The organism is Halorubrum salipaludis (assembly GCF_002286985.1).
Lineage (GTDB): Archaea > Halobacteriota > Halobacteria > Halobacteriales > Haloferacaceae > Halorubrum > Halorubrum salipaludis.
The window spans coordinates 57,672-112,001 of sequence record NZ_NSKC01000001.1 but is presented as its reverse complement, the minus strand read 5'-3'; the positions used below and the strand labels follow the sequence as shown (position 1 = coordinate 112,001).

The window sequence follows — 54,330 nt, the reverse complement described above, 5'->3', positions numbered from 1 at the left end:
ATCGACCTCCTCGCCGACCGCCTGATGGTGTTCGACGGCGAGCCGGCCGAGCGCGGGCACGCGACCCCGCCCCAGGAGATGCGCGAGGGGATGAACGAGTTCCTCGCCGACCTCGACATCACCTTCCGCCGCGACGAGCGGACGGGTCGCCCCCGAATCAACAAGCCGGGCTCGCAGCTCGACAGCCAGCAGAAGCGCGACGGCGAGTACTACTACTCGACCTAACGCCGTCCGCTCTCTCGTTCTTCTCGCCTCGCCCTCCTGTCTCACCGTCCGATTTCCAACCACCCAATCGGCGGTATCGAAGCGATTAAGCGGGGAAGCCGCGAACGACGGAACATGCAACACCTCATCATTCGCGGCGACCCCGGGATCCGGCGGGACGCGGTGATCGAGTACGAGGGCGAGGAGCTGGTGTGTTTCGGCATCAACGTCCAGGGCGGCTGGCACGGCCCGGACGAGCCGCAGCTCTGGTGTACCGTCGGCACCGAGGACGAGCGCGAGGCCTACGACAAGCGCGAGTACGTCCCTCACTGGCTCGACGTCGACACGATCGACGCCGAGGAGCTCGACGTGATCAAAGCGAAGGGCGAGCTGTCGGTCTAACGCCGCTGTCCATTTCCGGTCGTCGTCTCTTCTACTCTTCCACCGGCGGGTCGTCCAGCCACGCCTCGATCGCGCCGGCCATCGCGCCGCGGCGGTGGATCGTTCTCGCCTCCGGGTCGACCACGGTGCTCTCCGTCCCGGGCGTCTCGCCGCCGTCGACGACGAGCGCGACGCCGTCGCGGATCCGGTCGTCGAGGTCGCCCGGGTGCGTGACGCTCCCGCGGCCGGAGACGTTCGCGCTCGTCGCGGTGAGCGGCCCGGCCTCACGGAGCAGGTCGCGCGCGAGGTCGTGGTCCGGCACGCGGATCCCGACCCGGTCGCGCCCGGCGGTGAGCGCGTCCGGGACCGCGTCGCCGCGCTCGACGACCACGGTCACGGGCCCGGGGAGGAACGCCCGGGCGAACGCGACCGCGAGCTCGCTCGGCTCGGTGTAGCGGAGCGCGGCGTCGACGCTGGGGACGCCGAGCGAGAGCGGGTTCGAGCGGTCTCGGCCCTTCAGCTCGAACACCCGCTCGACGGCCGCGGGGTCGAGCGCGTCGCCGCCGAGCCCGTACACCGTCTCGGTGGGGTAGACCACGAGGTCGCCGTCGGCGGTCGCCTCGGCCGCGCGTCGGAGGACGTCGCTGTCCGTTGTCACGAGAGCACGTTCGACGCGGTCGCGAAAAAGGGTGACGAGTGGGACCGTCGCGGTCGGCGGGCGCGGCGGTCGCCGCCTCCGCTCTCAGTCAGTCGACCAGCCGCTCGACCGCGTCGTCGATCGCCTCGGCGTCGGGGAACTCGGGGTGTTCGCTCGCGACCCACGCGAACGCGACGGTGCGGTCGGCGTCGAGGAGGAAGACGGCCGGGCGCGTCTCGGTTATTCCGGTCATGCCGTCGATGTCGTGCGCGAGGCCGTACTCCTCGATCACGCCCGCACCCGGGTCGGAGAAGATCCGGGCGCCGTCGCCGCGCTCGGCGAGCAGGCGCTTGTGGGCGTACGGCGAGGAGATCGAGACGCCGAGCACGTCCAGGTCGTCGGCCCAGCCGTGGTCGTCGACCGTGTTGTAGAGGTACGTCGCCTGGAAGGCGCCGTCCATCGGATGGAACAGCAGGAGGGTCGGCCCGTCGACGACCTCGTCGAGCGCGCGGTCCTCCCAGTACTCCTCGTCGACGAGCGGTCGCGTGAAATCGGGCGCGGTGTCGCCCTCGGCGACGTGATCCGCCTCGGGGAGGGAGACGACGTCGAAGTCGGGCATCTCAGGCACCTCCCTCGGCGTCGGCTGCGCGGCCCCCATCGGTCGCCGCGTCGTCGACTGCGCGGCCCCCGTCGGTCGCCGCGTCGCCGTACGTTCCCCGCAGGTACTCCACGATGTTCGCGCTCTCGGACATCGTCACCCCGGTCTCGCGGTCGACGATGGCGGGCACGCTCCGGGCGCCGGAGACGCGCTTGACGACGTTACGCTCGGAGTGCATCGGCTCGACGTACCGGGACCGGTACGCCAGTCCCAGCTCGTTGAGGGTGCGGACGACGCGCTCGCAGTACGGACACGCCTGCAGCCGGTACAGGGTGATCGGTGGCTCGCTCATGTCCGATCGGTCGGGCGCCTGCCCCCTAACCGTGTCGGCGGCGGCGGTCGCCGCCGCGGCCGGACCGCCGAGCGGGTTCGGGCTCGCGACCGTCCGCGAGATCCCGTCGGCCCGCGTTCGCGTTCGTCGGACCGCTTCGGAGGGTAACTCTTTAACGGTCACCGGACGGAGAGTCAGGGAGTATGGGCTTGTGGTCGACCACGTTGATGACCGGCGTTCCGCAGCTGCCAGCCATGGACGACCCGATCGTGACGGTCCTCGGTATCCTCACGATAATCGTGTTGCTCGCGATGTCGGCGTTCTTCTCCTCGTCGGAGATCGCCATGTTCTCCCTGCCGAAACACCGCATCGAGAGCCTCGTCGAGGAGGGCGTCGACAGCGCGGAGACGATCGACGGCCTGAAGCAGAACCCGCACCGGCTGCTGGTCACGATCCTCGTCGGCAACAACCTCGTGAACATCGGGATCACGGCAATCGCGACGACGCTCATCGGCGTGTACGTCGAGAGCGCGGTGGTCACCATCCTGCTCACCACCTTCGGGATCACGGCGATCGTGCTGCTGTTCGCCGAGACCGCGCCGAAGTCGTACGCCGTCGAGAACACCGAGTCGTGGGCGCTGCGGATCGCCCGCCCGCTGAAGCTCTCCGAGGGCGTGTTGTACCCCCTCGTCGTCGTCTTCGATTACCTCACCCGCGCGGTCAACAAGGTGACCGGGGGGCGGGCGGCGATCGAGTCCACGTACGTCACCCGCGAGGAGATCCAGAACATCATCGAGACCGGCGAGCGCGAGGGCGTCATCGAGGAGGAGGAACGCGAGATGCTCGACCGCATCTTCCGGTTCAACAACACCATCGCCAAGGAGGTGATGACGCCCCGTCTCGACGTCACCGCGGTCGCGAAGGAGTCCTCCGTCGAGGAGGCGATCGAGAAGTGCATCCAGGCCGACCACGAGCGCGTCCCCGTCTACGAGGGGAACCTCGACAACATCATCGGCGTCGTGACCGTCCGCGACCTGGTCCGCGAGCTGCGCTACTCCGAGGGCGAGCCGTCGCTGGAGCGCGTCGTGAAGCCGACGCTGCACGTCCCCGAGTCGAAGAACGCCGACGAGCTGCTCGCGGAGATGCAGGACAACCGCCTCCAGATGGTCACGGTCATCGACGAGTTCGGCACCACGGAGGGGATCATCACCCTCGAAGACATGGTCGAGGAGATCGTCGGCGAGATCCTGGAGGGCGACGAGGAGGCTCCGGTGGAGTTCTTAGCGGACAACGTCGCCGTCGTACAGGGGGAGGTGAACATCGACGAGGTCAACGAGATGCTCGGGATCGACCTCCCCGAGGGCGAGGAGTTCGAGACGCTCGCCGGCTTCGTGTTCAATCGCGCGGGGCGCCTCGTCGAGGAAGGCGAGGAGATCGAGTTCGACGGGGTCCGGATCCGGATCGAGCGCGTGGACAACACTCGGATCATGTCCGCGCGCGTGACGGTGCTCGACGACGCGGCCGACTCGGTCGAGTCGACGGCGGACGGCGACGCGACGGAATCCGTCGGGGAGCCCGAAGCCGCCCCGAACGACGCGGAGTAGCACGCAGACGTGACCCGTGGCCGGGCGAGGCGGAGTTCCGCTGATCCGGTCGATCGCTTATAAATAGCTGATACCGGGTCGCTGGTGACCAGTTCCGAAGGCCCAGCCGCTAGGTTATAAGTGGTTCACGGCGGATCGACGGTGAACACCACCAAAGCCCCAGCCGCTCGGTTATAAATGGTTGCTGTCAGATCGACGGTGAACACCGCCAAAGCCCCAGCCGCTCGGTTATAAATGGTTGCTGTCAGATCGACGGTGAACACCGCCAAAGCCCCAGCCGCTCGGTTATAAATGGTTGCTGTCAGATCGACGGTGAACACCGCCAAAGCCCCAGCCGCGAGGGCGGCGCACGCTCGCTGCGCCCCTCACTCGGTCGCTCACTCCGTTCGCTCCCTCGTTGCGGTGCTTACGTCGCCTGCGCCGCCCTCGCGGCTGCCCCTTTGAGTCCCACCCGACAACAACCGCAACCGCATCCTCACACCTCCCCAGCCTCGTCGGTCGCCTCCGCTTTGCTCCGGCGACCGACTCCCTCGCGCGTGCTACTCGGCCGCGGGGCGGCCTCGCAGGCACGCGCCACCGCACAGTTACTTATAAACGATGGTCGTTGTCGGGTCGCCGTCTTATCGAGTTCGTTTCAAAAGCCGGTCTCCAGTCAATCTCCAGTTACACCGCGTACGCCCGGGCGGCCGCGACCAGCGCCTTCCGATAGTCGCTCTCGGAGGGGTCGGGGCCGAGGTCGAGGAACCGCTGTTTGAACGCGTCGACGTCGACGGCGTCGGTGTCGCTGGCGGCCGCGCGCGCGAGGTCGTAGATGCGGTGGTCCGTGCCAGCGATGTCGTGGCGCTCGACTAAGGCGAGCGCGAACGCGGCGTTGACAGCGGTGATCTCCGGGTCCGCGCCGCCCGTGACCGGCTGACCGCCGTCCCGGGAGACCCTGGGACGGTCCGCGACCGCGGCCGCGAGGGTCGACTCGAGGAAGCCGAGGAGCTTGTCCGCGGGCGCGACCGAGAGCGTGATGTCGTCGGCGTAGATGTCCTTCATGTGGTTCGCGATCTGGTAGCAGTGCGCGAGTTTGCGGCGCTCCACCTGCTCGCCGGAGAGCCCGAGGTATAACGCCTCTTCCGTCGACTGGACGTGGGAGGCGTGCCCCTCTTCGTAGCGGGCCATGTGTGAGAGCTCGTGAACGGCGAGCTCGCGGGCCATCGCGCTGGTGGCGGCGCGCTTCGAGACGTTCAGGACGTGGTAGCCGTCGTAGTGGCCGGCCCACGTCCGCTCGTCGGGGTCCTCGCGCACCTTCACGCGGACCGGGTCGTCAAGGGACCACTCGGTCTCGAACAGGTCGGCGGCGCCGAGAAACGGGTCGGGGGGGACATCCCCCTGTACGCGGAGATCCATGCGTACAGTTCACACGGGTGGGTCGGGTAAGTCTCTTGCGCCCGTCGAACCCTTTTGCCGCCACACGTCGAACGTCGCGCCATGGTCACGCGCGTCTACGCGGCGTACGATGACGGGCTCCGGGTCATCGACCCGGAAACGGGATCGGTCTCGCTCCGACTGGCGGACCGCCCGGTCGAGTGCCTCTCAGTCGAGTGCCTCTCGGTCGGCCCGGGAGCCGACGGGGATGGGAGCGCCGGCTCCGACGGCACCCGAGTGCTCGCCGGAACCTCCGACGCGGGGCTGTTCCGCTCGACCGACGGGGGAGAGACCTTCGAGCGCGTCGCGAGCGAGAGCCTCGCCCCCGGCGGGACGGGCCCCGACGCGGTCACCGCGGTCGCGACGAGCCCGCACGACCCGGCCGTCGTCTGGATCGGGACTGAGCCCTCGCGGGTCTTCCGGTCCGTCGACGGCGGGCGGACCGCCGAGCGCGTCGGCGGGCTGACCGCGGTCCCGTCCGCGTCCGAGTGGTCGTTCCCGCCCCGACCCGACACCCACCACGTCCGGTGGATCGAGCCGTCTCCGGCGGACTCGGACCGGTGGTTCGTGGGCGTCGAGGCCGGCGCGCTGGTCGTGACTCCGGACGGCGGCGAGACGTGGCTGGACCGGCCCGAGGGGTCCCGGCGCGACAACCACGCGCTCGCGACGCACCCGGCCGCCCCGGACTGGGTGTACGCCGCCGCGGGCGACGGGTTCGCGGAGAGCGAGGACCGCGGCGAGTCGTGGCGCGTCGTCGACCGCGGGCTCGACCACGGATACGTCTGGGGGCTGGCGGTCGACCCCGGCGACCCCGAGACGGCGATCGTGAGCGCGGCCTCGGGGGCGACGGCGGCGCACCGCCGCGGCGAGGCGTACCTCTACCGGCGGACGACGGGGGACGGATCGGACGCGTCGCCGCGGTTCGAGCGCCTCGACGACCGGGGGATTCCGACCGGCGAGGGGACCTACCGGGCGGTCCTCGCGAGCGGCGGGGAGTCGGGGGGCGTCTGGGTGATACACAATGAGGGGCTCTACCGGACCCGCGACGCCGGCGAGTCGTTCGAGCGCGTCCCCGCGGATCTGCCGGCGTCGCCCGCGCGGGCGCTCGCCGTCAGGTGATCCGGTGATCAGTCGATCTGGTGATCAGTCCCGAACGAGGCCGACGACGAGGTAGACGATCGGCGTGTCGAGGACGGCGATCGCGAGCTTGAGGAGGTACTGGCCGAGGCCGAGCGCGACGAGGACGCTCCCCGGGAGCGGATCCCCGGACCCCAGCAGGAGCGGCGCGGCGTAGAACGCGACGCCGACGAAGATCGCGGTGTCGATCGCCTGACTGCTGGCGGTCGACGCGATGTTTCGCAGCCACAGCAGCCCCTCACCGGTGCGGTCGCGGATCGCGTGGAAGACGAACACGTCCCAGTTCTGGCTCACGACGTACGCGAGCAGGCTGCCCGCGACGACGTTGGCCGCGGGGCCGAGCGCGGTGTCGAAGGCGGCGGCGACCTCGGGATTGACGCCCGGCGCCACGAGGGTGGACCAGACGAGAGCGAGCACGAGGAAGTTCGCGAGGAAGGCGACGTTGACGACCACCTGCGTCGCGCGGCGCCCGTACAGCTCGGCGTAGGCGTCGGACGCGAGGAACGTCAGCGCGTACGCGAGCGCGGCGCCCGGCAGCGTGATCTCGGCGCCGACGACCGGGAGCGCGAACGGGAGGGGTAAGGCGATCACCTTCGCGGCGGTGAGCTGTGCGGTCGCCAGCGCGACGACGAACAGCGTGATCAGCCCGACCGCGGCCACCGCGGAGCGATCGAGGGGGTCGACCGCGAACGGTCCCTCACTGCCCGCCGCCCCGCTCGTCCGACTACTCATCGTCTCCCCCGTCGCCGCGAGCGGTTTCGTCTCCGTCCTCCAGCCGGTCGTGACGGGCGTCGATCTCGTCGAGCACGTCGAGGGTCTTGCGGATAGACGCGCGGACGGCGTCGCTGCGGTTCACGAATTTCCCGTCATCGCCGACGTGCTCGTCGAGGTCGTCGAGCAGCTCGCCCGGGATCTCGACGCTTATCTTAGGCATACCGCGGCGGAGACGACGCTGGCGTATGAGTGTTATTATCCGAGTATTCCTCGAAGAGCACCGATCCTGAACGTCTCCAGATCGGACGTCCGTCGTGCGCCGTCGCTCGAGAGCACGGTTCCTCCGCGAGCGCGGGCGTCGACGCCGAAGACCGACCGCGGACGACCTGGCGAAATACCCTACCATGCCCGGTCGCCAGCGGGGGCGCAATGCCCGCTCGGATCCACACGCGCGGGAGTGCTAACGGTTTCGGTGGCGCCCCGAGCGCAGACGCGCTGATCCGACGCCTCGAACTTCTCACCCACGGGCCACGCACTTCTTGTCACCCTCCCCCACGCGACCGCCGTAGCGAAGCGGTTAAGGGCGAACCGCGGGAAATACGGGCAACTCGCTGGTGCGGACACAGCGGGCACTCGCCGCCGGGGTCGGCCTCGACGCAATAGTCGTCGACGCCGCGCTCCGGGACGAGACGACATGTGGCCGCTTCGCGGCTGAATCGCAACCGTCCGCGGACAACATATGGCACGAAGCTTCTACTCGCACATCAAGGAGGCGTGGCGGTCCCCCAAGGAGGGGAAACTCGCAGAGCTGCAGTGGCAGCGCAAACAGGAGTGGCGCGACGAGGGCGCCATCGAGCGCATCGAGCGCCCCACGCGCCTCGACAAGGCCCGTGAGCTCGGCTACAAGGCCAAGCAGGGCGTCATCGTCGCCCGCGTGAGCGTCCGCAAGGGCGGCTCGCGCAAACAGCGCCACAAGGCCGGTCGTCGCTCGAAGCGTCAGGGCGTCAACCGCCTCTCGCGGCGCAAGTCGATCCAGCGCATCTCGGAGGAGCGCGCCTCGCGCAAGTACCGGAACCTCCGCGTGCTCAACTCCTACTGGGTCGGCGAGGACGGCTCCCAGAAGTGGCACGAAGTGATTCTGGTGGACCCGAACCACCCCGCGATCGAGAACGACGACGATCTCGGATGGATCGCCTCGGACGACCACAAGGGGCGCGCGTACCGCGGGCTCACCTCCGCCGGCACCAAGGGCCGCGGTCAGCGCACGCGCGGGAAGGGTACCGAGAAGACCCGCCCGAGCGTCACCGGCAACGACCGTCAGGGCAAGTAAGCCCGACCGCGATCTCCGATCGACTTCTTCCGTTTATCAATCGCGAGCGGCGGCGCCGTCGTAGCGCAGTTGATCGGCGAACGATGCGTTTGATCGAGATCGGGAGTAGGTCTTCGCACGTTTGTGGTGTGATTGTTTATTAGTGAGAGAGTGGTGTTGCTGTCGGCTGGATCTACGTGAGCGACGGCACTGTGGTGAAGACCTGCAAAGCTCCAGCCGCGACGACTCGCGCGGCTTGCTGCGCTCCTCGCTCGCGGTGCTCGCTGCGGTCCTTACTACGCCGAGCTTCGTCCTCGCGGCTGCCCCTTTGGATCCTCCCGACCGCTCCGCAACCGCGCCTCACGCCTCCCCAGCCTCGTCGCTGGCGGCTGTCGCCGCCAGCGACTCCCTCGCGCGGTGCTGCTCGCGGCCGCCTTCGGCGGCACGCTCGCAGGCACGCGCCACCGCAGATCATTTATAATCAATCGTTGTCCCCGCTCATACTCCTTTTAAATATGCTCTCATCGCCACTGATCTGCATTACCTACTCCCGTTATCGATCGCCGCCATGTCTAATCGACTGCTAGAGTACATCAATCGCTAGGGATTCGACAGAGCCAAAAAACGAAACCAGGGGAACGCGAGCGTGCGTGTTCGAACGGCGGTACGCGGCCGGAACGGCTGAGTGTGTGCTGTGTCCTATCCGAAGCTCACATCGCACCGCCCATGCCGCCCATACCGCCCATGCCGCCGGCGGGGGCGCCGCCCTCGTCGTCGTCGCCGCCGGTCGAGAGGTCGCCCGCGGAGATGATGTCGTCGATTTTCAGCACGAGGTTCGCGGCCTCGGCGGCGGAGGCAATCGCCTGCTCCTTCGCGTGGGCCGTCTCGACGACGCCGGCCTCGGTCGTGTTCTCGACCTCGCCGGAGAAGACGTTCAGCCCGGCGTCGGTGTCGCCGGCCTCGTGGGCCGCGCGCAGGTCGACGAGCAGGTCGATGGCGTCGAGCCCGGCGTTCTCGGCGAGCACGCGCGGGATCAGCTCGAGCGAGTCGGCGAACGCCTCGACGGCGAGCTGCTCGCGGCCGGAGACGGAGTCCGCGTAGTCGCGCAGCCGGCGGGCGAGCTCGACCTCGATGGCGCCGCCGCCGGGCAGGGTGCGCCCGTCGGAGACGGTCGTCGAGACCACGTCGATCGCGTCCTGAATGCCGCGTTCGAGCTCGTCGACGACGTGCTCGGTGGTACCGTACAGGAGGAGCGTGACGCCGTGGGCGTCCTCGCCCTCGACGTAGAACAGCTCCTCCTCAGTGTCGCGGGTGACCGAGCCGACCGCGAGGTCGTCGGCCGTGAGCGAGTCGAGGTCGCTGACGATCGGCGCGCCGAGCACGTTCTTGAGGAAGGTCAGGTCGGACTTCTTCGTCCGGCGGACCGCGAGGATACCCTCCTTCGCGAGGTAGTGCTGGGCGAGGTCGTCGATCCCCTTCTGACAGAAGACCACGTCGGCGCCCGACTCGACGATCTTGTCGACCTTCTCGCGGAGCTCCTCCTCCTCTTTATCGAGGAAGCGCTGGAGCTGGTCGGGGGACTCGACGTTGACGGCGGTGTCGACGTCGGCCTCCTCGACCTCGATCGGGTCGTTGAGCAGGAGGACGTCGGCCGCCTCGAAGTCGGTCGGCATGTCCTCGTGGACCGGGTCCTTGTCGACGACGGCACCGGAGAGGAGCCGGGACTCGCCGGCCGCGCGGCCGGTGCGCGTCTCGATGTTGAGGTTCGCCAGATCGACGACGTGGGAGCTGTCGTCGGCCTCGACCGTGACGCCCTGGATCGCGCGGACGACGAGGTCGGCGAGCACGTCCTTGTCGAGCTCCGCGCCCTTGCCGGTCATCGACGTCTCGGCGACGCTCTTCAGGGTCTCTGTGTCGTCGGGGTCGACCGCGGTGGCGACCTCGTCGACCTGTTCGCGGGCGTACTCGCTCGCGAGGTTGAAGCCCTTGATGACGGCCGTCGGGTGGATGTCCTGCTCGAGGAGGTCCTCGGCGTTCTTGAGGAGCTCGCCCGCGATTGCGACCGCGCTCGTCGTGCCGTCGCCGGCCTCGTCCTCCTGGGTCTCGGCGACCTCGACGATCATCTCGGCGGTCGGGTTGTCGATGTCCATCGTCTGCAGGATGGTGACGCCGTCGTTCGTGATGGTGACGTCGCCCATCGAGTCGACGAGCATCTTGTCCATCCCTTTCGGCCCGAGCGTCGAGCGTACGGACTCGGCGACGCCGCGCGCCGCGGAGATGTTGTACTCCTGTGCGTCCTTGTCCTTGACGCGCTGGGCGTCGTCGCCCATGATGATCATCGGCTGACCCTGCTGCATTCGCTGACTCATACACCGCTTGATTGATTGTGATTCTATATAAATATGTCGTTGATCGGCGTTCGCCCGACGCCGTCACGGCCCGATTAGCTGCCGGAGAAACCGCAGTACTCCACGGCCTTCGACCGACATTTGTGTGTATCGTTAGCACGGGACTTCGGTGCGATCGAACGCCCGTATCTAACCGATTTATATACGGATCCACGCGGTCGTCGGATCGAGGAACGCTCCCGGCGGGAGCACCGCTGCTGGAACGCCGTTGTCGCGGTTCGCTGTCGGTCGCTTCAGGGACGCCGCTGTGAACTATCGAACGAAAACGGAAAAGCGGGGTCGGCCGCGATCGGTCACCGATCGAGCTCGTCGGTCTCGGTGAGGTACTCCGAGTCGACCTCGTCGATCGTCGGTTCCGGCGGTTCGTCGGCGGCGTCGAGCTCGCGTCGGTTGAGGCGACTCTCCAACTGCCGGCGCTTGTTCCTCCCTTTCCGCTCGCGACCTGATTTCGTGTCTGGCATCGTCACCTGTGTCAACATTACCCATACATATGAGTCTTGTGTCGGTGTGCGAGAACGTCTACACACGACCGATCAGCGTCGATACGCGACGCTGGGAGTTCGAAGGCGTCGACAACAAACGCCAGGAGAGGGATTTGAACCACAGTTGTTCCGCTCGCTTCGCTCGCTCCACTCCCTGGTTCAAATCCACGTCCGGGTTCGTCGACGCCGGACTCGCTCGTCGCTCCGCTCCTCGCTCGTAGTCGGCGTCGACAAGAAACGCCAGGAGAGGGATTTGAACCCCCGATCCCGGAAGGGAACACGCTTTCCAGGCGTGCGCCTTACCACTCGGCCATCCTGGCTCCGGATTGAGGTAATCCGGTGGGACTGTTAAGTCCTTCTTTTCGCGTGGAGTCGGTGCTCGGTCGCGTACGCGATCCCGCCGGACGCGACGGCGATCGCCCCCGCGATCGCGAACAGCTCGGCGTATCCGAACGGGAGGTCGCCGTCGAGGAGCAGGTACCCCTGTGCGAGCACGAGGAACGCGAACCCGCCGACGAGGCCCCACAGGGCGGCGGACCGGGCCCTCGCCCGAGGGGTTGCCGGGACGCCGGGCGGATCGCCGGATCCGCCGCTTTCGGCCTCGCCGCTTTCGGCCTCGCCGCTTCCGGCCCTCTCGACGGAGCCGTCCGCCATCTACTCGACGACGGCGACGGCCTCGATCTCCACGTCGGCGCCCTTCGGGAGCGCCCCGACCTCCACGGCCGACCGGGCGGGCGGCGACTCGTCGAAGTAGTCCGCATACGTCTCGTTCATCTCGTCGAAGTCGTCGATGTCGGCGAGGAAGACGGTCGTTTTGAGCACGTCCTCCGGCGCCGCGCCCGCCTCGTCGAGCACCGCCACGAGGTTGTTGAGGACCTGTTCAGTCTGTTCCGCGACCGACGCGTCGTCGCGGAGGTCCCCGTCCGGCGTCAACGCGATCTGCCCGGCCGTGAACACGAGGTCGCCGTCCGTCGTCGCCTGACTGTACGCGCCGACCGCCGCGGGGGCCGCGTCGGTGTGGACTGTCTCCTTCATGCGCGTCCGCCTTCGACGGGGGAGCATAAAGTGACCGGGGAACGCGCCCTCCGCGCCACCGTTGCGCCTATATCCTTTGCGTGCTAACACACGACACATGACGGGCGCAGAAATCGTCCCGGTCGTCGCGATCCTCGGCGCGGTGGCCCTGATCAACCTCGCGTTCGCGTGGCTGTTCACGCGCGGGGACCGCGATCCCGCCGACTTCCTCGGATCGGCGCGGGAGGTACCCGAGGAGGCGAAGGCCGATCCGGACCCGAAAGCCGATCCGGACCCGCCCGGCGACGGGGCGACGGGACTCGCGGTGACCGCGGGAGAGGAGGGGCCGGCCGGCGACCCGCCGCCGCTCGACGCCAACGGCGAGACGGTCGTCTGCCGGCACTGCGGCGCGGAGAACCGGACCGGCTACCACTACTGCCGGTGGTGCGTTCGCTCCGGCTTCGTCGACGACGGAGCGGGCGGCACCGCGGGGGCGGCGATGACGAATCGGTCGCTGTGAGGCCGCCGCGCCGGCGGTTCGTCGCGGGTTCGTCGCGGGTTCGTCGCGGGTTCGTCGCGGGTTCGTCGCGGGTTCGTCGCGGGTTCGTCGCGGGTTCGTCGCGGGTTCGTCGCGAACCCCTTGCGGTGCGGTCAGTCCGCGTCGACCCGGCAGCCGCCCGAGTAGTCGATCCCCTCGATCGTCTCGATGCCGCCCTCGCCACAGACCGGGCAGTCGGGGTTCCGCCGATAGGGCACGGACTCGAAGCTCATGTCCATCGCGTCGTAGAAGAGCACCCGTCCCTCCAGCGGGTCGCCGGCATCGAGCAGGAGCTTGATCGCCTCGGTCGCCTGAATGCATCCGACCGTCCCGGGGAGCACGCCGAGCACCCCGGTCGCCGCGCAGTCGGGCACCGTCCCCGGCTCCGGCGCCTCCGGGAACAGACACCGGTAGCAGGGCCCCTCGGGGACGAGCGTCGTCGCCTGCCCCTCGAACTTGTAGATGGCGCCGTGAACGACCGGAAGCCCCTCGATCCGCGCCGCGTCGTTGACGACGTACCGGGTCCGGAAGTTGTCGGCGCAGTCGACGACGAGGTCGTAGCCGGCGAGCAGATCGCGGACGTTCCCCTCGTCGAGCCGGGTCTCGTGGGTCTCCACGTCGATGTCGGGGTTGAGTCGGTCGACGTACCGCGCCGCCGACTCGACCTTCGGCTCCCCCACGTCGCTGTCACCGTGGATCACCTGTCGCTGGAGGTTCGAGCGCTCGACCACGTCGTCGTCGACGATCCCGAGCGTGCCGACGCCCGCGGCCGCGAGGTACTGGATGACCGGCGCCCCGAGCCCGCCGGCGCCGACCACGAGCGCGCGGGCGTCGAGCAGCCGCTTCTGCCCCTCCGGCCCGACCTCGTCCATGATCACGTGCCTGGAGTACCGGTCGAGCTGGTCGGCGTCGAGCGAGAGACTCATGGGTCGATCTGGGCAGGGAGTCGGTATAATCGTGTTCCCGACTGGACGCGAGCTCGGACTATTACTCATCAGGCCCTACTGCCGCGGCGAACGCCTTCCCTGAAGCCCAGCCGCTCGGCCATACGACGACGTGCTCGCTTATAAACCGCTGATCGACGCAGACGAGACCTCCTAAGCCCCAGCCGCTCGGCCATACGACGACGTGCTCGCTTATAAACCGCTGATCGACGCAGACGAGACCTCCAAAGCCCCAGCCGCTCGGCCATACGACGACGTGCTCGCTTATAAATCGCTGATCGACGCGGACGAGACCTCCAAAGCCCCAGCCGCGAGGCGGGCAGACGCTCGCTGCGCTCCTCACTCGGTCGCTCACTCCGTTCGCTCCCTCGTTGCGGTGCTTACGTCGCCTCTGCCCGCCTCGCGGCTGCCCCTTTGAGTCCCACCCCGCCCCACACAGCACCGCACCTCACTCCTCCCCAGCCTCGCGGTTCGCGCTCTCCGAGCGCTCACCGCGTCCCTCGCACGCGCTCCTCGCGGCCGCTTTGAAGCGGCCGCTCGGAGGCGCGCGCCACCGCAGTCATCAGCCGTACCGATCGCCTCGTGGTCCGACGCCGATTCAATAGCCTTCAAGTACCCCTCCGGCAAAGCTTGCGACATGCAGACGCTGCTTTTGAACGCGGACGACGTCGACGAGAACGCACGCATGGACCGCGTCATCGACGCGGTGCGGGGCGCGTTCACGGCCTACGAGCGCGGCAACGCCAAGATGCCGGCGAAGTCGTACATCGACCTCCCCGAGTACAACGGCGACTTCCGGTCGATGCCGGCCTACCTCGACGTACGGACCGAAGACACCGACGAGGACACCGGCTGGGACGCGGCCGGGATCAAGTGGGTGAACGTCCACACGGACAACCCCGCCGACCACGACCTCCCGACCGTGATGGGGACGATGATCTACTCGGACCCCGAGACCGCGTTCCCGCTGGCGGTCCTCGACGGCACGACGCTCACGATGAAGCGCACGGGCGCGGCGGCCGCGGTCGCCACCGACGAGCTGGCGGTCCCGGACGCGAGCTCGCTCGGGATCGTCGGCGCCGGCGTCCAGTCGTACACCCAGCTCGAAGCAATCGCCGCGGTGCGCGACATCGAAGAGGTCGTCGTGAGCGACCTCGACGAGGAGCGCGTCGCGAACTTCATCGACGCCTTCGAGGACCGGTTCGACGTGCGAGCGGGCTCGATCGCGGAGGCCGGCCACTGCGACGTACTCTCGACGGTGACCCCCGTGGAGGACCCCATCGTCGGCCCCGACGACGTGGGCGAACACACCCACGTCAACGCGATGGGCGCGGACGCGGCCGGCAAACACGAGCTCGCGGACGACCTCCTCCTCGACGCGACGATCGTCATCGACGACCACGAGCAGTGCACCCACTCCGGCGAGATCAACGTCCCCTACGCCGCGGGCGACCTGACCGACGACGACATCTACGGCGAGATCGGCGAGATCGTCGTCGGCCGCCGGCCGGGACGCGCGGGGACCGTCGGCACCGCGGACGGCGAGGGCGTCGACGGCGTCACCGTCTTCGACTCCACCGGCCTCGCGATCCAGGACGTGGCCGCCGCCCGCGTCGTCTACGAGCAGGCCGACGACAACGACAACGGCTATCCGTTCGACCTCCTCGGGCTCGACGGCTGAGCCCGACGCGCGGATTTTTCACCGCGGCACTCCTACTCGGCCCGTGCAACTCGTCAGCGTCGCGGCGATCGCGGAGAACCGGGCGATCGGAAGGGACGGCGAGGTGCCGTGGCCGCACATCGAGGCCGACGTCCGACAGTACCGCGAGCGCGTCGCGGGCTCGCCCGTCGTCCTCGGCCGCCGCACCTTCGACTCGATGCGCGACGACCTTCCCGGCTCCCGGCAGATCGTCGTGAGCCGGAGCGTCGACGCCGTCGACGTCCCGACTGCGGTCGTCGTCGACGGCGTCGACTCGGCGATCGAACGCGCCGAGGAGATCGTCGGAGACGACCACGGCGACGGCGACACCCCCGTCTACGTCCTCGGCGGCGGAGCCATCTACGAGCTGTTCCAGCCCCACCTCGACCGGATGGTGCTCAGCCACGTGGCGGGGAGCTACGAGGGCGACACCTTCTACCCGGCGTGGGATCTGGAGGAGTGGGCCGTCGCCGACGAGACAGAGTTCGACCGGTTCACGCTCCGCGAGTGGGTCCGGCGCGGCGACGCGGCCTGACCGCGGTCAGGCGTCGCCGTCTGCGTCGGTGTGGCCCTCGTCGGCGTCGCCCTCGTCGCCGGCCCCACCGCCCCGGCGCAGCCGCCGCCTCACGACCAGTCCGACGACCAGCACGGTCGCGGCGGTCACGAGCCCGGAGACGAGCGCGCCGCGCGGGCTCGTCGTCCCCGTCGCCACCGTGGTCGCCGAGGCGCCGCCGCCCGCGAGCGCGGCGCCGCCGGCGATCCCGCCGAGCCCGATACAACAGAGGCTGAGCAGCCCGACGAGCGACAGCGATTCGACGATTCCGTCGCCGCTCACGGCGCATCACTCCCCGTTGCCGTCGCCGGAGTTGACACCGGCCGCGTCGTGGCCGGTTCCGTCTGTATCGACGCGCGTCGCGAACCCGAACCGCGGCTTGGCGTCGTCGACCTCGACGGTTACGGTCTCGCCCACGTCGGCGTCGGAGACGAACAGCGAGTACCCCTCGACGTACGCGATCCCGTCGCCCTCGTCGCCGCGCTCTTTGACCGTCACCTCGATCCGGTCGCCGGCTTCGACGGGGGCCGTGTTCAGCCCCCTGGCGACGAGGTACACCTCCGAGGAGGAGTCGCGCGAGGCGGGCGGCGAGACGGTCCGGATGTACTGGAACTCCTCGCGCACGTCCTCGCGGAAGGCGTCTAAGTCCTCGCCCTGGAACACCTTCACCACGAAGTCGCCGCCGGGCGCGAGCAGCTCCTCGGCCACGTCGAACGCCTGCCGCGCGAGGTGGACCGACCGGGCGTGATCGAGGGCGTACTCGCCGGTCATGTTCGGCGCCATGTCCGAGATCACCGCGTCAGCGCCGCGCTCGCCGACCGCCTCGCGCAGGTAGTGGCGGGTGCGCTCCTCGGTCATGTCGCCGCGGATCGTCTCCACGTCGTGCTCCTCGAGGTCGTCGATGCGCTGGAGGTCCACGCCGACGACGGTCCCCGACTCGCCGACCTCCTCGGCGGCGACCTGCAGCCAACCGCCGGGGGCGGCGCCGAGGTCGACGACGGTGTCGCCGCGGTCGAACAGGTCCGACTCCTCGTCGATCTGCTTCAGCTTGTAGGCCGACCGGGCGCGGTACCCCTGCTGTTTCGACTTGTTGTAGTACTCGTCTTTACCGCTCATGCGGGAACCACCGCGCCGCGTGGCGCTTCCGTTCGGCCGACCGCGGGCGAGATCGCGTTCATACCTGATCGAAGGGGGGCGACCCGGAAAGACGTGCCGGATCCCGGCGTGAACTCGGCATCGCCGGCCGGAACCGTAACCGACAGGGCGGCGTGCGAGGGCACGTCACTCATGCTCGCTGCGGCGGCCCGCACCTACTCGGCGGTCTTCGCTCCGGAACTGTTCGTCCTGCTCTGTGCGCTGCTGCTCGTCGGCTACGAGTGGCGCGGCGATCCCGACCGATCCCCGAGCGACCTCGCGCCGCGAGTCGGGGTCGTCGGGATCGGGTGGGCACTCGCGTTCGCCGTCTACGAGGGCGTGCCCCTGCTCGTCGACCTGCCCGCGTGGGGTTCCGATCTCACGGGAAGCGTCGGGTTGGGCGTCGGTCTCGGGATCATCTGGCTCGGGTGGCGGCTCGGCGGCTGGGGCGCTCTCGTCGAGGGGTTCGCCGCCCTGCTCGTGGCCGTCACGGTGCCGCACCTCCTGATCACCCCGTTCTGGGCCGTGTCGAGCCACGTCCTCTACGCGCTGGCGCCCGCGGGCTACCTCTTCGCGGTCGACCGGCGATTCGCTCCGCTGTTCGCCGCGGGGCTGGGGATGATCGCGGTCCGACCGCTCGCGGGGGCCCACACGTGGGGCGAGTCGGTCGGCGCGGCCTTCCTCGCCGGCGCGTTCCTGGTCGCGCTGCTTCGGTTCTCCCCGCCCGCGACGCGACCGGCCGCGGCGTGACCGCGGAGGCTCCGTCGGATCCCGGCCGCTCGGTCGGGGAGGGCGTCGCTCAGTGCCGACCGCCGTCGACGCGCCTGCGTCCTCGCAAGCGGTCGTCGCCGTCGCTATTTCGGTCGGTGACTTCGAACCCCAGATCGGCGTAGAAGAACTCCAGGTCGGCGTCGAACGCGGCGGTGACGGACTCGATCGCGGCGTCGCGCTCGGCGCGCCGGACCGCCGCGGCGACGAGCGCCGACCCGATCCCCCGCCCGCGACGCGCCCGCCTGACGGCGACGGCGTCGACGTGGAGTCGCTCCGGCTCCGGGCGCGTCGCGACCAGCGCGCCGACGACGGCGTCCATCCGTTTAAATCGGGCGACTAGAGCGTCGCCGGCGTCGGACGCGCTGTCGGCGTCGATCGCGGTGTCGACGGTCTCGGCGTCGGTCTCCAACATCGCGGCGTCGAGCACGCGGAGGATATCGAGGCGGTCGGTGGGGGCGGCGGGCTCGATCGCGAACCCCTCTGGAGCGGTCACGGACGACTCCCAGTCGCTCACGCGTTGCTTTCGGCCGATGTACCGTCGACCGACTCGCCGTTAGCCGACCCGCCGTCCGTCGACCCGCCCTTGATCAGCCGGAGGAGCCGGACCTCGTCGGCGTCGACGACGCGGTCGCCGGGGACCGGCGAGCCGTCGACCAGCGCCGACGCCTCCTGCGGGTGGTAGCCGGCCTCGCGGATGAGGTCGGCGTAGGTGGCGTCGTCGGGGAGGTCGTACTCGGCGGTCCCCTCGCCGACGATCTCGACGGTAACGTTCACGGGCGCCCCTCGGCGACGGTGACGTTCATGGCGAGCCTACCCGTCCAGCTCCTCGCGGAGCAGCCCGTTCACCTCGCCCGGGTCGGCGCTGCCGCCCGTCGCCTGCATCACCTGCCCGACGAGGAAGTTGATCGCGCCCTCGTCGCCGTCGTGGTAGTCGCTCACGGCGTCGGGGTTGTCGTCGATGGCGGCCGCGACGGCGGCCTCGACCTCGCCGGAGTCGGCGACACCGAGCCCCTCGCGGTCGATGACGGCGTCGGGGTCGTCGCCCTCGTCGAGCATCTCGCGGAGGACGACCTCCTCGGCGTTCTTGACGGTGAGCTCCTCGGCGGCGACCAGCTCGATCAGGCGCGTGAACTCGTCGAGCCGGTCCTCCACGTCCGTAATCTGCATCTCGCGGTAGTTGAGCTCGCCGAGCAGGTTGTCGGCGACCCACGTCGCGGCGAGGTCGGGGTCGAACGACTCGGCCACGTCCTCGAAGAAGTCGGCGACCGCCTTCGTCGAGGTGAGCTTCGAGGCGGACTCGCGGTCGAGCCCGTACTCCTCGCGGAAGCGCTCGCGGCGGGCGTCGGGCAGCTCCGGGATCGGAATCGACTCCTTCCAGTCCGACACCTCAAGCGCCGGGAGATCGGCCTCCCGGAAGTAGCGGTAGTCCTTCTCGGCCTCCTTCGAGCGCATCGAGACGGTGACGCCGCGCGCCTCGTCCCAGTGGCGGGTCTCCTGTTCGATCTCGCGGCCGCGCCGGAGCACGTTCTCCTGTCGGGTGACCTCGTACGCGAGCGCCTGCTCCGCGCCCTTGTGACTGGAGATGTTCTTCACCTCGGCGCGGTTCACGTCCGCGAGGGCGTCGTCCGTGATCGCCCCGTCGTCGACCTCGCTTTCGGGGACCAGAGAGACGTTGGCGTCGACGCGCAGGCTCCCGTCGCGGGTCGGGTCGAAGACGCCGAGGTACTCGAGGACCTCCTCCAGCTTCGCGAGGAACGCCCGCGTCTCGGCGGGGGACCGGAAGTCCGGTTCGGTGACGATCTCCATCAGGGGCGTCCCGGCGCGGTTGTAGTTCACGAGCGTGTGCGTCGCCGACTCGATGGAGCCGCCGGCGTGCTGGAGGCTCCCGGGGTCCTCCTCGAGGTGCGCCCGGGTGATCCCGATGGTGCGGTTCTCGTCGTCGACGCGGACCTCCAGCTCGCCGGACTGGCAGATCGGGGCGTCGTACTGGGTGAGCTGGAAGTTCTTCGGCAGGTCGGGGTAGTAGTAGTTCTTCCGGTGGAACGTCGTCGTCTCGGGGATGTCGGCGTCGATCGCCTTGCCGATCTTCACGGCGGCCTCGACGGCGCCCTCGTTGAGGACCGGCAGCGCGCCCGGCAGCCCGAGGCAGGTCGGGCACGTGCGCGTGTTCGGCTCCTCGTCCTCGGCGGGCTCCGTCGAGCAGCCGCAGAAGATCTTCGTGTCGGTCTCGAGCTGGACGTGGACCTCCAGCCCGATCACGACCGTCCGCTCCTCCGTCGCGGCCTGAGTGCTCATTACCGGTCCGTTTCGGGCGGGCCGCCTAAATCGTGTCGGGACCGATACGGGGATCACTCAGGTCGCGTCGGCGCGGATTCGGCGGTTCGCTTTCGCGGTTCTCGACGACACGTCGCTGACTGCGGAGCGACGGTGAAGGCCGCCAAAGCCCTCGTCGCGACGGCTCGAACGCGTTGCTGCGCTCCTCGCTCACTTCGTTCCCTGCGGTGCTTGCGGCAGCGTGCGCCCGCCTCGCAGCTGCCCCGTTGAGTTCCCACCCCGCCCTTATCAGGGCGTTCGACGGCACGCGCCGACCGCACGACACGACCCGCCGCGGCATCGTGGGAGCCGTAGTGACCACACGAACGTGCACATAGAAAAGCATTAGAACGGGCTCGATAACCACGTAAGTGAATGAGTCTGTCCGAGCCGGACCACGAGCTCGTCGTCGCGGAGCTCGGCCGGGACCCGACGGCGGCCGAGGCCGCGCTGTTCGAGAACCTCTGGAGCGAGCACTGCGCGTACCGCTCCTCGCGGCCCCTGCTGTCGGCGTTCGAGAGCGAGGGCGATCAGGTCGTCGTCGGCCCCGGTGACGACGCCGCGGTCCTCGCGCTGCCCGAGCCGGACGCCGCGGACGTTCCGGCCGCCGAGCGCGACGCCGACGACTACGGCGACCAGTACGTCACGTTCGGGGTCGAGAGCCACAACCACCCCTCCTTCGTCGACCCGTTCGACGGGGCCGCGACCGGCGTCGGCGGCATCGTCCGGGACACCATGTCGATGGGCGCGTACCCCATCGCCCTCCTCGACTCGCTGTACTTCGGCGGCTTCGACCGCGAGCGCTCGCGGTACCTCTTCGAGGGCGTCGTCGAGGGGATCTCCCACTACGGCAACTGCATCGGGGTCCCCACGGTCGGCGGCAGCGTCGCCTTCCACGGCGGCTACGAGGGGAACCCCCTCGTCAACGTCGCCTGCGTCGGCCTGACGAACGAGGACCGGCTCGTCACGGCCACGGCCCAAGAGCCCGGGAACAAGCTCGTCTTGGTCGGCAACGGCACCGGCCGCGACGGGCTCGGCGGCGCCTCCTTCGCGAGCGAGGACCTCGGCGAGGACGCCGAGACCGAGGACCGCCCCGCGGTGCAGGTGGGCGACCCCTACGCCGAAAAGCGGCTGATCGAGTGCAACGAGGCCCTCGTGGACGAGGACCTGGTCCTGTCGGCCCGCGACCTGGGCGCGGCGGGCCTCGGCGGCGCCTCCTCCGAACTGGTCGCGAAGGGCGGGCTCGGTGCCCGGATCGAGCTCGATCGGGTCCACCAGCGCGAGCCGAACATGAACGCGATGGAGATCCTGCTGGCGGAGAGTCAGGAGCGGATGTGCTACGAGGTCGCGCCCGAAGACGTCGACCGCGTCGCGGAACTGGCCGAGCGGTTCGACCTCGGCTGCTCCGTCATCGGCGAGGTGACCGACGGGAACTACGTCTGCGAGTTCGCTGGCGACGGGGACGGCGAGGACTCCGAGTCCGAGGTCGTCGTCGACGCGCCCGCCGAGTTCCTCGCAGACGGCGCCCCGATGAACGACCTCCCGAGCGAACCGCCGACGCAGCCCGACCGGGACCTCCCGGACCCCGAGCCGTCCCTCGACGAGGCGGTCGAGGCGGTCGTCTCCGCGCCCTCGACCGCGAGCAAGCGCTGGGTGTACCGCCAGTACGACCACGAGGTCGGCGTCCGCACCGCGATGAAGCCCGGCGACGACGCCGCGATCATGGCGATCCGGGAGACCGAAGCGGAGTCCGAGTCCGCCTCCGAATCCGACGGCGTCGGCCTCGCGCTCTCCTCCGGGGCGAACCCGAACTGGACCGAGACCGCCCCCTACGAGGGCGCCCGCGCCGTCGCCCTCGAGAACGCGACCAACCTCGCCGCGAAGGGCGCGATCCCCCTCGCGGCGGTCGACTGCCTCAACGGCGGGAACCCGGAGAAGCCCGACGTGTACGGCGGCTTCAAGGGGATCGTCGACGGGCTCGCCGACGCCTGCGCCGACCTCGACGCGCCGGTCGTCGGCGGCAACGTCTCGCTGTACAACGACAGCGTCGAGGGGCCGATCCCGCCGACGCCGACGCTCGCGCTGATCGGCACCCGGAAGGGATACGACGCGCCGCCCGCCGCCCTCGACGCCGACCGCGCCGAGGACTCGGAACTCCTGCTGGTCGGCGCCGGCGGGGCCGACGGCGGCGCGCTCGGCGGCTCCGAGTACCTTGCACAGGCGGGCGGGAGCGACCGCTTCCCGAGCCTGCCCGTCGCGGCCGGCGCGGCCAGCGAGTCCGGCGACGCCGGGAGCCTCGCCGACCGCGTCGCGTCGCTCGCGGCGGTCGCGCGCCACGAGTCGACGCTCGCGACCCACGACGTGAGCGACGGCGGGCTCGCGGTCGCGCTCGCGGAGCTGGTGACCGACGAGGCCGGCGCCGACGTGACCCTCCCCGATCGCGTCGCCGCCTTCGAGGAGACGCCCGGCCGGCTCGTCGTCCAGACGACCGATCCCGAGGCGGTCGCCGAGGCCGCTGGCGATCTGCCCGTCCTCCGGCTCGGCGACGTGACGACCGACGGGACGCTCTCGCTCGCGGTCGGCGACGATGCGGTCGCGCTCGACGCCGACGCCATCCGGGAGCTCCGGGGCGTCATCGAGCGCGAGCTCGCCTGACGCTCGCCGAGGACCCCTCGTCCGTATTTCAGCCGCGCGAGAGCGAGCGATACGCTTTTAGGTTTTCCTAAAATAGGTAGCCTCAGTTACGGGACGCCGGCCGGACCGGCGCCCGACACACCGATGGCTCACACGCAACCAGTCGAACGGACGCAGTCGGCCCGAGACGCGAGCGAGTCGCCCGCAGAGGCGAACGAATCTCCCGCCGACGCGGCCGAGTCGCCCGCCGACACGTCGGCGGACCCCGTGTTGTCGCTGTCGGACGTGACGAAGGAGTTCGGCCCGGAGACCGCCGTCGACGGCGTCTCTCTCGACGTCAAACCCGGAGAGCTTCTCACCTTCCTCGGCCCGTCCGGCTGCGGGAAGACGACGACGCTCCGGACGATCGCCGGGCTGGAGGAGCCGACCGAGGGCGAGATCGCGCTCGGCGGCGAGACCGTCGCCGGCGGCGGCGCGTTCGTCCCGCCCGAGGGGCGCGACGTGGGGATCGTCTTCCAGAACTTCGCGCTGTTCCCCCACCTCACCGTCCGGGAGAACATCGCGTTCGGGCTCGACGGCGACGCGGACGCGAACGCCGCCCGCGTCGACGAGCTGCTCGACCTCGTCGACCTGCCCGAACACGGCGGGAAGACGCCGGACCAGCTCTCCGGCGGGCAGAAACAGCGCGTCGCGCTCGCGCGGTCGCTCGCGCCGGAGCCCGAGGTGCTCCTCTTAGACGAGCCGTTCTCGAACCTCGACGTGCGGCTCCGCGTCGAGATGCGCGAGGAGGTCCGTCGGATCCTGAAGGAGGCCGGCGTCACCGCCGTCTCCGTCACCCACGACCAGGAGGAGGCGCTCTCCATCTCCGACCGCGTCGCCGTGATGAACGACGGGACGATCGAGCAGGTCGGTCGCCCCGAGTCCGTCTTCGAGCGCCCCGAGTCGAAGTTCGTCGCTTCCTTCCTCGGACGGGCGTCGTTCCTCGAAGGGCACCTCCGCGACGGAAAGGTCGAGACCGGGATCGGCCGGTTCGACGCCGTCACGCTGGAGGGGTACGACACCGTCTACGACGGCGCGCCCGTCGATGTCCTGGTGCGGCCCGACGACCTCCGGGCCAGCCCCGCGAGCGCCGAGCAGGCCGACGGGACCATCGTCTCGCGGCAGTACGTGGGCCCCTCCTTCATCTACCGGGTCGAGCTCGACTCCGGAGAGGTCGTCCACTGCCTCCACAACCACGTCGAGGAGTTCGACCTCGACGAGGCGGTGCGCCTCGAGCTCACCGCCGCGCACCCGCTGGCCTGGTACCCGCGGTAAGCGAGTCGCTGCGTGCGGTCGGGTCTTTTAAACAGCGAGCGTCGGCGTCGCTCAGAACGTGAAGAGGAACGGGATGACGTACGCGACGAGCAGGCCGACGAGCGTGACGGCCGCGCCGATGCCGACCTCGCGACTGCCGAACGCCTGCATGGGAGCGGTCACGCGCTTGTCCGGGTCGGGTTCGTGAGAGTGGTCGTCCATGCTCGAGGGTTGTGCGGAGGCACAGAAGGGCATCTGAACGGAGCGATCGGCGGGTTCGGGAGCGAGAACACGTCCGGCCTCCGCTCGAATGCACATTTATGTAACCGCGCACGTAATACAGACGTATGTCTGAAACGGGTGTAAACGACAACGGCATCGACGATCCGGAGACGACGACGATCAACATCCGGGTCACCGAACGACAGTTGGCGGAGATCGACGCGGTCTGGAAGGAGGAGGGCTACACGTCTCGGAGCGAGTTCCTTCGACACGCGATCCGCGACGCGACGGCTCACCCCGGTGCGTCACGCGACATGCTCGCGAGCATCGCGGCCGAGGAGCACGCGATGCGGAAGGGCGAGCACGATGCCGTCTCCCGCGAGGAAGTCATCGAGATGATCGATGACGAGGAGTGACGACTGGACGTGGGAGCTCCGGCCGCCTGCCGCTCGGGCGTTCGAGGACCTCGACGGTACGATACAGCGGCGCATCGTCTCGAAGCTCGACGACATCGTGACCGACGAGTGGCGAACTCCGCCCGAATATATCGAACCACTCTCCGGCGTTCCGCACGGCAAGATCCGTATCGGCGACTTTCGGTTGGGGGCCGCAGCCGACCGCAACCGGGGAGTCGTGGTTATCTACGATATCGAACACCGGTCGGGTGCGTACCGACCGGGCGACGATTGAACGCCAACTCGAACGCGATGAGCAACTCCGGAACCGCTGAGGAAAACGCGACCAAAGCCGACGACGACCCCGAGCGACCGCCGCGCTACGATCAGGTGATCCGGTGGGCCGAGTATATAACGAATCAGCCGCCCGAAGTGTGGGGACCGCAGCAGAACGCGGTCGTGAACGGCCAGGTCGACAGCGCGCGCGCTGTCGACGTGTCGGCCGAAGACCGGAAGCGTATCCGGGCGTTCGCGGACGCGGAGCTCCGGGAGTCGGACGAGAACGACGGCTGATTCAAGTCGCTTCGAGCGGGACCGCACCCGCGAGCGTCGGCATCGCTCAGAACGTGAACAGGAACGGGATGACGTACGCGACGAGCAGGCCGACGAGCGTGACGGCCGCGCCGATGCCGACCTCGCGGCTGCCGAACGACTGCATGGGAGCGGTCACGCGCTTGTCCGGATCGGGCTCGTGGGAGTGGTCGTCCATGTCCGGACGTGTGGCCGGGTGATACATAAGGGCATCTGAACGGGACGGCTGGCACGGAGTTGACGGCGTACTCGGTCTCAGTCTCCGAGCGATTCCAGCTTGCCGACGATCTTCGTGTACACGTCGGGCGCCACGTACCAGCCGTGATCGATCATCGCGTCGATCGTCTTTCGACCCTCGGCCGTCGACAGCGCCCCGTCCCTCACGGCGGCGAGGACGAAATACGCGGTTCCCCGGGTCTCGACGCCCTCGACCTCGGCCGCGGAGCGACCCGCCGATTCGTCCATCACGGCGACGGCGTCGCGCGCGGCCGCACAGGCGAGGACCGCCACGTTGGCGTCGCTCAACCCCGGATGCCGCGCGAGCCGTGTCGCAACGGGGGAGTCGTCGGTGTCGACAGCGACGACCTCAAGGAGGCCGCCCTCCACGGCGCGCTCGATCCGACGCGCGTCGTCGTACCCCTGCTCGACGCCCGTCGTCACGACCTCGCGGTGGACGGCTTCCGGGACGAGTCGCGGCTCGTCCAGCGCCTCGATCACGTCGAGCCGGTCCGCTTTCGCGAGGTAGATCAGCGGGGTCGCGTCGAACACCCAGCTCACAGTTCGTCGAGGTCGGCTTCGAGATGGTCGGCGGCGACCCACGCGGCGTCGGTGTCCTCAACGAGGTCGGCGAACTCCCAGACGGAGCAGTCCGCGAACTCGGCGGCCGCCGAAAGCGACAGGCCACCGTCGACGAACCGGTCGAGCGCCCGCTCCCGTCGCCACGCTTCGAGTCCCTCCGCGAGGAGCTTGCGGACCGCCGTACTCCGGTCGAGGCGTTCCTCGTCGAGGTACGCCTCGAGCTCGGCTTCGAGGTCTTCGGGGACCCGAGTGGAGATCGTGCCCATGTTGTTTGCTATGTATATATTCTATACAAGAGTTTCGGCGGTGTGAGACGACGCCGTCGATCCCTAGCCGGTGGACGACGATCGACCGCCGAGTGCTCAGGTGCGCTTCTCGAGATACTCTGCGATCACGACTAGGAAGTCTTCAGAGAACCAGTAAATATCATACTGGTAATTAAATTCCTTAATTCAAACAAAAGATAGACTCCGATAGTAAACCGACTGATAAAATATGTCAGTGTTTGGAATATTCGAACCCTGGCTTACGCCGCTTTCAGTTTGAACTGACTGTGAGTGTTCCCGACATGTCCTCAGCAGCATAGTCTTCCACGCCAAGGGTCGACACAACAAAACTCACGTATAGTGTGTCACCAGGTGCTACGTCTGTGAATTCTGCGCTATCTTCCGTCTGGGTTCCCTCAATCTCGATCGCGTCTCTGGGACCCCAACCAAACTCTAATCCAAATCCGAGATATCCTGCGACTTCTTCGCTTGACGCGTCGAACGACACAGAGATATCACGATTCTCAGTGGACTGGTTGGTTATGGCGAATGCGTACCCCCACGAACTCATCGTAGTACTGTGGATCGTACCACCATTACCTCCCGAGTTAGAATCAAAAACAGCCTCAGAATCCACCTGACCATCATTATCACCGAGATGAGTATGGTGGAAAGATCCAACTACATACTGAGAATTGACATTAACTCCGTTCCCGTCTCCGCCTGAGAAATCGATGGACAGTTGACCGTTGTTCTCGCTTACGACACCACCTTGGTTCCCAGATTCAAGTGAGACGAGACGGTCGTGTTAACTTAAGCATCGGTTCCAGCAGACGGCGAAGGCTCGGAGCCATGATTCTGCCGCCGTCGGCTCCGCATTTCTAAACGTATTTGAAAATGAAGAAGTTCGTCGTTTTATTTCTCGAAAGACACGTTCGACGGCATTCCGATTTCCATGGCGAGTGATTTGAAATCGAAGTGAGGTTCGTGAGAGTGCTGCTGTGAGGTGTCCGCCAGCATCAACGAGAAATAGCGCGTCCTCAACGTGGTGTTTCTCTCTGAGATCGCGGAGAAACACCAGCGTAAATTGTTGATTTTGGACGGGGAATACGTCAACGTGAAGGAATTCGTTTGTCTGAGGATCGACGGCGGCATACAGCCAGTATCTGTCCGAATCGATCTGAATCGCAGTCTCATCAACCGCAACGCGATTCGGGCTCGTACCGTCAACTGGCTGTAAATCGGCCTTTTGAATCCAGTTGTGAATTGCTGTTCGACTCCGCTCGACACCCAACCTTTCAAGATATTGTTTGGTATTCGAAAGTGATAGTCCAGCAAGGTGGAGTTGAATACCGGTTTCAATGATCTCGTGGGGTGTCCGCTCACGCTCCACAAACTCCAAGTCGATCCAATCAGTAGAGCCGCCGAGGCGGTTGGATTCGGACATAGAGCATTCGAAACACCGACCGCCTCGTTCTTAACTTAACATCGCTCTATGGGACGTATCCCATATTGTTATGAGTCGGCATACGCACTTCTGGAGAGAACTGAAATCTGTCTGGGACAACCCTTCATTAATTTAGGCTCCCCTTACAAGCTTCAATTGACTCCTTCGGCGACAAATCGCACTCATCGGTGACAGGGCTTCGGATCCAAGTCGCGGACTCGGTTCAAAATAGCGATCGACGGCACGGCTACCGGGAAGTCACTCCGACACCGATCCCACCGAACCTCCCCACTACAACCGACTATTCACAGTCTGGCGGACTGTCTACGGGCACACCGGGACCTTGCTTGGGCGCGTGGAAAGAACACGTGCTCTCGTTCCACCCGGGATGCTGATAGATATCGCCGCCCACCTCGACGGCGACGACCCAACCGGAGAGGTTCTCGTTGCTGTTCGGCTCTACCTTAACGGTCTCCGCCGACGCAAGCGAATCCTGTTTTTCTTGTTTCGTCGGGCTTCCGTTCGGAATCGAATACACGTCGACCTCGATGGTGTCACTGTTCTCGGGCTGTCCCTCGACGTTGATGGTCCCCTTACCGTTGTAATGAACGACGGTGGACGTCTTCGTGATTTGGAAACGACGAGTCGCTGTGTCGCCGAAGACCTCCGCGGCCACACCGGTTCCCTTGATTTTGACTGTGACGGCGACTTTGATCCCGTCGTCGGGATATTCCGTCGGTTCTGCAGTGACCGTCGCGGAATCCCCCGGCTCGAAATTCTCCTCCGGCACGTTTGGCTCGGCGAAGTAATCCGCACCCTCATCGATGACAGCGTCGACGAACTCTATCTTTTGAGTGAACTGGTTCGTCACGGTTACCAGATCGACTGTGCCATCACCGTTCAGATCGTCTGGGAGTGTCCGATCTTCCGACCGGTACCCCACAAACGCGTTTTTATCCTCCACCACATCCATCGAAACCCCGCGCTCCGCGGTCGCGCTCGAGAAGGCGCCGGTCCCGGTGCTCAGCGCCGCCGATCCGCCGCCGCCGAGCAGGAGGATGAGGGTGCGTCGTTTCATGTGGTGAGTGGGACCGACTATCGCTTACTGCCGGAGACCACGTGTCGTGTACTTAAGGTTATTCGGCGTCGGAAGCGGGTATGGCGATGCCTGAAACCCCGTGTCATCGGTCTGAACCTCCCCGGTCGATACCCTGAGCCGCGTTTCGTCGGCACTCCGGCCGTCGCGGACCGCGACCGGCGGCGTCACTCGCCGCCCACTTCCGGCGGCTCCGCTCCCCGTCCGACCTTCATCTCGGCGGTGTAGTACTTGTGCGCCATCGCGGAGAACGCGAACGCGACGACGATCGCCAGCGTCCACGCCATCTCGGGCAGGAGGACGAACGGCCACGCGCCGAGCCACACCGCGCCGACGAGCGCGACGGCGACCCCGGAGAGCCCGAGGTAGTAGTCGCTCCACGGGATCTCCCTCCCCTCGACCACGTCCATGTACACGTCCACGTCGGTCAGGGCGGGCGTCGGCTCGACGACGCCGCGGTCCTTGTTGAACTCGACGACCCCCGCGTCGTCCATCTTCGGCAGGTGGGACTGCTGGAGCGCGGTGTACACGCGCTTGCGCTCGTTGCCGGTGATCTCCGCGGTGTCGATCCCGTTTTCCCACGCCGCGATCTGTTCCGCCATGTCGCCGATGGCGACCGAGTCGTCCGTCTCCCGCTTCAGCAGATGCACCGCGAACCGCCGCCGCTGGTTCGCCAGTACGTCGAAGAGCTCGTCCTCAGAGATATCTGTCGCCGGTTCGGCCCCTCCCCCGTCAACCTGTTGTACCGACGCCATTTCTGTCTGACACATATGAACAGTCCAACATAAATCCCATGGTTGTGATGAGTGGTTACCGTTTATCGCCGTTCAAAAATCGGACCTCCGTGTCGCCAAAATTGGCCGTATAACCGGCTTTTGACGGGTAATTCGACTGTATCACCTCGTTGTTCTCGGTACCGATATTGAGACCTACTGTCGGTCCCCGGTGAATACCCATCACGTTTCGTATGTCTTCAGGCATCGGATCGGTTGCTTCAGGCCGACCGTGAGCGCCCGGATCAGGGCTGGAAACCCGCTCTCGTCTTCGACCCGAACGTTCGATGGGGTGGATCGTCGATCGGGCGCGTTCGTCCCGGCTCCGGGTCGGGTCCGGGTCGGGTCCGTGGTTTCAAGCACCGTATAACCAAACCCCTTCGCCCGCAACTGCGCGTAGATAACGCCATGTCCACCGCCCGCCACACCGCGGCCCTCGTTCTGGTCCTCGTCGCCGCGGGGTCGTTCGCCTTCGCCACGGGTGCGGCGGTGATCGGGGGCCCGGCCGACACGATCGCCGAGGACCGCCTCGCGGTCCAACCGGCCGACGGCCCGAGCGGGAACTACGCCTACCTGAACGACGACGACGAGATCGTCGTCGACGTGTCGGCGTCGAACCCGAACCTCCCGGCCGACTTCGAGGGGGTCAATGCCGACTCGCTCGCGTCGGCGGACGGCGTGTTCACGGTCACGTACACGGCCGACGAGCACGCGCGCGTCTGGATCGAGCACGACGACGGGTCGGTGACGTTCACGGCCGACGGCGACCCGATCGAGGGGCGGGCCAACAACGTCACCCTCGGTCCGAACGAGACGGTCGCGGTGGGGCTCGACATCGACGCGCGCGGCGAGGTCGCCGGGACCCGGCTCGGCGCCGACGAGTTCTCTATCCGGGCGGAGCTCGCGGAGCCCGAGGCGGCCCCGTCCGCCTCGGCGTCGACCGGAGGCTCCGGCCCGATCACGACGGTCACCGCGCCGAGCGACGACCGCCGCGAGTTCGCCGCGAGCGAGATCGACCGCGACGACACGGTCCGCTTCGAGGCCGACGGAATGTTCCTCGACGGAGCGAACGTCACCCTCGACCGACTCGACCTGGAGGGCGTCGAGACCGATAGCGTCGAACTGAGCGCGGCCGGGAGTCCCGAACCCTTCGAGGACGGGAGCGCGCTCGACGCGCCGACGACGCCCCGATCGATCGCGTACCTCTCGGTGGAACACGACTTCGACCCGGACGAGGTCGACGCGATGACGATCCGGTTCAGCGCCTCGCGGGAGGCGCTCGACGACGCCGGGATCGACCCGGAGAACGTGACGCTCTACCGCCGGAGCGAGGCGGGCGACTGGACCGAGAAGGACGCGAGCGTCGTCGGCGAGGACGCGGTTCGAATTCTGGGGCTCCCCGAGGACCGCGTGCACTTCCGGGCGACCACGGAGGAGTTCTCCACGTTCGCGGTCGCGGAGCGCGTCCCGCGGCTCGACGTGACGGAGGCGGCGGTCGAGCCCGAGGCGATCGACCCCGGCGAGGAGGCGACCGTCCGGGCGACCGTGGCGAACGGCGGCGGCGCCGGCGGCGAGCGAACGGTGACGCTGACGGCCGACGGCGAGCCGGTCGCGAACGAGACGGTCGCCCTTGCGCCGAACGAGACCGCGACCGTCGCGCTCACGGCCGCGTTCGAGACCGCGGGCGAGTACGACCTCGCGGTCTCCGGGACGGACGCGGGGACCCTGCTCGTCGGGGACCCGGCGGGCGGTGACGGGGAGGGGGACGACGACACGCAGGACGCGACCGCCGGCGAGAACACCGGCGGGTCCGGCGGGTCTGGCGGGTCCGGCGCGGGACCGGTCGAGGAGCCGGGTGGCATCGACCTCGTCGAGCTCGGGGGGCTGCTCGCGCTCGTCGCGCTCGTCGCCGCCGGGGTGGCCCTCGTCCGTCGGATGCCTCGGTCGTGATCCGGGACCGCCGGGCGATGGTCGTGACCCGAGACCGCCCGGTGATCGGCGTTCGCCTCGCGACCAGAGCTCGTCGACAGGTCTTAATCGCTGGTCCGCGACCGTCGGAGCGTGACGGCCCCCTCGAACGCGCGGAGCGACGGAACCGCGGACCGGAACGCCGACGACGGGTTCCGCCGCGAGCTGCTCGCGCGGGTCCGGCTCGCGGACCTGCTCGTGCTCGCGTCGGTGCCCGCGGTCCTCGGCGCCGTCTTCGCGCTCCCCGAGGCGACGCGCCGGTCGCTGGCGTTCGCGTACACCGACCCGACGGTGCGGACCGCCTTCACCGCCCACTACGTCCACCTCGACCCGGGTCACCTCGCCGGCAACGTCGCGGGGTACTGCCTCCTCGCCGGGGTCGGCTACGCGCTCGCGGTGTTGGCCGGCTACCGGCGGTTCTTCCTGGTCGCGCTCGCGACGTTCCTCCTCGCGTTCCCCTTCGCGCTCTCGGCGCTGAACCTCGCCGTCCCCCGGAACGCGATCGGCTTCGGCTTCTCCGGAGTCAACATGGCGCTCGCGGGACTGCTCCCGCTCCTGATCGGGGTCTACGCCCGCGAGCGGTTCTTCCCGGGCGCCTCGATCCGCGCGCTTCCCGCCGCCTTCTTCCCGCTCGTCGGCTGGATGGCGCTGCTGGCGCTGCCGGTCGCCCCGGGGAGCCTCGACGGCCCCGGGCTCGCCGGGCTCGCGACGGCCGTCGCCGGGCTCCTGCTCGGGCTGCTGTACGCGTCGAGCACCGGGATCCGGATCCGGAGCGCGGTCCGCGGGGGCGTCCGCGCCGCGGTCTCGAACCCGGGATACGGCGACCTGTTCGCGGTCGGCGTCGCCCTGACGGTCGGCTACCCGGTGGTCGGATTCCCGGGCGACGCGACGGGGACGGGCAGCGTGGTGAACCTGTACGTCCACCTGCTCGGCTTCTGTCTGGCATTCATCGGACCGTTCGCCCTGCTCGCGGCCGGGGCGTTCGAGGAGTGACGGTCCCTCGGCGCCCCCGCCGCTCGTCGTCGCCCTCACCCCCGTCATCGCCCGTCGCCGCCTGCGCCGAACCACGAATTTATAACGTATCGATGACATTCTCGGGTGACGACCGATCGACGGATCGATCGGTGACCGCGGGTCGCCGACCGACGACGGACCGCGTCGCTCGACCGCCGAGACACGACCCATGTCACTCAAACGCACCCTCTCGATAACGCTGCAGATCGCCGCCGTGCTCGTCGTCGCCTCGCTGGTCGTGGGGCAGTACCTCGGGCAGCCGGTGCTCCTGAGCTACGTCGAGACGGGCAGCATGCAGCCCGTCCTCAGTCCGGGCGACGGGTTCGTCGCGATCCCCGCACCGATCGCCGGCGGGATCGGCGTCGGCGACGTGGTGACCTTCGACGCCCAAGAGATACAGGGCGGCGGGCTGACGACCCACCGCGTCGTCGAGGAGACGGAGCGGGGATACGTCACACGTGGCGACAACAACCCGTTCACGGACCAGGACGGCGGCGAACCCGTCGTACAGGAGGCCGATGTGGTCGCGAAGGCGCTGCAGGTCGGCGGGGAGGTCGTCGTCATCCCCCACTTGGGGACCGTCGCGATGGGGTTCCAGTCGGCGCTCGACGCCGTCCAGACGCGGCTGGCGGTCGCGCTCGGGATCCGGTCGCTACAGGGCACGCAGGGGCTCGCGTACATCCTCTTCGCGCTCTCCGGAGTCGCGTACGCGGTCGACTGGTACCTCGACAGCGGGAGCCGCGAGGCGCGAGAGCGCGACCGCTCTCGGGACGACGGCACCTCGGTGTTCGCCATCGTCGGCGTGCTCGCGCTGGTGTTGATGGCGACCGCGACCGCCGCGATGGTCGTCCCGGGCGGGACCCAGGAGTACGGCGTCGTGAGCGCCGAGTTCGAGTCGGAGAACCCGACCGTCATCGAGCGCGGCACGAGCCAGGAGCTGGAGTACGTCGTCCCGAACGCCGGGCTGGTGCCGGTGTACGCGTACGTCACCCCCCAGAGCCCGGGCGTCGACGTCGCCCCCGAGCGCGTCGCCGTCGGCGGACGGAGCGAGGCGTCGACGACGGTGACGCTCACCGCGCCCGACGAGACCGGCTACTACCGGTTGTTCGTCGCCGAACACCGGTACCTCGCCGTGTTGCCGCCCGGCGTGATCGACGAGCTGTACGGGGTCCATCCGTGGGCCCCGCTGGTCGCGATCAACGGGCTCCTCGGCGGCGGCATCGTCGGGCTCGGGCTGCTGCTGCTCCGCGGCGAGCCCGCGCGGATACGCTCCCGCGAATCGCGCGCCAAACCGCCGCTGTACCGCCGCGTCCTCCGCGAGATCTACAGGTGACCGAATGAGCGAGACTCCCCCCAGCGAAACCCGGCTCCGCCTTCGGGCGGTACTGAACGCACAGTTCACCGTGATCCTCGCCGTCTGTCTCGTCGCCGCGGCGGTCGGCGGCGGACTCGTCTACACGACCCACGTCGACCCGGGGACCGAGACCGAGACCCGGACCGTCTCGTCGCTGACCGTCGAGACCGAGTACGTCCACTCCGCCGAGGTGACGGAGCCGAACCCCGTGTTCGACACCGGAACGGTGCTCGACGGCCGGAACACCTACTTCACCCAGGTCGCGCCCGTGCTCGACGTCGACGTGCAGACGAGCTACGCGGCCGACGCCGCGAGCGACGTGGACGTCTCCTTCGAGTCGGTGCTCGTCATCCGGAACGTCGGGGGTGAGGGCGGGACCGTCTACTGGGACGAGCGGGAGACGCTGGCGACGGAGACGGTCTCGGGCGTCGAGCCCGGCGAGACGGCGACCGCGTCGTTCGCGCTCAACAGCTCCGAGGTCGACGCGACGGCGAGCGAGATCGAGTCGGATCTCGGCGCCTCGCCCGGCGAGACGGAGGCGTTCGTCACGACCGCCGTGACCGTCGAGGGGACGATCAACGGCGAGCCGACCTCGTACGCGCGGACGATCGACATGACGCTCGATCACGGCGGCGACACGTACACTGTCTCGGAGCCGGGGGTCCAGTCGGACACGACGGAACAGACCGAGCCGGTCACCGTCGAGCGGAGCTACGGGCCCCTCCGCTCCGCGGGCGGGCCGCTGCTGTTCCTCGCGGGGCTCGCCGGGGCCGGCGGACTGGCGTACGCGCGCCGCGAGGTCGACCTCGCGCTCACGCCGGCCGAACGCGAGTACCTCTCGTACCGGGACGACCGCGCCGAGTTCGCGGAGTGGATCACGGCGATCCGGCTCCCCGCGTCGGTCCACGAGCGTCCCGAGGCGGAGGCGTCGACGCTCCGCGACCTGGTCGACTTCGCGATCGACAACGACACCGGGGTCGTCGAGGATCCGGCGACGGGGGCGTTCCACGCCGTGACCGACGAGTTCGTGTTCACGTACACGCCCCCGGCGCTCGCCGGCGAGACCGAGGCGGAGAGAGACGCGGCCGGCGGGGACGCGGTCGCGGGCGCCGCGGGCGCAGTCGTCGGGGAGGAGGAGACCGCCGAGGACGGGGCGCCCGGCGACGGGGCGACCGCCGGAGACGGCGTGCCGGGCGGCTCCGCGGCGATCGACGACGACGTGTCCCGCGCCGGCAAGTGGACGCGGGCCGGCCACGACCCGGGGACCGTCCCCGCAGACCGGCTGCCCCCCGCGGAGCCGGCCGGCGCGCCCCCGGTGCCCGACGAGGAGGACGCGTGGGTCGACGCCGACGTGAGTCCGACGCTGTCGTCCGACGGTCGCGCTCCCGACGAGGGCGAGTCCGAGTCGCCGGACGAGACGGACTGACGCCTCGCTTCCGTCGCCCGTCTCTCCCGATCGCTTTTCCGCCTTCCCGGTTCCGACTACAGGAACGACGGCCCCGGGATGTCGGCGTCCTCCGCCTCGCGCCAGGAGTGCGCGGGCTCCCAGCCGAGCAGTCGCTTCGCCTTCGAGCAGTCGAAGACGGACTCGTCGCCCGCGAGGTCGCAGTCGTCGGGGAGCTCGCCGCGGACCGCCTCGATCGCGGCGGCCGTGTCGCGCCCGAGGAAGTTCTCCGCCGCGACGACGAGCACCGCCTCGTGGCCCTCGATCGGGGGTTCGGGAGCGTCCGGTGCGATCGCGGCCTCGACGGCGGCGACGAGGTCGCGCACGTCGACGTACGACCAGCAGTTCCCGCTCGGCTCGGCGGTCTCCGGATCGAACGCCTCCCGGGCAGTGCGGGTCTCACCGGATCCGGGGTAGGTCACCCACGACGCCCGCAGCGAGACGGCGGAGACGCCGTACCGGCGGGCGACCCGTGCCGCGACCTCCTCGCCGACGACCTTCGAGAGGCCGTAGGGGTCCTCCGGCTGGGTCGGGGTCGCCTCGTCGATCGGGAGAGCGTCCGGGAGCCAGTCGTCCTCGGCGAAGACGGTCCCGTAGAGGCTCTCGCTCGACGCCCACGCGATCCGCGCGCCGACTGCACCCGCGGCGTCGAGGACGTTGTAGGTGCTGACAACGTTGTTCTCGAAGACGCGCGAGCCGGCGTGGCTCTCGGGGTCCGGGATCGCCGCGAGGTGGACCACGGCGTCCGGGTCGGCGGCCTCGACGAGCTGTCGCGTCTCGCCGTAATCGGTCAGGTCCGCGGCCTTGAACGCGGCGTTCTCGCGGGTCCCCGGCGGCGTCCGCCGGTCGACGCCGACGACCTCGTGGCCGGCGTCGGCGAAGTGGTCGACGGTCCAGCTCCCGACGCCGCCGCAACTGCCCGTGACGAGGATGGTCGCCATACGAGGGCGGTCGGCGAGCGTCGCACGTCACTCCGGCGATCCGGCGTGCCGGGGACGCCGCGACCGGCCGGCGGCGAAGGGTCGGGAAAGTAACCTACTTGAGTGCGGGCGGGCAACCGTCGAGTGCAGTCCCGTGGTGTAGTGGCCAATCATAATGGCCTTTGGAGGGAATCCGTCCGCGTTCGCGGTCGAGACGCGATCACGGTTCGTCTCTTCGGAGACGCCCGTCGGATGCCCGAAGTCAGCCATTGACGGCGGTTCGAATCCGCCCGGGACTATGTACTCGGAGTCCAGAGTCCTCACACGCCGGCGTCTGCGCTCTCCAGTCGGAGATCCAGCCGATCTCGATGCCCTCCACCCACTCGCGGTCGTGGTACCGGAAGAACTTCGGGAACGCCTTCCTGTAGTTCCGGAGCGTTCACTCCGCCATCTCGCGGTCGCGCTATGGCACCGCGTTGGTCACAATCACGGCAACTCGGGCGATTATTGGGCTACCGTACCGCCTCCGGAATCCAACCTGTTGGAGTGTTGCCTGTGAGGAGATCCTGCGCAGAAATGTGGGTAACCTGGCCACCGGCTGGAGAAGCGTCGTTTACCTCGACGGCATCCGTTATCAGCAGCCCCAGCATCTCAGTGTCTCGCTCGGACAGATACCCGCAATCGGCTTTCTGTACGAATTCCATGTACTTCAGCAGCTCTTCGAGCCCTCGAGTGAACGTCTGTTGCCTATCACTGTACTTTATTTCGCCGAGAACGATCGCTCCAGGTGTGCCCTTAGCTTCCCCATCGTAGACCTCGATCACAAGGTCAGGCCGCCCGTGGAACAGCGAGGGTTCGGTACTATTGTCAAGAAATGCCTTGGTCAGCTGCTGGTGCTGGTTCTGGGCGTTTCTGACGCGTTTGGCGTAGTCTGCCTCTATCCCGTCGAGTTCGGATAGTGGAACGTGGAAGGAAAGGCTCCCACTTCGATCGTGATAGACGTTGACAGTGTGATTCTCGTCCTGGAGGACGGCTAACTGGCTGCTTCCCGTCTCAATGGGTTGGAGCTGGAACGCCTGCGATCGAAGCCCGCGCAGCAGCCGGAATACACAGAAGAGTTCGAAGAGTCGCGGGAGGCGTTCGGGGACCACGAGCGTGTCCGATAGCAGTTCCGAGATGTCTGGGTCTTCGTAGGCTCCAGTCAGTAAGCGCTGGTACCGATCATAAAGGGTGAACGCATCGGTGTACAGCGCCTGTCGCGACCGTCGCGCTGTGTTGAGCATCCGTGGTGTGACGCGGATGTCGGCTCCGTTACGGATACGGCTCAAGTGGACGTTCCTGCCGTATGTCCGGTCGAACGCTGCGATCTGTTCGTCTGACCAGGCATCTGTTCGCCAGTCGTACTCGATTGCAGCGATGTCCTCGTCGACAGTAGAGTGGATCGTCCAAAGCAGCTTCTTGAGGACGAGGTTCTGGTCGATGTTATACTCTGTATACGGCGTCTTGCAGGCGAATTTTGTTCGGTCGCCGGATTGATCGGCGTATCGGAGCCGTGTCGTCGCCGGCCAGTCGACCGCGCCACGGACTTCCCCCCGAGTGATCTCGCGCTCGCGCTGGTTTGCGGTCTTGACACGCCGGAGTCGTTCCTGAAGCTGCGCTGCGAACTCGACGACGTCGTCGCTGAGACAGAAATGGATCCGTTTGAGCCGATCGAGGTTTTCAATGTTCAGGTCGGTTATGTCGAGCCACCGCGCGACGGCCCGATCGTTGACCGTCCCGTTCCGTAGATATGTGACTAGCTCCTGTTGGACGCCATCGACCAGCGCTTGTCGCCCCAGCTTATTCATCGGTGCGCGGTGGGAGGTCGAAGAAGTCTTCGGCTTTTCGCTCGAGTCGATCCCCGTCCAAGGTGAGATCAATCGGCCCCGATTCAGTCTGAACGCCGGTCGCGGTCAGGGAGTCGACGAGGCTGCGCTGTGCCTGTGGGGCCATTCCTTCGAGCTGCGGGAACACCAGCGCCACGACTGCGTCAGTGAGTGCCGGACCGGGGTCAGTGGGCACGTCTGGGCCCGCCGCCGTGAGGTACCCCAGGATATCACGAACAATGGACGGGCCGATTGTCTGGTGCTGGTTCACTTTGTGCCAGACCACGGCGGTCTGTTTGTGTGCCGTCTCCAGTACGTCTCGTAGTGACTCGTCAGCCTCGATCCACGCTGTTGCATAGTTCTCGTCTTCGTTCGGGTCCAACAGTGAGGTCCGAACTTGTCCGTCCTTTTCGAGCGGAGGAACTCCGACGTGGACGAAATTGAAGCGGCGCATAAACGCGTACGAGAGCTCGTAGAGCGACGTTTTGTCGTAGGTGTTCATCGTAGCCAGGAGACGCCACGACGGCGTGACTGGGAAGATATCTGGGGTTGTAACGATTGACTCCAGGCGTTCTTCCGAGGTGGACTCATCGAGTGACGCGATTTCGACCGGTTTATCACGTTCGTACGGGAGTTGGACTGTGTCACCTGAGAGCACTGAAAACAGCTGCCCGAACGCCTTGTCGATGTCGGAGCGGTTGATCTCGTCGATCACCAGCCACTCGTTCCTGATTTCTCCATCTCGCCGGAAGCAGTCCAGAAAGATTCGCGGCTGGAACACCAGCTCATCCCCCTCTGCTGTTCGGTTCGGTACGTATCCACCAATAGTATCGAAGGTCGTCCATTCGGCTGTCGCCGTGGTGAACCGATAATCGTCCACGAGTTCCCCTTGGGTAGCCACAACTCGCTCGCAGACGTGTTTTGCCAACTTCGTCTTTCCCGTTCCGGGTGGTCCGGTGAAGATAATGTGCTTTCCAGAGTTTAGCGATGCCTGTATCTGCCGTTGAAGCTCGTCTTCGGACTCGTAATAAAGCTCGTCGGGCAGATCAACTGAGACTGAAAGACGGGCTAACCGTTCACGGAGGGATTCGATCCGGTCCTCGAGCGGGTTCTCGTGCCGAAGCGCCTTGAATGCCTCTTCGGAAAGCGAGAAGATCGCTCCCCGTCCGTTTGTTCGGACAACCGTAGTGTCGGCCAATTCCGGCATGGACTCGACCGTGCTCCAGTCTAACGGCTCAATCGACCCATCGTAGCGAATAGTGACGCCTTCGACTGGCTCCTCATGGCTTTCAGTCTGCTCTGTGTGTAACCCCTCGACAACAGTCCCTTCTCCAACGATAGCGCTGGTTGGCGCTGACGCATAGAACAGCACGGGGTCACCCGCCCCAGCAGCCTCGAAGGCCTCCTGTTGGTTTCGAGGGGCCCCCGCTTCGCTGAATGCAGTGTAGAAGATCTCCTCGCCTTCGGTCATCGACTGAACGTCCCACTGTCGGTGGTTAGAGGTCACCCAGTAGTGGTTCGGCCCTCCCGCCTCAGCGAGCCGTAGTAGTGTAGTGTAAGCATCCTCGGAAAGCTCGGTGACCACGTACGGGTTGTTTGACTCGACGACGGGGTTGCCTTCGAGTTGTGGAAGACGTGTAATGTCGTCCCATTCGACCCCTTCGAGTGATCGATCCCAAGTGATCGTGATACCCTCGGCTGGGCCGTCGTATGATTCGACATACTCCTCGTGGAGCCCCTCTGTGACTCGCGCTTTTCCGACGATTGCTTGTCTTGGGGCGTTTCGGTACACGAGGACCTGATCGCCGGGCCGCGCTTGCTCGTAGGCCTCGATATTGCGCCGTTCCGTCCCGTCGGCCTGGGTTGTTTTATAAAACGCCTCGCCGCCTTCTTGATACCATCCTGTACTGGCGGAGTTAATCCAGAAGTACTGCGCTGTCTCCGGCTCGTCTATCATTTCCTTATTCAGCCAGTAAAGACATAGACGCTCGATATCCCACAGGTGGATCTCGTCGCCGGTATGAGTCTCAATAGCATCGCGAATTTCCTCGTTCAGTTTCCAGAACTCGATGTAGTCCTCGGCGTAATCACCACCTGGCTCCCAGATATCGAGATTTGAAAGCGCATCCCGGATTGACTTGTAGTATATAGGGTACGTGTCAGGCTCTTGCAGTTGCCAAAAGTACGAGAGGAAATACGGGATAGAGCCAGCATGCGGTGCCTTCTGGACGTTGTCTATCCTAGAGCGAATATCTTCGACCCGTCGCTCTAGTCTCCGTATTTTCTCACCGGCAGCGTCTTTATTTTCAGGTGCGATCAGAAGCTCTCTGAGTAGTGCCGGCAGTTCCGGCTCGTGGTCGGGTTCTGCTGTTGAAATGAGCATATTTAGAAACATCCCACCGCTTGTACCGCTGAACCCCCAGAGCCGGTTACTTGCCTCCGCGCTCACCATTTCACTCCTGAACGTTTTGAGGTCTATCTCGCGGTCAAGAAACCGATTAAGAATGTCAATTCGCGTGGGAAGCTGCTCTCGACGCTTCGAATTCTGTTCCCCGTGGTCGTGAACCGTTCCATCAGAACTTGCATAGCGAAACTCGGCGTCAGCATACGAATCCCACACCCGGATTATCTCCTCGGGCTTGTCGAGGGCCATAGTCGAAAATGTGTTAGTACCCTGATTAAATTGCGGGTGCTGATCAGATTGTGGATAGCAGACAAAATGCGCGGATCACGTCGAGGATAGATATTCGATTTTTGCTCACCAGGAGAATGTGAGTTTAGTGACTGAGATACCGCTTACTCAAACGAACAGTGGGCCAGACTCCAGATAGATTTGCTTCTAAGATACAAAACTCGGAACGTCACCCCCGCCTGAGACTACGTCTGTCGATCAGTTCCACGCTCACTCCAACAGGACGGAGAACCCCCACTGCGCCGACGACTGCGGTTCGGCGTCCTCGGACACGACCGAGACGGTCGTCTCGAACCGGTACTCGCCGACGGGGAGACAGGCGTCGCCGTCGGTGGGCGTCGCGTAGCAGTCGACCGGGCGAGTGCTCGATTCGCCGGCGTCGATCTCGAACGTCTGGTACTCCTCGGTCACCGCGATCCGCTCGGTGAGCCGCCAGCAGTCGGGCTCGGCCGGGAACTCGCCGTCGCCGGGCAGGAGCGTCAGCGCGTCGCAGTCGTCGGCGACGTACTCGAAGTGGACGGCCCGTCCCTCCCCGACCCGGATCGGGTCGTCGCCCGCGTTCGTGAGCGTCGTCCGGAGTCGGGGCGGATGCTCGGGCGTCGCCGCCTCGCGGACGACCTCGACGTCGACTTGGAGTTCGACCGGCAGGTCCGGATCGTCGTCGACCGCGGTGAGGGTCACGCCCGGACCGCCCGTTCCCTCGGGTCGCGTGCCGCCGACATCCTGGCAGTTCCCGCCGTCGCCCGATCCCGGGGGGCCATCGTCGCCGTCGGAGCCGTCACCGGGCGCCCCGGAGGTACAGCCCGCGAGACAGGCGATCGTACCGGCTCCCGCGCCGCCGAGGCCGCGAAGGTACCGTCGCCGGGTCGAGTTCATGCGTCGTCCAGGCGGCGAGGGCGCATAGTGTTACTGACGGGGTCGGACCGTGTTCTCCGTCTCCACCCCTCGATCGGCCACCCGACTCCGTCAGCTCGCTCCGCCGCGATCCATGTGTGTCATTTTTTACCATGCAATTCGTTAGGCTCTCCATGGATCCGACCCAGTACCGCGACGCGGTCGTCGCGAACCGACGCGAACACGGGTTCGACGTGGTCGACGAGACGACGGACGGCTTCGATCCCCTGTGGCGGACCCGCGAGATCGACGACTCGATCGGCGAGGTCGCGGTGCTGGCGACGCTCGTCGACGCGGGTGAGGTCGACGCGGGTGATACTGACGCGTCCGGGATCGGCGCCGAGACGCTCGTCGAGACCGCCGAGTCGTTCCGCGACGTGCTCGCCGACCGGATCGACGCCCGGCCGGGGCGCGCCGACGGCGGGGAAGTACCGACGCCGATCGGCTACGTGACGTACGTGACCGCCGATCCGGACGCGTCGCTGCTCGACGCGATGTCCGGGTTCACGGTCGCCCGCCGCCGGACCAACGTGTTCCCGCTGGTGTACGACTGCAAGGCGGAGCGGCTCCACCGCCACGAGGTCCCGCGGCTGAAGGGCAGAGGGATCTACCGGCGGCAGGCCGACGACGCCGAGCGGCTGTTCGATGTATAACCCCGGCGGCGCGATTGGACCCCCAGCAGATGAGCGATGGCGGAAGTGGGTCTCGCACGGTGGTAGAGGTGTTGTTTATAAGTCTGATTGTGGTGGTGCTGGTGGATGTTTATAAGCGATCGATGACGCGGTGAAGATCTCCAAAGCCCCAGCCGCGAAGCGGTCGCACGCTCGCTGCGGTCCTCGCTCGGTCGCTGCCGCTCCCTCGCTGTGGTCCTTGCGTCGCCTGCGACCGCTTCGCGACTGCCCCTTTGAGTCCCACCCCGCCCCGCACAACACCGCACCTCACGCCTCCCCAGCCTCGTCACCGGACTACGTCCGGTTGCAAGCGAGAGCTTCGCTCTCGCCCTGTCGCTGGCGCCTTATAAGGCGCCAGCGACTCCCTCGCGCGTGCGAGTCGCGCCCTCCGGGCGCTCCTCGGCACGCGCCACCGCGTCGTCATTTATAAGCGATCGTCGCCGTCGCTCACAGTTCTTTTAAATATCCTCCCGTCACCACCGATCCACATCACTCACTCCCGCCATCGATCAAGGCACGGTCTTCGGTGAGGAGGGAGTGCAGACGCTATCGAGAGACTGCCAACGGAGAGATACCGAAAATGGGAACGACCGCTCAGATCAGGCGCTCGGCGATCCGGCCGGCGCCCTCGGCCGCGGCGGTCGCGGGGTCGTCGGGGGAGACGACCTCGACGTCGCGGTCGAGCTCCGCGGAGAGCCGCTTCTCGAACTCCTCGGTGAGACCGGGGATGCAGGCCATCCCGCCGGTTGCGGCGATGGGGCGGCCCAGCGCGAGCTGGTACGGTTTCATGTGGTCGTTCGCCAGCTCCGGGAGGAACTCGTTGGCGACGACGTCGACCGCCTCGTCGATGTACCGGTCGACCGGCTCCCGCACGCCGCGGTCGACGGTGAACTCGTGGCTCCCGCCGCCGGGCTGTTGGATCACGTCCGTGAACGGCTCGAAGTCGTACACGTCGGCGTGCTCCTCCTTGTACTCCCGGGCGGTCGTCCGGTCGATGTGGACGCGGCCCTGGCTCTCCTCCTCGACGGCGGCGACGATCCGGCGGTCGACCTCGTTGCCCGTCACCGAGCCGGTCGAGAACGGCGAGAGCTGCTCGCCGCGCCGGTAGGCGCACGCCTCCAGCGTCGTCGACCCCATGTTGATGGAGACGAACACCTCGTCGATGGCGGAGAGGTCGTCACCGTAGGCGGGGATCGCCCCGCACAGCGACTCGGGGTAGCTCCGTGTCTCGACCTGTCCGATCGAGGAGCCCTCGATCACCGACTTGAGGTTGTTCACGCCCGCCTCGTTGTCGATGGTGGGGACCGCATAGACCACCGCGCTGTCCTCGGGCACGTCGTGGGCGTCCACGAGCGCCTCGAAGAAGCGCTCCGCGTCGGCGACGCTCTCGTCGTCCTCGGGAAGCCCCGACCGGAGCATGAAGCGCACCGTGTCGGGGTACTCGATCGCGGCCTCGTGGCCGAACAGGACCTTCTCCTCGCCCGTGATGGCGTCCTCGTAGGTAGCCAGACACGTCAGCGTCGAGTGTCGCTCGCGACCGCCCCGCCCGTCGGGGAGGTCGAGCACCGTCCGCGTGCTGCCGAGTTTCACGCCGACCGCTTCCGGGCCGTCTGTACTGTTGATGTCCGTGGATTCGTCGTCGTCGCTCATGATTCACTCGCACACGAAGCGATCCGGACGATGGAGACGAGGCTGATCCGGTGGTCTGCGGGGGTGAAGGGCCGGTCGTACCGCGGGGCGTCGAACCCCTCCAACCGGCGCCGAAGGGCTTCGACCGCGTCGTCGTCGACCCAGCCGAGCTCGGCGTAGTACGCCAGGGCGTCCCGGCTCCGCACGTGGCCGCCCACGTCGACGAGGTAGCCGAGCCACTCGCCGATCTCGTGTTCCGCCTCCGGCGAGGCCGGGATCGCCGTCAGGTACGGCCGATCGCCGGCGTCGGGTCGGTCCCCGCCGCCGGACAGCCGCAGCCCCCGCTGACGCTGGAGCAGTTCGGTGAACGCGGCCGAGCGGGCCGCCTGCTCCGCTCGGTTCCGGTTCGGCTGACGAAGCGACCGCTCCCGAGGCGCTCCGTCGGCGCCGTCCCGCGGTGCGTCCGCGATCCGGCGCAGCTCCCGTACGTCGTATTGCCGTGGATTCAGACTCATGTTCCGTCCGTCGTTCGCGTCCGTACCCGGACACTCACGGGCCGGCTATATGATAGTTGTCACGCGGTTATCAGCGGTGAGAAACCACATCGGTCGCGGGCGACCGCGACGAGTCCCCGCGTCTACTCCCCGTCGGCCCACGGGAGCGGCTCGGTACACCAGTGACAGAAGTCGAGGTCGGCGTCCGTCTCCTTGCCGCAGTGCGGGCACTCGACCTCCGCCGGTCCCGCGGCGGTCTCCGCGACGGCTCCGGCCGAGGCCGGTGCGTTCGCGCCCCCGAGGTCGCCGGCTCCCTCCCCGTCGTCGCTCGCGGCGCGGCGCCGGATCGCCTCGGCCGTCGCATCGGCGCGCTGCTGTTCGGCGACGTCGGCCCGCCCGACGAGGTAGGCGTCGACCGCGGAGAGGGCGTACAGGACGGCGATCGGGAGCGTCACGTCGGTCGGGAGCGCGGCCGCCGTCTCGGCGGCCTCCGCCACCGAAACCGTCGATTCGACGGGCACGTCGTAGAGGGCGAACAGCGCCACGCCGCCGCCGACGATCGTCAGGTGCCACAGCAGCGCCCGTCCCCACCGGCGCAGGGTGAGGTGACCGAGGCCCGGCAACGCCAACGCCAGCAGCGCGGCGAGCAGGGGACGGAACTGGTCTCGCATACCTCGCCGGTTCGGTCGGACGATACTTAGGCCTGCGGTGTCGCCGGCATCGCGGATAACAACCGTTAATCGACGCCCGCACCTCCGACTCGCCATGAGCAGGCAGCGGGCGACCGCGTTCGTTCCCGGCCACGTCACCGCCTTCTTCAGCGCGCACCCGGCCGCGCGCCCCGCGGCCGCGGGCTCGCGCGGCGCCGGGGTGACGCTCACCGACGGGGTCACGGTCCGGGTGTCGGCCGGTGGCGAAACAGAGGCAGGCGACGGCGGTTCGGGCGCCCGGACCATCGACGGCGAGTCGGGGACCATCGGCGCGGTCGACGACGCCCTCGCGGAGCTTGGCGCGACCGGCGTCGACGTCGCCGTCGAGACGGACCTCCCAATCGGCGCCGGCTTCGGGGTCTCGGGCGCCGCGACGCTCGGCGCCGCGCTCGCCGCGAACGACCTCCTCGACCGCGGTCGGTCGGAGAACGAGCTGGTCCGAATCGCCCACGAGGCGGAGGTGGCTCGCGGAACCGGACTCGGCGACGTGGTCGCGCAGGCGCGCGGCGGCGTCCCGATCCGGGTCGAACCCGGCGCGCCCGGGATCGGGGAGCTCGACGGGCTTCCCGCGACCGCGCGCGTGGAGTACGTCACGTTCGGCGAGCTGTCGACCGAGGAGGTGTTGGGCGGCGACACGACCGCGCTCTCGGCGGCCGGCGAGGACGCGCTCGACCGGCTCCGGGCGGACCCGCGGCTCCCGACGATGATGGACGCGGCTCGCGCGTTCGCCCGCGAGGCGGACCTCCTCGTGCCCGAGGTCGCGGCGGCGATCGACGCGGTCGGCGAGGCGGGCGGCGAGGCGGCGATGGCGATGCTCGGCCGCACCGTCTTCGCGCTCGGCACCGGGCTCTCCGATGCGGGCTACGACCCCGAGGTCTGTCGGATCGACGCCGCAGGCGCGCGGCTGACGGTTGACGGGCAAGGGTGAACGGCGACGCCGACGAACAAAGCTTTACCGCGTCGGCCGCCTAGCTCCGGCAAATGGTACTCGACGACCTCGGTACGTCCCTCCGGAGCAGCCTCGACAAGCTCCAGGGGAAGTCCCGACTCTCCGAGAGCGACGTCGAGGAGATCGTCAAGGAGATCCAGCGCTCGCTCCTCTCCGCCGACGTCGACGTCTCCCTCGTGATGGAGCTGTCGGACTCGATCAAGTCCCGCGCCCTCGAGGAGGAGCCGCCGGGCGGCACGACCGCGAAGGACCACGTCCTCAAGATCGTCTACGAGGAGATGGTCGATCTGGTGGGGGACTCCACCGAGCTCCCCCTGGAGAACCAGACGATCCTGCTCGCCGGGCTGCAGGGGTCCGGGAAGACCACCTCCGCCGCCAAGATGGCGTGGTGGTTCTCGAAGAAGGGGCTCCGCCCCGCAGTCATCCAGACCGACACCTTCCGGCCGGGCGCGTACGACCAGGCCAAGCAGATGTGCGAGCGCGCGGAGGTCGACTTCTACGGGAACCCCGACAACGACGACCCGGTCGACATCGCCCGGACGGGACTGGCGGAGACCGAGGACGCCGACGTGCACATCGTGGACACGGCCGGGCGCCACGCGCTCGAAGACGACCTGATCGACGAGATCGAAGAGATCGAGTCGGCGGTCGACCCCGACCGCTCCCTCCTCGTCTTGGACGCCGCGATCGGGCAGGGCGCGAAGGAGCAGGCCCGCCAGTTCGAGGAGTCGATCGGCATCGAGGGCGTAATGATCACCAAGCTCGACGGGACCGCGAAGGGTGGCGGGGCGCTGACGGCCGTCAACGAGACAGACTCCTCCATCGCCTTCCTCGGGACCGGCGAGACGGTCCAGGACATCGAGCGGTTCGAGCCCTCCGGGTTCATCTCCCGGCTGCTCGGGATGGGCGACCTCAAGCAGCTCTCCGAGCGCGTCGAGCGCGCCATGCAGGAGGCTCAGGAGGAGGACGAGGACTGGGACCCCGAGGACATGCTGCAGGGGGAGTTCACCCTGAAGGACATGAAAAAGCAGATGGACGCGATGAACCGGATGGGGCCCTTAGACCAGGTGATGGACATGATCCCCGGGATGGGCGGCGGGATGATGGACCAGCTCCCGGACGACGCGATGGACGTGACCCAAGACCGGATGCGCCGCTTCGAGCGCATCATGGACTCGATGACCGAGGAGGAGCTGGAGAACCCCCGCGTCGTCGGCCAGTCGCGCACGGAGCGGATCGCGCGCGGCTCCGGCACCGACGAGGAGACGGTCCAGCAGCTGCTCGAACAGCACTCCATGATGGAACAGACGATCAGTCAGTTCCAGGGCATGGGCGAGGGCGACATGCAGCGCATGATGAAGAAGATGGGCGGCGGCGACGGCGGCGGCCTCGGCGACATGATGGGCGGCGGTAAGGGGCCGTTTTAAGGAATCGATCGCGGGTCAGTATTCGTGAAGCGGCGTTTTTGAGTGTGTATCGGCAATAGCCGATCGGACAGCTCCGGCTGTTCGCTTATAAATGGTTGTCCGTGGACCGACGATGAACTCCTCCAAAGCCCCAGCCGGGAGGACGGCGCACGCTCGCTGTCGTTCGAAAGGTGCGAAGCGCCTTTCGTGATGTCGTCAGAACGCGAAGCGTTCTGACTGCTAGCCAGAAATCTCCGATTTCTGGCGATGACGAGACGCCGGAGGCGTCTCGAACCACGCTCCTCACTCGGTCGCTATCGCTCCCTCGTTGCGGTGCTTGTGTCGCCTGCGCCGTCCTCCCGGCTGCCCCTTTGAGTCCCACCCCGCACAGCAGCCTCACGCCTCCCCAGCCTCGTCACCGGACTACGTCCGGTTGCAAGCGAGAGCTTCGCTCTCGCCCTGTCGCTGGCGCCTTATAAGGCGCCAGCGACTCCCTCGCGCGTGCGGCTCGCGGGCCGATGGCCCGCTCGCCGGCACGCGCCGACCGCAGTTCGGTTTATAAGGAAACGTCGGTCTCGATGTCCTCGGTCGCCTCTTCGAGGCCGTCGTCGCGGGCGGTCTCGGCGTGTGAGCCCTCGATCTCGGCGTCGGTGAGGAGGTCGCGGAACTCGTCGCGGAAGCGGTCGTTCGCGCGGGTGGAGGTCAGGTCCACGCGGGCGACGCGGGCGTGTTTCGCGACGGCGTCGGGGTCGGCGTCGAGCGCCTCGGCGCACTCCGGGATCGAGCGACCCTCGGCGGTCAACTGCTTCAGGTCGTCGTACGCGAACGCGGCGTCGCCGACCTCGCGGTCGGCCTCGCGGACGAGGTGGAGGTCGAGCCGGGCGTCGCGGACCGTTCCGGGGTCGACGACGGGCGGGGCGCCCGACTCGCCTCCCGCCCCATCGCCGTCCCCGTCGGCCTCGCGCTCCTCGACGAGCGCGGTCGCGATCGCCTCGTCGTCCTCCTCCTCGAAGCGCCCGCGAGCGATCCGGACGTAGGTCGCGTCGTCGAGGTCGGTCGAGAAGTCGTAGCGCTCGCGCATCGCGGCGACGAGCTCGCGGAGCCGCTCGTCGACCGCCGCCTCGTCGCGGTCGGTGAGCGTCCCGCGCGACTCCGCCTGCCGCTCGGTCACCGTCTCGGACCCGGTGGTCTCGACGAAGAGATCGCGGAGCTCGGAGGTCTTCTCGTCCATGGACGGGGCGATACGCGCCGACGACAAATAAGCCTCGCGTCCGGCCCGAGCCGGCTTTCGGCGAGACGATCGACGACCGACGGAGCCCTCCCCCCTTCTCTCGTCGTCAACCAGTACCTTCAAGTCGGTTTACGAGGGTCTCGGAGACATGGCAACCAGCACGGAGTCGGTGGATCTCGTCGGCGACGAGGCCGCGACGAACCTCGCTCGCGCGGCGCTCTTCGCCGCGCTCGTCGGCGCGTTCGCGTACGTGACCTTCCCGAATCCCGTCTCGCCCGTCTCGGTGACGCTCCAGGTGCTCGGCGTGTTCCTCGCCGGGATCTACCTCGGTCCGGTGTGGGGGGCCGCGTCCCTCGTCCTCTACCTCGCGGCGGGCGCGGTCGGCGCCCCGGTGTTCGAGGGCGGCTCCGCGGGCGTGGGCGCGCTCGTCGGCCAGTCGGCGGGCTACCTCTGGTCGTACCCGCTGGCCGCCGCCGCCGTCGGCGCGGTCGTTCACCGCGGCGTGACCCTCCGCGACCTCGACACGGTCGGGCTGCCGACGCTTGTGGGCGCGATGGTCCTCGGCACCGTCGTCATCTACGCGCTCGGCGTCGCCGGGCTCGCGTACGTGCTCGCGCTCGGCCCCGTCGAGGCGGTGACCGTGGGCGCGGTCGCGTTCCTGCCCGCGGAGGCGCTGAAGGTCGCGGCCGCGGTCGGCATCGTTCGCTCCGACGCGGTCGCGGCCGCGTGAGGCCGCCGTGATCGCTCAGGAGGCGAACCCGTGATCGAGGCCGACGGCGTCACCTGCCGGTTCGGCGGCGCCGCGGGAGGCGCGGAGGGCGACGCCGGCGTCGTCGCGGTCGACGACGTGACCCTCTCGGTCGCCGACGGCGAGTTCCTCGTCGTCGCCGGCGCGAACGGCTCCGGCAAGACGACGCTTGTCAGGTCCTTCAACGGGCTCGTGACGCCGGACGCGGGGACGGTCTCGGTGAATGGAACCCCCGTGAGCGACGACCTCGTCGCCGCGCGCTCGGCGGTCGGCATGGTGTTCCAGGACCCGCGCGACCAGCTGGTCGCCGCCACCGTCGGCGCCGACGTGGCGTTCGGCCCGGAGAACCTCGGGTGCTCGCACGCCGAGATCGACCGGCGCGTCGAGGACGCGCTCGCGGCGGTGAACATGGCCGGGCGCGGAGACGACCGGATCGCGGGCCTCTCCGGGGGCGAGCGCGAGCGCGTCGCGATCGCGGGCGCGCTCGCGATGGAGCCCGATCACCTCGTCTTAGACGAGCCGTTCACCGGCCTCGACGAGCCGGCCCGGCGCTCGGTGCTCGACCGCCTGCGCGAGCTGCACGCGGCCGGGACGAGCGTGATCGCCGTCACTCACGACCTCCGCGACGTGCTCGGACTCGCGGACCGGGTGGTCGGGCTGTCCGCGGGGCGCGTCGCCGTCGACGACGCGCCGCGGGCGGCGGCCGAGAAGCTGCCGGGGCTCGACGTGCGGGTGCCGGCGTCGTTCGACTTCGGTGAGACCGGCGGGCCCACCGGGCGCGAGCCCGGCGAGCCCTCAGAGCACGAGACCGGCGGCCCCACCGACCAGTGACCCTCTCGTACGTCCCCGGCGACTCGCTCGCCCACCGGCTCGACCCGCGGTCGAAGCTCCTCGTGCAGGCCGGGTTCGCGGCCGCCGCGTACGCGTACACGACGCCCCGCGGGCTCGCCGCGCTCACCCTCCTCGCCGTCGCCTGCCTGTTCCTCGCGGGGGGCGGACCGCGGGACCTCTGGACCTACCGGGCCGCGTTCCCGGTGCTCCTCCTCGCCCCCCTGATCGCCGGTGCGACGCTCGGGGCGCCGTGGTTCCGGGTCGAGCGCGCCGCGGCCACGGGGCTCGCGAGCTACCGCGTCCTGCTGATCCTCGTCGTCGCCGCCGGCTACGTCAGGTCGACCCCGGTCCGGGACTCGCGGGCGGCGATCCAGCGCGCGATCCCGGGGAGACCCGGTCAGTTCCTCGGGGTCGGCGTCGCGCTCGTGTTCCGGTTCCTCCCGCTCCTCCGGCGGGACCTGCTGACCGCCCGCGAGGCGGTCCGGGCGCGCGGCGGCGGGACGCTCCCGGTCCGCGAGCGGATGCGGCTCGTCGCCGTCGCGGGGCTCAATCGCGCGTTCGGGCGGGCCGACCGGCTGGGGACCGCGCTGAACGCCCGGTGTTTCGCGTGGAATCCGACGCTCCCGCGGCTGGCGCTCGGGCCCGCCGACCTCCCGGCGCTCGCGGTCGGCGGGGGGTTGGCGGCGGCCGCCGTGGCGACCGTCGTGTAGCTCGCCGCCGACCGAGAGGAGGCGGCGGGATCGCCCCGGAAACGGCCGACGACGCGCCCCGCGTTGTGGCAAGCTTTAACCCCGCCGTATCCGCGTGATCGATCATGACTCCCATGCAGGCGGCCACTCGGGAGACGTTCTGGACGATCGGCCCGGTCGGGAAGGCCGCGTTCTACTGGCTCGCGGCGGTCGCGATCCTCGTGTTCCTGTACGGGGTGTACGCCCGGTTCGCGGCGTACGCGCGGGGGAGCGCGGACCCCCGCGACCGGCTGTCGGACCTCCCCGCCCGGACGGTCGCGGCGACGAAGACGGTGCTCTCGAACGAGAACCAGTTCGACCGGGACCTGTACGCCGGGGTGATGCACACGCTCGTGCTGTGGGGGTTCCTCACCCTGCTCGTCGCGACGACGATCCTCGGGTTCGACATCGACGTGTACCGCCCGATCGCGGGCGAGTCGTTCTGGGTGGGCGACTTCTACCTGGCCTACCAGTTCGTCGTCGACGCGTTCGGCCTGCTGTTCGTCGTCGGCGTCGGGATGGCGATGGTCCGTCGCTACCGGAACCGAGAGGGACGGCTGTGGGGCAAACACACCTCGCTGGAGGACGACGCGTTCGTCTGGACGCTCTTCGCGCTCGGCGTCGGCGGCTTCGTCGTGCAGGCGCTCGGTATCGTCGGCCAGCCCGCGCGGGCGACGGAGACGGTGAGCTTCGTCGGCATGGCGATGGCGGCCGGCTTCGAGGCGGCGGGCCTCACGCCCGCGGGCGCCGAGGCGCTCTACGGCGTCGTCTGGTGGAGCCACTCGCTCCTGGCGTTCGCGTTCATCGCGTGGATCCCGTACGCGAAGCCGTTCCACATGATCTCCTCGTTCGCGAACGTCGTCGCCCGCGACGAGAACGCGGGCGCGCGGCTCCCGAACGTCCCCGCCGACCTCGATCACACCAACGCCGAGTCGATCGAGGACTTCACCTGGAAGGAGCTCATGGACGGCGACGCCTGCACGAAGTGCGGGCGGTGCTCGTCGGCCTGCCCCGCCGAGACCGTCGGCCGGAACCTCGACCCCCGGGACGTAATCTTGGACCTGAAGGCGTACCGCGAGTCCGTGAGCGACGACGCGGTGGCGGGTGCGGGGGACGGGAACGCGGTCGCGACTGATGGAGGAACCGTCCCCATCGTCGCCGACGAGGGGGGCGTCATCGCGAGCGAGTCGATGGAGTCCTGTATGTCGTGTATGGCCTGCATGGACGCCTGCCCCGTCGACATCGAACACCTCACCTCGTTCACCAAGATGAACCGCCAGCTCGTCGACGAGGGGGCGGTCGACTCGAACCTCCAGGACGTGTTCCAGGACGTGATGCAGAAGGGGAACACCTTCGGCGAGTCGCAGTCGGCCCGCGGCGACTGGGCAGACGACCTCGACGAGGACGTGGAGGTCCCGGACGCCCGCGAGCGCGAGGTGGAGTACCTCTGGTACGTCGGCGACTACCCGAGCTTCGACGACCGGAACAGGAAGGTCGCCCGGGCGCTGGCCCGGCTGTTCGACGAGGCGGGCGTCGAGTTCGGAATCTTATTCGACGACGAGAAGACCGACGGCAACGACATCCGGCGGATCGGCGAGGAGTTCCTCTACCTCGAGCTGGCGGGCCACCACGTCGAGACGTTCGCGGACTGCGAGTTCGACTCGATCGTCTGTACCGATCCGCACTCCTATAACACCATCAAAAACGAGTACCCCGAGGTCGACTTCGCGGAGTTCGCGGACGACCCGATGATGCCGTTCGACCGCGAGGAGCCGTGGAACCCCGAGGGGGAGATCGACGTGTTCCACTGGACGCAGGTGGTCGAGGAGCTGGTCGAGGCGGGCCGGCTCGGCCTGTCCGGCGACGAGCTCGACTACACCGTCACCTACCACGACCCGTGTCACCTCGGGCGGTACAACGACGAGTACGAGGCCCCCCGCGAGCTGATCGAAGCGACCGGCGCCGACCTCCACGAGATGCCGCGCTCGCGGGACGACTCGTTCTGCTGTGGCGGCGGCGGGGGCGGCCTGTGGACCGAACACGACGAGGACGTCAAGCCGAGCGAGGAGCGCCTCCGCGAGGCGGTCGAGGACACGGACGCCGGCGGCGCGATAGAGAAGTTCGTCGTCGCCTGCCCGATGTGCACGACGATGTTCGAAGACGGGCGGAAGACGGGGGACTTCGAAGACGAGGTGGAGATCGTCGACGTCGCGGAGCTGTTGATCGAGGCGGTGGAGGCGGACTCGTAGCCGGGGAGAACCGGACCGTCCGCCCGACTCAGGCGTTCGAGTCGGCGGCCGACGCCGAGCGGTCGGACGACTCGACCGCGTCGTCCACCCGCCCCAGCAGGGCTCGCCCCGGCGCACGGTCGCGGACGGGAGCGTCGCCGAGGTAGTCGACCAGCGCGTCGCGGAGGAGTTCGGCGCCGTCCGGGGTGAGCGCGCGGCCGGACTCGATGCGGCGGATCGGGCGGCACTGCGCGGGGGCGTCGTCGCCGGCGTCGGCCGCGGCCTCGCCCGCGTCGAGGAGGGCGTCGTGGGCGATCCACGCCTCCTCGCGGGAGAGCGAGAGCCGGATCCGGTCCCGGTCCGTCGGTGGGGTCATGGTCGGGGTCTTCGCCCGGAGGGTCTTAAAAATACGCCCGAACGATCGGAGCGGCGGTCCACCCGCGGGTCCGCCGCCGAGCGATCTGCGATCTATATAGTGTATATAGCACCGGGGAGCGATACTGCGTCAGTCGTACCTCTCATAGCATACTATTTAACCGGAAATCGCCCACAGTCAGGTGATGGCATCAAGCCACGACGCGGATACCGAGGGGATCACTCGTCGGAAATCACTTACGGCGCTCGCCGGCGCGGGCGCGCTGGCGCTCGCGGGGTGTACGGAGACCGAAGGAAGCGACGGTTCGGACGGTGGATCCGACGGGTCCGACGGTTCGGACGGTAGCTCCGACGGCTCCGACTCGCTGTCCGGCTCGATCAACATCGCCGGCTCCTCGACCGTCTTCCCGCTGATGAGCGCGGTCGCCGAGGACTTCTCCGCGGACCACGCGGACGTCTCTATAGACATCAGCTCGACGG

61 protein-coding genes and 2 tRNA genes (2 of these 63 running past the window's edge) are annotated in these 54,330 nt (G+C 68.1%); 27 read left to right on the top strand and 36 right to left on the bottom strand.

The window, feature by feature from the left end; genetic code table 11:
• A protein-coding gene (locus CK500_RS00555) for a ribosome biogenesis/translation initiation ATPase RLI (RefSeq protein ID WP_095635314.1) crosses the window boundary here: on the top strand, positions 1-225 show its end. 1,596 nt of this gene lie to the left of the window's left edge; only the last 225 of its 1,821 coding nucleotides appear in the window; its start codon lies beyond the left edge, outside the window; it ends in the stop codon at positions 223-225.
• 114 nt (positions 226-339) lie between these two features.
• Positions 340-606, top strand: a complete 267-nt coding sequence (locus tag CK500_RS00550) for an HAH_0734 family protein (RefSeq protein WP_004049300.1) — start codon at positions 340-342, stop codon at positions 604-606.
• A 31-nt stretch (positions 607-637) separates the two neighbouring features.
• Here CK500_RS00550 and CK500_RS00545 read toward each other — a convergent pair whose 3' ends face one another.
• The 3 genes from CK500_RS00545 to CK500_RS00535 all read right to left on the bottom strand — a co-directional run bounded on the left by CK500_RS00545 (position 638) and on the right by CK500_RS00535 (position 2,172).
• Positions 638-1,243, bottom strand: coding sequence for an L-threonylcarbamoyladenylate synthase (locus CK500_RS00545; protein ID WP_095635313.1), 606 nt, complete (start codon positions 1,241-1,243; stop codon positions 638-640).
• A gap of 88 nt (positions 1,244-1,331) precedes the next feature.
• On the bottom strand, positions 1,332-1,841 hold the full coding sequence (locus tag CK500_RS00540) for a redoxin domain-containing protein (protein WP_095635312.1): 510 nt from the start codon (positions 1,839-1,841) through the stop codon (positions 1,332-1,334).
• 1 nt (position 1,842) lies between these two features.
• The gene (locus CK500_RS00535; protein WP_095635711.1) at positions 1,843-2,172 is read right to left on the bottom strand and encodes a glutaredoxin family protein; all 330 of its coding nucleotides are present in this window, start codon (positions 2,170-2,172) and stop codon (positions 1,843-1,845) included.
• Between the two features lie 182 nt (positions 2,173-2,354).
• On the opposite strand from CK500_RS00535, the gene CK500_RS00530 reads away from it, so the two are divergent.
• A complete protein-coding gene (locus tag CK500_RS00530; RefSeq protein ID WP_095635311.1) occupies positions 2,355-3,755 on the top strand; it encodes a hemolysin family protein in 1,401 nt (466 codons plus the stop codon).
• A gap of 125 nt (positions 3,756-3,880) precedes the next feature.
• Here the strand turns inward: CK500_RS00530 and CK500_RS00525 are convergent, their stop codons facing one another.
• Positions 3,881-4,018 (bottom strand): hypothetical protein, encoded by a 138-nt coding sequence (locus tag CK500_RS00525; protein ID WP_233138638.1) that lies wholly within the window; start codon positions 4,016-4,018, stop codon positions 3,881-3,883.
• A gap of 400 nt (positions 4,019-4,418) precedes the next feature.
• Positions 4,419-5,150, bottom strand: coding sequence for a DUF5781 family protein (locus tag CK500_RS00520; protein ID WP_095635310.1), 732 nt, complete (start codon positions 5,148-5,150; stop codon positions 4,419-4,421).
• A gap of 81 nt (positions 5,151-5,231) precedes the next feature.
• On the opposite strand from CK500_RS00520, the gene CK500_RS00515 reads away from it, so the two are divergent.
• On the top strand, positions 5,232-6,287 hold the full coding sequence (locus CK500_RS00515) for a WD40/YVTN/BNR-like repeat-containing protein (RefSeq protein WP_095635309.1): 1,056 nt from the start codon (positions 5,232-5,234) through the stop codon (positions 6,285-6,287).
• Between the two features lie 24 nt (positions 6,288-6,311).
• Here the strand turns inward: CK500_RS00515 and CK500_RS00510 are convergent, their stop codons facing one another.
• Positions 6,312-7,037, bottom strand: a complete 726-nt coding sequence (locus tag CK500_RS00510) for a queuosine precursor transporter (RefSeq protein WP_095635308.1) — start codon at positions 7,035-7,037, stop codon at positions 6,312-6,314.
• Positions 7,030-7,239, bottom strand: a complete 210-nt coding sequence (locus CK500_RS00505) for a ribbon-helix-helix domain-containing protein (protein ID WP_095635307.1) — start codon at positions 7,237-7,239, stop codon at positions 7,030-7,032. The genes CK500_RS00510 and CK500_RS00505 overlap by 8 nt, the downstream gene beginning before the upstream one ends.
• A gap of 519 nt (positions 7,240-7,758) precedes the next feature.
• On the opposite strand from CK500_RS00505, the gene CK500_RS00500 reads away from it, so the two are divergent.
• The gene (locus tag CK500_RS00500; protein WP_095635306.1) at positions 7,759-8,349 is read left to right on the top strand and encodes a 50S ribosomal protein L15e; all 591 of its coding nucleotides are present in this window, start codon (positions 7,759-7,761) and stop codon (positions 8,347-8,349) included.
• Between the two features lie 689 nt (positions 8,350-9,038).
• On the opposite strand, the gene thsB is transcribed toward CK500_RS00500, so the two are convergent.
• The 5 genes from thsB to CK500_RS00475 form a co-directional block, all read right to left on the bottom strand.
• Positions 9,039-10,685, bottom strand: coding sequence for a thermosome subunit beta (gene thsB / locus CK500_RS00495; protein ID WP_095635709.1), 1,647 nt, complete (start codon positions 10,683-10,685; stop codon positions 9,039-9,041).
• A 344-nt stretch (positions 10,686-11,029) separates the two neighbouring features.
• The gene (locus CK500_RS00490) at positions 11,030-11,197 is read right to left on the bottom strand and encodes a hypothetical protein (protein WP_198951473.1); all 168 of its coding nucleotides are present in this window, start codon (positions 11,195-11,197) and stop codon (positions 11,030-11,032) included.
• Positions 11,198-11,456: 259 nt separating this feature from the next.
• Positions 11,457-11,538 (bottom strand) — tRNA-Ser (locus tag CK500_RS00485).
• A gap of 28 nt (positions 11,539-11,566) precedes the next feature.
• Complete coding sequence (locus CK500_RS00480) at positions 11,567-11,872, bottom strand: hypothetical protein (RefSeq protein ID WP_095635304.1); 306 nt, start codon at positions 11,870-11,872, stop codon at positions 11,567-11,569.
• Positions 11,873-12,253 (bottom strand): Rid family detoxifying hydrolase, encoded by a 381-nt coding sequence (locus CK500_RS00475; protein WP_095635303.1) that lies wholly within the window; start codon positions 12,251-12,253, stop codon positions 11,873-11,875. It lies immediately after the preceding gene.
• 97 nt (positions 12,254-12,350) lie between these two features.
• Here CK500_RS00475 and CK500_RS00470 point away from each other — a divergent pair, with 97 nt between their 5' ends.
• On the top strand, positions 12,351-12,752 hold the full coding sequence (locus CK500_RS00470) for a DUF7577 domain-containing protein (protein WP_095635302.1): 402 nt from the start codon (positions 12,351-12,353) through the stop codon (positions 12,750-12,752).
• Positions 12,753-12,883: 131 nt separating this feature from the next.
• Here the strand turns inward: CK500_RS00470 and ubaA are convergent, their stop codons facing one another.
• Together ubaA and CK500_RS16690 are read right to left on the bottom strand one after the other, a co-directional pair.
• Positions 12,884-13,696 (bottom strand): SAMP-activating enzyme E1, encoded by an 813-nt coding sequence (ubaA, locus tag CK500_RS00465; RefSeq protein ID WP_095635301.1) that lies wholly within the window; start codon positions 13,694-13,696, stop codon positions 12,884-12,886.
• Positions 13,697-13,757: 61 nt separating this feature from the next.
• Positions 13,758-14,069 (bottom strand): hypothetical protein, encoded by a 312-nt coding sequence (locus CK500_RS16690; protein ID WP_144049495.1) that lies wholly within the window; start codon positions 14,067-14,069, stop codon positions 13,758-13,760.
• Between the two features lie 282 nt (positions 14,070-14,351).
• Here CK500_RS16690 and CK500_RS00460 point away from each other — a divergent pair, with 282 nt between their 5' ends.
• A complete protein-coding gene (locus CK500_RS00460; protein WP_095635300.1) occupies positions 14,352-15,395 on the top strand; it encodes an ornithine cyclodeaminase family protein in 1,044 nt (347 codons plus the stop codon).
• Positions 15,396-15,438: 43 nt separating this feature from the next.
• Positions 15,439-15,948 (top strand): dihydrofolate reductase, encoded by a 510-nt coding sequence (locus tag CK500_RS00455; RefSeq protein ID WP_095635299.1) that lies wholly within the window; start codon positions 15,439-15,441, stop codon positions 15,946-15,948.
• Between the two features lie 6 nt (positions 15,949-15,954).
• On the opposite strand, the gene CK500_RS00450 is transcribed toward CK500_RS00455, so the two are convergent.
• On the bottom strand, positions 15,955-16,248 hold the full coding sequence (locus CK500_RS00450; protein ID WP_095635298.1) for a hypothetical protein: 294 nt from the start codon (positions 16,246-16,248) through the stop codon (positions 15,955-15,957).
• A 6-nt stretch (positions 16,249-16,254) separates the two neighbouring features.
• Complete coding sequence (locus CK500_RS00445; RefSeq protein WP_095635297.1) at positions 16,255-17,082, bottom strand: 23S rRNA (uridine(2552)-2'-O)-methyltransferase; 828 nt, start codon at positions 17,080-17,082, stop codon at positions 16,255-16,257.
• A 171-nt stretch (positions 17,083-17,253) separates the two neighbouring features.
• On the opposite strand from CK500_RS00445, the gene CK500_RS00440 reads away from it, so the two are divergent.
• Positions 17,254-17,850, top strand: a complete 597-nt coding sequence (locus tag CK500_RS00440; protein WP_095635296.1) for a hypothetical protein — start codon at positions 17,254-17,256, stop codon at positions 17,848-17,850.
• A gap of 49 nt (positions 17,851-17,899) precedes the next feature.
• On the opposite strand, the gene CK500_RS00435 is transcribed toward CK500_RS00440, so the two are convergent.
• Genes CK500_RS00435 through gatB form a run of 3 tightly spaced genes read right to left on the bottom strand, consistent with a single transcriptional unit; the run spans position 17,900 to position 20,166 of the window.
• Positions 17,900-18,385, bottom strand: a complete 486-nt coding sequence (locus CK500_RS00435) for a GNAT family N-acetyltransferase (RefSeq protein WP_233138636.1) — start codon at positions 18,383-18,385, stop codon at positions 17,900-17,902.
• Positions 18,382-18,645: a ubiquitin-like small modifier protein SAMP2 gene (samp2, locus tag CK500_RS00430; RefSeq protein WP_095635295.1), complete on the bottom strand. Its 264-nt coding sequence runs from the start codon at positions 18,643-18,645 to the stop codon at positions 18,382-18,384. Before samp2 ends, CK500_RS00435 begins: the two co-directional genes overlap by 4 nt.
• Positions 18,646-18,681: 36 nt before the next feature.
• On the bottom strand, positions 18,682-20,166 hold the full coding sequence (gatB, locus tag CK500_RS00425) for an Asp-tRNA(Asn)/Glu-tRNA(Gln) amidotransferase subunit GatB (RefSeq protein ID WP_095635294.1): 1,485 nt from the start codon (positions 20,164-20,166) through the stop codon (positions 18,682-18,684).
• Positions 20,167-20,559: 393 nt separating this feature from the next.
• On the opposite strand from gatB, the gene purL reads away from it, so the two are divergent.
• Together purL and CK500_RS00415 are read left to right on the top strand one after the other, a co-directional pair.
• Entirely contained in the window at positions 20,560-22,839 is a 2,280-nt protein-coding gene (gene purL / locus CK500_RS00420; protein ID WP_095635293.1) for a phosphoribosylformylglycinamidine synthase subunit PurL, read from the top strand.
• A gap of 123 nt (positions 22,840-22,962) precedes the next feature.
• On the top strand, positions 22,963-24,132 hold the full coding sequence (locus CK500_RS00415) for an ABC transporter ATP-binding protein (protein ID WP_095635292.1): 1,170 nt from the start codon (positions 22,963-22,965) through the stop codon (positions 24,130-24,132).
• 51 nt (positions 24,133-24,183) lie between these two features.
• Here the strand turns inward: CK500_RS00415 and CK500_RS17260 are convergent, their stop codons facing one another.
• Complete coding sequence (locus tag CK500_RS17260; protein ID WP_198951472.1) at positions 24,184-24,333, bottom strand: DUF7550 family protein; 150 nt, start codon at positions 24,331-24,333, stop codon at positions 24,184-24,186.
• A gap of 125 nt (positions 24,334-24,458) precedes the next feature.
• On the opposite strand from CK500_RS17260, the gene CK500_RS00410 reads away from it, so the two are divergent.
• The 3 genes from CK500_RS00410 to CK500_RS00400 are packed head-to-tail and all read left to right on the top strand — an operon-like array spanning position 24,459 to position 25,301.
• Entirely contained in the window at positions 24,459-24,749 is a 291-nt protein-coding gene (locus tag CK500_RS00410; RefSeq protein WP_095635291.1) for a ribbon-helix-helix domain-containing protein, read from the top strand.
• Complete coding sequence (locus CK500_RS00405) at positions 24,736-25,023, top strand: type II toxin-antitoxin system RelE family toxin (protein WP_095635290.1); 288 nt, start codon at positions 24,736-24,738, stop codon at positions 25,021-25,023. The genes CK500_RS00410 and CK500_RS00405 overlap by 14 nt, the downstream gene beginning before the upstream one ends.
• Before the next feature lie 17 nt (positions 25,024-25,040).
• On the top strand, positions 25,041-25,301 hold the full coding sequence (locus CK500_RS00400; RefSeq protein ID WP_198951471.1) for a hypothetical protein: 261 nt from the start codon (positions 25,041-25,043) through the stop codon (positions 25,299-25,301).
• A 46-nt stretch (positions 25,302-25,347) separates the two neighbouring features.
• Here the strand turns inward: CK500_RS00400 and CK500_RS17255 are convergent, their stop codons facing one another.
• The 7 genes from CK500_RS17255 to CK500_RS00375 all read right to left on the bottom strand — a co-directional run bounded on the left by CK500_RS17255 (position 25,348) and on the right by CK500_RS00375 (position 29,681).
• Positions 25,348-25,497, bottom strand: a complete 150-nt coding sequence (locus tag CK500_RS17255) for a DUF7550 family protein (RefSeq protein ID WP_198951470.1) — start codon at positions 25,495-25,497, stop codon at positions 25,348-25,350.
• Positions 25,498-25,574: 77 nt separating this feature from the next.
• Complete coding sequence (locus tag CK500_RS00395; protein WP_095635289.1) at positions 25,575-26,096, bottom strand: DUF3368 domain-containing protein; 522 nt, start codon at positions 26,094-26,096, stop codon at positions 25,575-25,577.
• Positions 26,093-26,383: a UPF0175 family protein gene (locus tag CK500_RS00390; RefSeq protein WP_095635288.1), complete on the bottom strand. Its 291-nt coding sequence runs from the start codon at positions 26,381-26,383 to the stop codon at positions 26,093-26,095. Before CK500_RS00390 ends, CK500_RS00395 begins: the two co-directional genes overlap by 4 nt.
• A 271-nt stretch (positions 26,384-26,654) precedes the next feature.
• Positions 26,655-26,891: a hypothetical protein gene (locus tag CK500_RS16685; protein WP_143421483.1), complete on the bottom strand. Its 237-nt coding sequence runs from the start codon at positions 26,889-26,891 to the stop codon at positions 26,655-26,657.
• Between the two features lie 300 nt (positions 26,892-27,191).
• A complete protein-coding gene (locus CK500_RS00385) occupies positions 27,192-27,830 on the bottom strand; it encodes an IS6 family transposase (RefSeq protein WP_095635287.1) in 639 nt (212 codons plus the stop codon).
• Between the two features lie 301 nt (positions 27,831-28,131).
• Positions 28,132-28,908 (bottom strand): hypothetical protein, encoded by a 777-nt coding sequence (locus CK500_RS00380; protein ID WP_095635286.1) that lies wholly within the window; start codon positions 28,906-28,908, stop codon positions 28,132-28,134.
• A gap of 185 nt (positions 28,909-29,093) precedes the next feature.
• Positions 29,094-29,681, bottom strand: coding sequence for a DUF7344 domain-containing protein (locus tag CK500_RS00375; RefSeq protein ID WP_095635285.1), 588 nt, complete (start codon positions 29,679-29,681; stop codon positions 29,094-29,096).
• Positions 29,682-30,107: 426 nt separating this feature from the next.
• On the opposite strand from CK500_RS00375, the gene CK500_RS00370 reads away from it, so the two are divergent.
• From CK500_RS00370 to CK500_RS00355, 4 genes are all read left to right on the top strand, one after another.
• Positions 30,108-31,649, top strand: coding sequence for a CARDB domain-containing protein (locus tag CK500_RS00370; RefSeq protein ID WP_095635284.1), 1,542 nt, complete (start codon positions 30,108-30,110; stop codon positions 31,647-31,649).
• Between the two features lie 111 nt (positions 31,650-31,760).
• On the top strand, positions 31,761-32,660 hold the full coding sequence (locus tag CK500_RS00365; RefSeq protein WP_095635283.1) for a hypothetical protein: 900 nt from the start codon (positions 31,761-31,763) through the stop codon (positions 32,658-32,660).
• A 190-nt stretch (positions 32,661-32,850) separates the two neighbouring features.
• The gene (locus CK500_RS00360) at positions 32,851-34,014 is read left to right on the top strand and encodes a signal peptidase I (RefSeq protein ID WP_095635282.1); all 1,164 of its coding nucleotides are present in this window, start codon (positions 32,851-32,853) and stop codon (positions 34,012-34,014) included.
• Positions 34,015-34,018: 4 nt separating this feature from the next.
• Positions 34,019-35,461 carry a DUF5305 domain-containing protein gene (locus CK500_RS00355; protein ID WP_233138631.1) on the top strand — a complete coding sequence of 481 codons (1,443 nt, stop codon included), beginning with the start codon at positions 34,019-34,021 and terminating at the stop codon, positions 35,459-35,461.
• A 56-nt stretch (positions 35,462-35,517) separates the two neighbouring features.
• Here CK500_RS00355 and CK500_RS00350 read toward each other — a convergent pair whose 3' ends face one another.
• A complete protein-coding gene (locus tag CK500_RS00350) occupies positions 35,518-36,420 on the bottom strand; it encodes an NAD-dependent epimerase/dehydratase family protein (protein WP_095635281.1) in 903 nt (300 codons plus the stop codon).
• A gap of 127 nt (positions 36,421-36,547) precedes the next feature.
• On the opposite strand from CK500_RS00350, the gene CK500_RS00345 reads away from it, so the two are divergent.
• Positions 36,548-36,698 (top strand) — tRNA-Gln (locus CK500_RS00345).
• A gap of 213 nt (positions 36,699-36,911) precedes the next feature.
• On the opposite strand, the gene CK500_RS00340 is transcribed toward CK500_RS00345, so the two are convergent.
• From CK500_RS00340 to CK500_RS00330, 3 genes are all read right to left on the bottom strand, one after another.
• Positions 36,912-38,246: a hypothetical protein gene (locus CK500_RS00340; RefSeq protein WP_095635280.1), complete on the bottom strand. Its 1,335-nt coding sequence runs from the start codon at positions 38,244-38,246 to the stop codon at positions 36,912-36,914.
• Complete coding sequence (locus tag CK500_RS00335) at positions 38,239-40,917, bottom strand: AAA family ATPase (protein ID WP_095635279.1); 2,679 nt, start codon at positions 40,915-40,917, stop codon at positions 38,239-38,241. Before CK500_RS00335 ends, CK500_RS00340 begins: the two co-directional genes overlap by 8 nt.
• A gap of 249 nt (positions 40,918-41,166) precedes the next feature.
• Complete coding sequence (locus CK500_RS00330) at positions 41,167-41,832, bottom strand: hypothetical protein (protein WP_095635278.1); 666 nt, start codon at positions 41,830-41,832, stop codon at positions 41,167-41,169.
• Positions 41,833-41,984: 152 nt separating this feature from the next.
• Here CK500_RS00330 and CK500_RS00325 point away from each other — a divergent pair, with 152 nt between their 5' ends.
• Positions 41,985-42,503 carry a hypothetical protein gene (locus CK500_RS00325; protein WP_095635277.1) on the top strand — a complete coding sequence of 173 codons (519 nt, stop codon included), beginning with the start codon at positions 41,985-41,987 and terminating at the stop codon, positions 42,501-42,503.
• Positions 42,504-43,115: 612 nt separating this feature from the next.
• Here CK500_RS00325 and CK500_RS00320 read toward each other — a convergent pair.
• From CK500_RS00320 to CK500_RS00310, 3 genes are all read right to left on the bottom strand, one after another.
• Positions 43,116-44,171 (bottom strand): acetate and sugar kinases/Hsc70/actin family protein, encoded by a 1,056-nt coding sequence (locus CK500_RS00320; RefSeq protein WP_095635276.1) that lies wholly within the window; start codon positions 44,169-44,171, stop codon positions 43,116-43,118.
• Positions 44,168-44,665 carry a FlaD/FlaE family flagellar protein gene (locus CK500_RS00315; protein ID WP_095635275.1) on the bottom strand — a complete coding sequence of 166 codons (498 nt, stop codon included), beginning with the start codon at positions 44,663-44,665 and terminating at the stop codon, positions 44,168-44,170. The genes CK500_RS00320 and CK500_RS00315 overlap by 4 nt, the downstream gene beginning before the upstream one ends.
• 122 nt (positions 44,666-44,787) lie before the next feature.
• Positions 44,788-45,315, bottom strand: a complete 528-nt coding sequence (locus tag CK500_RS00310) for a zinc ribbon domain-containing protein (RefSeq protein WP_095635274.1) — start codon at positions 45,313-45,315, stop codon at positions 44,788-44,790.
• 94 nt (positions 45,316-45,409) lie between these two features.
• Here CK500_RS00310 and CK500_RS00305 point away from each other — a divergent pair, with 94 nt between their 5' ends.
• Together CK500_RS00305 and CK500_RS00300 are read left to right on the top strand one after the other, a co-directional pair.
• Positions 45,410-46,282 (top strand): pantoate kinase, encoded by an 873-nt coding sequence (locus tag CK500_RS00305; protein WP_095635273.1) that lies wholly within the window; start codon positions 45,410-45,412, stop codon positions 46,280-46,282.
• A gap of 53 nt (positions 46,283-46,335) precedes the next feature.
• On the top strand, positions 46,336-47,730 hold the full coding sequence (locus CK500_RS00300; RefSeq protein ID WP_095635272.1) for a signal recognition particle protein Srp54: 1,395 nt from the start codon (positions 46,336-46,338) through the stop codon (positions 47,728-47,730).
• Positions 47,731-48,265: 535 nt separating this feature from the next.
• Here the strand turns inward: CK500_RS00300 and CK500_RS00295 are convergent.
• Positions 48,266-48,940, bottom strand: a complete 675-nt coding sequence (locus CK500_RS00295) for a hypothetical protein (protein WP_095635271.1) — start codon at positions 48,938-48,940, stop codon at positions 48,266-48,268.
• Between the two features lie 148 nt (positions 48,941-49,088).
• Between CK500_RS00295 and CK500_RS00290 the strand changes: the two genes are divergently transcribed.
• From CK500_RS00290 to CK500_RS00275, 4 genes are all read left to right on the top strand, one after another.
• Positions 49,089-49,670: a biotin transporter BioY gene (locus CK500_RS00290; RefSeq protein ID WP_095635270.1), complete on the top strand. Its 582-nt coding sequence runs from the start codon at positions 49,089-49,091 to the stop codon at positions 49,668-49,670.
• A gap of 30 nt (positions 49,671-49,700) precedes the next feature.
• A complete protein-coding gene (locus tag CK500_RS00285; RefSeq protein ID WP_095635269.1) occupies positions 49,701-50,519 on the top strand; it encodes an energy-coupling factor ABC transporter ATP-binding protein in 819 nt (272 codons plus the stop codon).
• Positions 50,516-51,229, top strand: coding sequence for an energy-coupling factor transporter transmembrane component T family protein (locus tag CK500_RS00280; RefSeq protein WP_095635268.1), 714 nt, complete (start codon positions 50,516-50,518; stop codon positions 51,227-51,229). Before CK500_RS00285 ends, CK500_RS00280 begins: the two co-directional genes overlap by 4 nt.
• Positions 51,230-51,333: 104 nt before the next feature.
• A complete protein-coding gene (locus CK500_RS00275) occupies positions 51,334-53,496 on the top strand; it encodes a (Fe-S)-binding protein (RefSeq protein ID WP_095635267.1) in 2,163 nt (720 codons plus the stop codon).
• A 28-nt stretch (positions 53,497-53,524) separates the two neighbouring features.
• On the opposite strand, the gene CK500_RS00270 is transcribed toward CK500_RS00275, so the two are convergent.
• On the bottom strand, positions 53,525-53,851 hold the full coding sequence (locus CK500_RS00270; RefSeq protein ID WP_095635266.1) for a DUF7853 family protein: 327 nt from the start codon (positions 53,849-53,851) through the stop codon (positions 53,525-53,527).
• A gap of 184 nt (positions 53,852-54,035) precedes the next feature.
• Between CK500_RS00270 and CK500_RS00265 the strand changes: the two genes are divergently transcribed.
• Positions 54,036-54,330 carry the start of a PstS family phosphate ABC transporter substrate-binding protein gene (locus CK500_RS00265; RefSeq protein ID WP_095635265.1) on the top strand. Its footprint extends 746 nt past the window's final position, so 295 of the gene's 1,041 nt are visible here — the first part of the coding sequence; it begins with the start codon at positions 54,036-54,038; the stop codon falls past the right edge of the window.

Bases quoted from the DNA above. Each gene is read 5' to 3' on its own strand.
- CK500_RS00550 (WP_004049300.1), top strand. From the start codon at position 340: ATGCAACACCTCATCATTCGCGGCGACCCCGGGATCCGGCGGGACGCG.
- CK500_RS00540 (WP_095635312.1), bottom strand. From the start codon at position 1,841: ATGCCCGACTTCGACGTCGTCTCCCTCCCCGAGGCGGATCACGTCGCC.
- CK500_RS00535 (WP_095635711.1), bottom strand. From the start codon at position 2,172: ATGAGCGAGCCACCGATCACCCTGTACCGGCTGCAGGCGTGTCCGTAC.
- CK500_RS00530 (WP_095635311.1), top strand. From the start codon at position 2,355: ATGGGCTTGTGGTCGACCACGTTGATGACCGGCGTTCCGCAGCTGCCA.
- CK500_RS00520 (WP_095635310.1), bottom strand. From the start codon at position 5,150: ATGGATCTCCGCGTACAGGGGGATGTCCCCCCCGACCCGTTTCTCGGC.
- CK500_RS00515 (WP_095635309.1), top strand. From the start codon at position 5,232: ATGGTCACGCGCGTCTACGCGGCGTACGATGACGGGCTCCGGGTCATC.
- CK500_RS00510 (WP_095635308.1), bottom strand. From the start codon at position 7,037: ATGAGTAGTCGGACGAGCGGGGCGGCGGGCAGTGAGGGACCGTTCGCG.
- CK500_RS00505 (WP_095635307.1), bottom strand. From the start codon at position 7,239: ATGCCTAAGATAAGCGTCGAGATCCCGGGCGAGCTGCTCGACGACCTC.
- CK500_RS00500 (WP_095635306.1), top strand. From the start codon at position 7,759: ATGGCACGAAGCTTCTACTCGCACATCAAGGAGGCGTGGCGGTCCCCC.
- thsB (WP_095635709.1), bottom strand. From the start codon at position 10,685: ATGCAGCAGGGTCAGCCGATGATCATCATGGGCGACGACGCCCAGCGC.
- CK500_RS00490 (WP_198951473.1), bottom strand. From the start codon at position 11,197: ATGCCAGACACGAAATCAGGTCGCGAGCGGAAAGGGAGGAACAAGCGC.
- CK500_RS00480 (WP_095635304.1), bottom strand. From the start codon at position 11,872: ATGGCGGACGGCTCCGTCGAGAGGGCCGGAAGCGGCGAGGCCGAAAGC.
- CK500_RS00475 (WP_095635303.1), bottom strand. From the start codon at position 12,253: ATGAAGGAGACAGTCCACACCGACGCGGCCCCCGCGGCGGTCGGCGCG.
- CK500_RS00470 (WP_095635302.1), top strand. From the start codon at position 12,351: ATGACGGGCGCAGAAATCGTCCCGGTCGTCGCGATCCTCGGCGCGGTG.
- ubaA (WP_095635301.1), bottom strand. From the start codon at position 13,696: ATGAGTCTCTCGCTCGACGCCGACCAGCTCGACCGGTACTCCAGGCAC.
- CK500_RS00460 (WP_095635300.1), top strand. From the start codon at position 14,352: ATGCAGACGCTGCTTTTGAACGCGGACGACGTCGACGAGAACGCACGC.
- CK500_RS00445 (WP_095635297.1), bottom strand. From the start codon at position 17,082: ATGAGCGGTAAAGACGAGTACTACAACAAGTCGAAACAGCAGGGGTAC.
- CK500_RS00440 (WP_095635296.1), top strand. From the start codon at position 17,254: ATGCTCGCTGCGGCGGCCCGCACCTACTCGGCGGTCTTCGCTCCGGAA.
- gatB (WP_095635294.1), bottom strand. From the start codon at position 20,166: ATGAGCACTCAGGCCGCGACGGAGGAGCGGACGGTCGTGATCGGGCTG.
- purL (WP_095635293.1), top strand. From the start codon at position 20,560: ATGAGTCTGTCCGAGCCGGACCACGAGCTCGTCGTCGCGGAGCTCGGC.
- CK500_RS00415 (WP_095635292.1), top strand. From the start codon at position 22,963: ATGGCTCACACGCAACCAGTCGAACGGACGCAGTCGGCCCGAGACGCG.
- CK500_RS17260 (WP_198951472.1), bottom strand. From the start codon at position 24,333: ATGGACGACCACTCTCACGAACCCGACCCGGACAAGCGCGTGACCGCT.
- CK500_RS00410 (WP_095635291.1), top strand. From the start codon at position 24,459: ATGTCTGAAACGGGTGTAAACGACAACGGCATCGACGATCCGGAGACG.
- CK500_RS00405 (WP_095635290.1), top strand. From the start codon at position 24,736: ATGACGAGGAGTGACGACTGGACGTGGGAGCTCCGGCCGCCTGCCGCT.
- CK500_RS00400 (WP_198951471.1), top strand. From the start codon at position 25,041: ATGAGCAACTCCGGAACCGCTGAGGAAAACGCGACCAAAGCCGACGAC.
- CK500_RS17255 (WP_198951470.1), bottom strand. From the start codon at position 25,497: ATGGACGACCACTCCCACGAGCCCGATCCGGACAAGCGCGTGACCGCT.
- CK500_RS00390 (WP_095635288.1), bottom strand. From the start codon at position 26,383: ATGGGCACGATCTCCACTCGGGTCCCCGAAGACCTCGAAGCCGAGCTC.
- CK500_RS00385 (WP_095635287.1), bottom strand. From the start codon at position 27,830: ATGTCCGAATCCAACCGCCTCGGCGGCTCTACTGATTGGATCGACTTG.
- CK500_RS00380 (WP_095635286.1), bottom strand. From the start codon at position 28,908: ATGAAACGACGCACCCTCATCCTCCTGCTCGGCGGCGGCGGATCGGCG.
- CK500_RS00375 (WP_095635285.1), bottom strand. From the start codon at position 29,681: ATGGCGTCGGTACAACAGGTTGACGGGGGAGGGGCCGAACCGGCGACA.
- CK500_RS00370 (WP_095635284.1), top strand. From the start codon at position 30,108: ATGTCCACCGCCCGCCACACCGCGGCCCTCGTTCTGGTCCTCGTCGCC.
- CK500_RS00360 (WP_095635282.1), top strand. From the start codon at position 32,851: ATGTCACTCAAACGCACCCTCTCGATAACGCTGCAGATCGCCGCCGTG.
- CK500_RS00355 (WP_233138631.1), top strand. From the start codon at position 34,019: ATGAGCGAGACTCCCCCCAGCGAAACCCGGCTCCGCCTTCGGGCGGTA.
- CK500_RS00350 (WP_095635281.1), bottom strand. From the start codon at position 36,420: ATGGCGACCATCCTCGTCACGGGCAGTTGCGGCGGCGTCGGGAGCTGG.
- CK500_RS00340 (WP_095635280.1), bottom strand. From the start codon at position 38,246: ATGAATAAGCTGGGGCGACAAGCGCTGGTCGATGGCGTCCAACAGGAG.
- CK500_RS00335 (WP_095635279.1), bottom strand. From the start codon at position 40,917: ATGGCCCTCGACAAGCCCGAGGAGATAATCCGGGTGTGGGATTCGTAT.
- CK500_RS00330 (WP_095635278.1), bottom strand. From the start codon at position 41,832: ATGAACTCGACCCGGCGACGGTACCTTCGCGGCCTCGGCGGCGCGGGA.
- CK500_RS00325 (WP_095635277.1), top strand. From the start codon at position 41,985: ATGGATCCGACCCAGTACCGCGACGCGGTCGTCGCGAACCGACGCGAA.
- CK500_RS00320 (WP_095635276.1), bottom strand. From the start codon at position 44,171: ATGAGCGACGACGACGAATCCACGGACATCAACAGTACAGACGGCCCG.
- CK500_RS00315 (WP_095635275.1), bottom strand. From the start codon at position 44,665: ATGAGTCTGAATCCACGGCAATACGACGTACGGGAGCTGCGCCGGATC.
- CK500_RS00310 (WP_095635274.1), bottom strand. From the start codon at position 45,315: ATGCGAGACCAGTTCCGTCCCCTGCTCGCCGCGCTGCTGGCGTTGGCG.
- CK500_RS00305 (WP_095635273.1), top strand. From the start codon at position 45,410: ATGAGCAGGCAGCGGGCGACCGCGTTCGTTCCCGGCCACGTCACCGCC.
- CK500_RS00300 (WP_095635272.1), top strand. From the start codon at position 46,336: ATGGTACTCGACGACCTCGGTACGTCCCTCCGGAGCAGCCTCGACAAG.
- CK500_RS00295 (WP_095635271.1), bottom strand. From the start codon at position 48,940: ATGGACGAGAAGACCTCCGAGCTCCGCGATCTCTTCGTCGAGACCACC.
- CK500_RS00290 (WP_095635270.1), top strand. From the start codon at position 49,089: ATGGCAACCAGCACGGAGTCGGTGGATCTCGTCGGCGACGAGGCCGCG.
- CK500_RS00275 (WP_095635267.1), top strand. From the start codon at position 51,334: ATGACTCCCATGCAGGCGGCCACTCGGGAGACGTTCTGGACGATCGGC.
- CK500_RS00270 (WP_095635266.1), bottom strand. From the start codon at position 53,851: ATGACCCCACCGACGGACCGGGACCGGATCCGGCTCTCGCTCTCCCGC.